Raw genomic sequence first — 57,427 nt, 5'->3', positions numbered from 1 at the left:
GACCCACGCGGCTTCGCGGTGAAGTTCAAGACCGTCGACGGCAACTGGGACCTCGTCGGCAACAACCTGAAGATCTTCTTCATCCGGGACGCCATCAAGTTCCCGGACATGATCCACGCCTTCAAGCCGGACCCGGTGACCAACCGCCAGGAGGCCTGGCGCTTCTTCGACTTCGTGGCGGCGCACCCCGAGTCGATCCACATGGTGACCTGGCTGAAGTCGCCGTGGGGCATCCCGGCCAATTATCGTGAGATGGAAGGCTCGGGCGTCAACACCTACAAGCTGGTCAACGACCAGGGCGTGGCGCATCTCTGCAAGTTCCACTGGATCCCGAAACAGGGCGTCCGCAACCTGACCTCGGCCCAGGCGGCGGAGATCCAGGGCAAGGATGTCGGCCACGCGACCAAGGACCTGTACGACAACATCGCGGCCGGCAACTTCCCCGAATGGGAGTTCGCGGTGCAGATCATGCCGGACGGCCCGAACGACCACCTGTCGTTCGATCCGCTCGACGACACCAAGCGCTGGCCCGAGGACCAGTTCCCGCTCCTGAAGTGCGGCCGCATGGTGCTCGACCGGGTGCCGGACAACTTCTTCGCCGATGTCGAGCAATCGGCCTTCGGCACCGGCGTGCTGGTCGACGGGATCGACTTCTCGGACGACAAGATGCTCCAGGGGCGCACCCTGTCCTACTCGGACACCCAGCGCTACCGCGTCGGCCCGAACTACCTGCAGCTGCCGATCAACGCGCCGGCTCCGGGCGTGAAGGCCCACACCAACCAGCGCGACGGCCAGATGACGTTCTACGTCGACGGCGTCGGCGAGAACAAGCACATCAACTACGAGCCGAGCACCTTGGCCCAAGGCCTGCGCGAGGCGCCCAAGCCCGCGAAGGAGTACCACCAGCCGGTCGAGGGCAAGCTCGGCCGGTACCAGACCAGCCGCACCGAGGACGATTACGCCCAGGCCGGCGAGCGCTACCGCTCGTTCGAGGCGTGGGAGCGTGAGGACCTGATCGCCAACCTCGTGGCCGACATGAAGGAGTGCCCCGAGGCGATCCAGCTCCGGATGGTCTGGCACTTCTGGCACGCCGACGAGGAATACGGCCGCCGCGTCGCCGAGGGCGCCGGCATCGACCTCGAGAAGGCCAAGGCCCTGCCGCCGCTGCCGGGCCGCGCCGCCCCGGGCCAGCGCCTGAAGCCCGAGACCTACACGGACGGCTCGCAGGCCCACAAGGTCGCGGCCGAGTAAGGTCGAGGCTGCACACGGTCTCAGGACGTGACGCGCCCCGCCCGGATCGCTCCGGGCGGGGCTTTTCGCGTTCGGGAGCGGGATGAGGTCCCAAGGGCACGTCTCTACAGCGCCAGCTGGACGGGCCCGCTTCCCGCGGCGGGAACCGCGCAGCAGATCAGGACCTCGTCGGCCGCGACGGGGGCGGTGGGCTCGCCCCGGTAGGCGACCGCACCGGCGAGGAGCTTGGTCCGGCAGGTCCCGCAGGTGCCGGCCCGGCAGCTGTAATCCGGGTTGAGGCCGCGGGACTCGGCGAGGTCCAGGAGCGTGCCGGATTCCGGCGTCCAGCGCGCTTCCTTGGACGAGGCCAGGAAGGCGACCGCGACCGGCTCGGCGGAGGCGGGCGGCCGCTCCGGCGCCACGGTACCGGCCGGGACGCTCCTCACCAGCGACGAGGGCCCGAACGCCTCGGCGTGGATGCGGTCGTCGGCGACGGTCAGGCCGCGCAGGCCGTCATAGAGCGCCTGGGTGAAGGCGGACGGCCCGCAGAGATAGAAGTCGTCATCGCCGAAGGGCAGGATCCGGGAGAGAAGCGCCATATCGATCCGGCCCGCGACGTCGTAGTCGACTCCCGCCACCGCGTCCCCCGGCTCGCTCAGGACCCGCACGATCCGGACCGCGCCACCCGCCGCGGCGGCGAGAGCATCCAGCTCCTGCCCGAAGGGACGGTCGTCCCGGGTGCGGGCGGCCTGGATCAGGGTGATGGGCCGGACGCCCCTCGTGCGCAGGCCCTCGTAGACGAGGTGGCGCAGCATCGCGAGGAGCGGCGTGATGCCGATGCCGCCGGCGAGCAGCACCGCCGGGCGCGTCGCCTGCGCGTCGATGGTGAAGCCGCCTTCCGGCGCCCGTACCTCGATCGTGTCGCCGACCCGCAGGTGGTCGTGCAGGTGGCCTGACACCGCGCCGTCGCGCTTGACGCTGATCCGGTAGATCGCGTCCGAGGGCGCGACCGACAGGGTGTAGGTGCGGATGACGGGCTTGTCCGCGCCGGGGAGCGTCAGGCGAACGGCCACGTGCTGCCCGGCCCGGTGCGGGACGAGCCCGGCTCCGTCCGCCGGCAGGAGGTGGAAGGAGCGGATCGCGCGGCTCTCGTCGACGATCTTCGTGACCGTGAACGGGCGCCACCGCGTCGCGAGGTCGGCGGCGCGGAGCCGGTCGGCGGCCTCGCGCCAGTCGCCGGTCATCAGGGAATGGGGCGACCAGCCCTCCGCCCGGAAGCTCCAGCGCAGGGGCAGCGCGCCCCGCCGCAGCACGACCCGGCGCGGCCTGAACGTCCACAGCCGCTCGGCGCCCTGGAAGGCGGCGATCTCCGGCGAGGACAGGACGACCTCGGCGTCGCCGGTCATCTGCAGCAGGTCGCCGGTCGCGAAATCGGCGAAGACCAGGCCGGCTTTGCCGTTCAGCAGGATGTTGCCGAGCGTCGCGAAGAAGAGATTGCCGGCGAAGTCGGGGATCGTCAGCGTTCCATCGGCGGCGATCCGGACGAACCCGGCCTTGCCGCCGCGATGCGAGACATCGACCTGACGACGAACCTGACCGTTCTCGTCGAACTCGGCGTAGGAGGCGACGAAGAAGGTATCGGCGGCCTCCACCATCGCGCGGGCCGCCGCGTCGAGCCTGTCGCTCTCCTCGACCTCGCCCGCGGCGGGCGTGCGCGGGTCGCGGGTGTAGGTGGCGTCGCGCAGCTGGATGTATTGCGGGCAATTGCCGAAGCTCTGATAGACCGCGATGCGCAGGCCGGCACTGTCCGAGCCCACGACGAGGCCGTTGGCGCGGTTGCGGCGCCGGGTATGCAGCTCGATGCCGAGCAGCCCGACAGCCTCGCCGTCGCGCAGGCCCGCGCTCGTCGGATCGGCGGGATCGGGCCGCGCCGCGAGGGTGAGGCTCGTCGGCGAGGGCGAGGCGATGAAGCCCGGCAGGCCTGCGAGGAGCGTCGCCCAGGCGTCGCCCCCGCCGTCGACGCTGCCGGCCACGACGAAGGGGAGCTGGGCGAAGAAGGCGCGGTGCTGCTCGGGCATGACCTCCCGCACCACGCGTCGGCCGACCTCCTCCATGCGGGCGGCGACGCCGACCCGCTCCTGGATCGCCCGCTCGCCCGGATGCCAAGGCGAGGCTTGCGACATCGGCAGCCCCGGTAGGGCCGGACCATCACTCATGGCGCTCTCCTCCTGCGGATGGGTATCGGGCGCGCCGGAGGGCGCGCCCGGGCGCGGTCAGGCGGCGGTGAGGCCGGCCGGCGTCTGGGCGAAAGGGAGGAAGCCCGGCAAGTCCTCGATCCGGCGGAGGAAGGCGCCGACCTGCGGGTAGCCCGACAGGTCGACATTGCCTTCGGGCGCGCGCGCCAGGTAGCTGTAGAGCGCGACATCCGCGATGGTCGGGCGCTCGCCCACCAGCCAGTCCCGGCCGGCGAGATGCGACTCGAGGCGCCGCAGCAGCGTGTGCGCCCGGCCTATCACCTCCTCGGGGTTGAAGGAGGCGCCGAACACCGTGACGAGCCGCGCGGCGGCCGGGCCGTAGGCCAGCTCGCCGGCCGCGACCGACAGCCAGCGCTGGACCGCCGCCGCGCCCTGCGGATCCTCCGGCAGCCAGTCGGTCCGTCCGAGTTTCCTGGCGACGTAGACCAGGATGGCGTTCGAATCGGCGATGATCGTGCCGTCGTCGTCGAGCACCGGCACCTGTCCGAACGGGTTCAGGGCGAGGAACTCGGGCGCCTTGTGCGCGCCCGCATTGAGGTCGACCTCGACGGCCTCGTGGGGCACGCCCAGCAGCGAGAGGAACAGGCGCGGCCGGTGCGCATGGCCGGACAGGGGGTGATGGTAGAGCTTCATGACCGTGCTTCCCGATCGGCGGGGGGTGTTCGTCCCGATCCGTGAGACCACGATGATCCATTCATGGGGCGCCGAGAATTCGCGCCGTTTGCACTTCATCATTCCGGATTACGGAATAATGCAGGCCAAAATCCGCGCTCAGGGCGAAACCGATCGGACCGGTGAGGCGGCCGAGCCGCTGTCGAGCGGCGCCCCGAGCGTCGATGTCTGCCGGACATCTCGGGGAAGCAGGTTTCGCGGCGCCTCTGGCGGTCGCGGAAATCGGCGAAATGCCAATGTCATCAATATGGTGGGCGGTGACGGGCTCGAACCGCCGACCCTCTCGGTGTAAACGAGATGCTCTACCGACTGAGCTAACCGCCCGGATGCCGGCATCGTTAAGGGCCCGGGGCCGCGAGTGCAAGACTCGTGTGCGCGACATCGGGCGCGAGACGCCGCGCAGAAGGCCCGGCGGGAGGACCCGGCAGCAGGACTTGGCGGGCCGCCGGCCGGACCGCCCTCCCGCCCCGGCCAGACCCCTTCCGACTTTCTTGACCCGGCGGCTTGACAGGGTAGGGGCCTCCCCATACACCGCCGCCATCGCAGCACTGCGAGACGCCGGGCGGACGTAGCTCAGTCGGTTAGAGTGCCGGCCTGTCACGCCGGAGGTCGCGGGTTCGAGCCCCGTCGTCCGCGCCACTTCCTTCATCGGAAAAGGCGTTTCTGTAGTGCATAGCGCCCTGTGCGGACGTAGCTCAGTCGGTTAGAGTGCCGGCCTGTCACGCCGGAGGTCGCGGGTTCGAGCCCCGTCGTCCGCGCCACTCCCTCTTCGGAGGAAGGGCAGCCGTGAAGCTGCAGGGTTCATGCGAGCGCGCCGCGCGGGCGTAGCTCAGTTGGTTAGAGTGCCGGCCTGTCACGCCGGAGGTCGCGGGTTCGAGCCCCGTCGCCCGCGCCACTCACCGCCGCCTTCTCCGATCCAAGAGGCAAAAGCGTCGGCGTAAGGTCCTGACGCTAAGGCACCATCAAGCATCGTTGCCCTATGGTCACGCGATTGACGCGGGGATCGATGATGTCTTGGTCGAACATGAGCGTGAGCCGGAAGTTCGCCGTCATGATGGCGGCGGCGGTGATCGGCTTCTGCGCCGTGGTGGCCTATGCCCTGCGGGCCAACTACGACAGCCTGATCGCCGAGCGGGTGGCTAAGATGCGCGCCCTCTCCGACGTGGCGCTCGCCGCCGCCGCCGGCCTCGAGGCGCAAGTCGCGGCCGGCACGATGAGCCGCGAGGCGGCCCTGGCGGCGTTCCGCACCCGTGCCAACGACATGCGCTACGAGGGCGACAACTACGTCGCGGTCTACGACTTTTCCGGCACCGCCCTGGTGATCCCGCCCAAGCCCGACTGGGTCGGCAAGGACATGAGCGGCCTGAAGGACGCGAGCGGGATGCTCCTGGTGAAGGCCATCACCGAGATCGCCCGGTCCGGCACGCCCGGCACCCTGCACTACGTCTTCCCCCGCCCGGGCGGCACCGCCCACGTACCGAAGCTGAGCTACATCCAGGGTTTCGCGCCCTGGAAGGTCTCGATCTTCACCGGCGTCTACATCGACGACATCGAGGCGTCGTTCTGGCGGCAAGCCCTGTGGCTATGCGCCATCGCGGGCGCGGCCCTCATTGGCGTCGGCGTGTTCGGCCTGCTCGGGTGGCGCTCCATCGTCGGCGGGCTCGAAGGCCTGACCGGGGCGACTGCGGCGCTCGCGCAAGGCCGCTACGACCTCGCGGTGCCGGGCACCGGGCGGCGCGACGAGATCGGAGGAATCGCCCGTGCGATCGACGGCTTCCGGGTCGTGCTCATGGAGCGCGAGAGGCTGGCGGCCGAGCGCGAGGCCAGCGAGGCGCAGGCCCGCCGCGCGGCCCAAGTCAACCAGGAGGTGCGGACCTTCGAGAGCAAGGTGGCGGAGGTCCTGGCGCAGGTCGATGCCGCCGCCCGGGACCTCGACGCGACGGCGAGGGCGATGTCCGGCACCGCCGCCGAGGCCGCCGGCCGGGCCGGCACGGCGGTCAGCTCGGCCGCGGCCGCGTCCCGCGAGGCCGGGGGCCTCGCGGAGGCGGCCGAGGGGCTCGGCCGCTCCGTCGCGACGGTCGGGGCCGATGTGCGCGAGGCCGCCGCGATGGCCCAGGACGCGGTGACCGGGACCGACCGCACCGCCGTCGTCATGCAGAGCCTGAGCGAGGCCGCCGCCCGCATCGGCGACGTGGTCTCGGTGATCGCCGGCGTCGCCTCGCAGACGAACCTGCTGGCGCTCAACGCCACGATCGAGGCGGCGCGGGCCGGGGAGGCGGGACGCGGCTTCGCGGTCGTCGCCGCGGAGGTCAAGCAGCTCGCCACGCAGACCGACCGGGCGACGCAGGAGATCGCCGCCCAGGTCGCGGCGATCCAGGACACCACCCGCCAGGCCGCGGGCGCGATGAGCGGGGTCGCCGCGCAGGCGCGGGCCATCAGCGGCGTCTCGGCCCGGGTCGCCACCGCCGTCGAGGCGCAGATCGGCGCCACGCAGGCGATCGTGTCGGGCGTCGCGCAGGCCGCCTCCGGCACCGCCCTGGTGAGCGGGTCGGTCGAGGGGCTGGCCCTCGACGCCGAGGCCACCGGCGCGGCCGCCCGGCAGGTGCTCGCCGCCGCCGACACGGTCGCACGGCAATCGGCCAGCATCGGCGCCGAGGTGAACCGCTTCCTCGCCACCCTGCGGGCCGCCTGAAACCCGGTGCGCTGCCCCGAAAATCTCACAATCGCCCGACAGGTGGCGCCCTTGCGCGCCGCGCCGCGTGCCCAGGGCTTTGAAAGACGATGTCGCATCCGCTCCGTTCGACGGTTCCCGCCTCCCGCATGGCGGAGATCCCGCGGCGCGGGGTCCTGCGAACCGTCCTCGCCGGCGCCCTCGCCGGCGGGGCGCTGGCGCTCGCCGGCTGCAGCGGCTCGGCGATCCTCCCCGCGCCCGATCTGCCGACCACGCCGGTGATCCTCGACGAGGCCGCGGCGGCGGCGGCGATCTCGCGCTACCGGGCGAGCCACGGGCTCGGCCCGGTGGTGATCGATTCCTCGCTGATCCGCGCCGCCTCCTACCAGGCCGAGGCCAATGCCCGGGCCGGGCAGCTCTCGCACGAGGTCGGCGGCACCTTCGACGCGCGCCTCAAGCGCGCGGGCTTCGGCGGCCGCTACGCCGCCGAGAACCTGAGCGCCGGCTCGACCACCTTCGACGACGTGCTGAAGCGCTGGCAGGTCTCGCCCGAGCACAACCGCAACATGCTGATGCCGCAGGTCAAGCGCGTCGGCGTCGCCCGGGTGGACGCGCCCGGCAGCCGCTACAAGCGGTTCTGGGCGCTGATCCTGTCAGACGGCTGACACGCTCCGCCGCAACGCGGAATCAGCCCGGACCCCCGAAAACATCCCGGAAGGGGAGGGACCTGCGACGATACTCCCCGCCTGCCTGGTTCTTCCAGGCGTTGTGCCGGGGGCACGAGCCCCTATCTTGCGTGCAGACGTTCGCGGTTTGTGCGGTGCGAACGCCCCTTGTTTCGCAATACCCGCTCGTTTAAGCCTCGCGCACCTTCCGGGCTTTGGAACCGTTCCGAGAACGGCCCCGGCGGCCCGCGCCACGGGCACGCGCCAAGGCTCGCGCTCACCCAAGGCCTCGCGCCAACCCTTGAGGATGCTCGATGAACGGCCTCCTGTCGGATTACCTGCCGCTGGTGATCTTCATCGGCGTCTCCCTCTTCATCGCCGCGGCGCTCCTCGTGGCCCCCTTCCTGGTGGCCTATAACAGCCCGGACCCGGAGAAGCTCTCGGCCTACGAGTGCGGGTTCAACGCCTTCGACGACGCGCGCATGAAGTTCGACGTGCGCTTCTATCTCGTCGCCATCCTGTTCATCATCTTCGACCTCGAAGTGGCCTTCCTGTTCCCGTGGGCGATCACGTTCGGGGACCTCGGCTGGTTCGGCTTCTGGTCGATGATGCTCTTCCTCGGCGTGCTCACCGTCGGCTTCGTCTACGAGTGGCGCAAGGGCGCCCTCGAATGGGACTAGCAGCCTGACGCGTACGAGCCGCCCCCGAGACGAGAAGCACCGGACCCCGCCATGGCCCTCACCACCGTCCGCGCCCCCGAGATCGCGCCGCAGCCGAAGGGTATCCTCGACCCGGCCACCGGCAAGCCGATCGGCGCCAACGACCCGACCTTCCTGACGATCAGCGACGAGCTCGCCGATCGCGGCTTCCTGCTCACCACCGCCGACGACCTCATCACCTGGGCCCGCACCGGCTCGCTGATGTGGATGACCTTCGGCCTGGCCTGCTGCGCCGTCGAGATGATGCAGATGTCGATGCCGCGCTACGATTGCGAGCGCTTCGGCTTCGCCCCCCGCGGCTCGCCGCGCCAGTCCGACGTGATGATCGTCGCCGGCACGCTCACCAACAAGATGGCTCCCGCCCTCCGCAAGGTCTACGACCAGATGCCGGAGCCGCGCTACGTCATCTCGATGGGCTCCTGCGCCAACGGCGGCGGCTACTACCACTATTCCTACTCGGTGGTGCGCGGCTGCGACAGGGTGGTGCCGGTCGACATCTACGTCCCGGGCTGCCCGCCGACCGCCGAGGCTCTGCTCTACGGCGTGCTGCTGCTGCAGAAGAAGATCCGCCGCACCGGCACGATCGAGCGCTGAGGCTGGCCATGAGCAACGGCATCACCATCCGCGCCCACACCCAGACCGAGCCCGGCGACGCGGCGCTCGCCCGCCTCTCGGACACGCTCGCCGAGACCCTGGGCGCCGCCATCACCGACCGGGCAATCACCTTCGGCGAGCTGACCGTGGTGGTCGAGGGCTCCGAGATCCTGCGGGTGCTGACGCATCTGCGGGACGATCCGTCCTGCGCCTTCTCGACCTTCATCGACATCTGCGGCGCCGACTATCCGGGCCGGGCGAAGCGCTTCGACGTCGTCTACCATCTGCTCTCGATGCGCCATAACCGGCGCATCCGCGTCAAGGTGCAGACCGACGAGCGCACCCCGGTCCCGTCGGCGATCCCGGTCTTCCCGGCCGCGAACTGGTACGAGCGCGAGACCTACGACCTCTACGGCATCCTGTTCTCGGGCCATCCGGACCTGCGCCGGCTGCTCACCGATTACGGCTTCGAGGGCCATCCCCTCCGCAAGGACTTCCCGCTCACCGGCTTCGTCGAGGTCCGCTACGACCAGGACGAGGCCCGGGTGGTCTACGAGCCCGTGCGACTGACGCAGGAATTCCGCAACTTCGACTTCCTGTCCCCCTGGGAGGGCACCGATTACGTGCTCCCCGGCGACGAGAAGGCCGACAAGGCACCGGCGAAAGGCTGAGCCGACATGGGCGAGCACAGCATCCGCAACTTCTCGATCAATTTCGGCCCGCAGCACCCGGCGGCGCACGGCGTGCTGCGCCTGGTGCTGGAGCTGGACGGCGAAGTGGTCGAGCGGGTCGACCCGCATATCGGCCTGCTTCACCGCGGCACCGAGAAGCTGATCGAGGTCAAGACCTACCTCCAGGCGACGCCCTATTTCGACCGGCTCGACTACGTCGCGCCGATGAACCAGGAGCACGCCTTCTGCCTGGCGATCGAGCGGATGCTCGGCCTCGAGGTGCCGCGCCGCGCCAAGCTGATCCGCACGCTCTACTGCGAGATCGGCCGGCTCCTGTCGCACCTCCTCAACGTCACCACGCAGGCGATGGATGTCGGCGCCCTCACGCCCCCGCTCTGGGGCTTCGAGGAGCGCGAGAAGCTGATGATCTTCTACGAGCGCGCCTCGGGGGCGCGCCTCCACGCCAACTACTTCCGCCCGGGCGGCGTCCACCAGGATCTGCCCCCGAGCCTGATCGACGACATCGAGGCGTTCTGCGAGACCTTCCCGCAGGTGGTCGACGACCTCGACAACCTCGTGATGGCCAACCGCATCTTCAAGCAGCGCAACGTCGATATCGGCATCGTCACCGTCGAGGAGGCGCTGGCCTGGGGCTTCTCCGGCGTGATGGTGCGCGGCTCCGGCATCCCGTGGGACCTGCGCAAGTCGCAGCCCTACGAGGCCTACGACGAAATGGAATTCGACATCCCCGTGGGGAAGAACGGCGACACCTACGATCGCCAGGTCATCCGCATGGAGGAGATGCGCCAGTCGGTGCGCATCATGAAGCAGTGCATCGCCAAGCTGCGCGAGCCGGCCGGCCAGGGCCCGATCGCCACGCAGGACGGCAAGGTGGCGCCGCCGCCGCGGCGCGAGATGAAGCGCTCGATGGAGGCGCTCATCCACCACTTCAAGCTCTACACCGAGGGCTTCCACGTGCCGGCCGGCGAGGTCTACGCAGCGGTCGAGGCGCCCAAGGGCGAGTTCGGCGTGTATCTCGTCGCCGACGGCACCAACAAGCCGTATCGCTGCAAGATCCGCGCTCCGGGCTTCGCCCATCTCCAGGCGATGGACTGGATGTGCCGCGGCCACATGCTGGCGGACGTATCGTGCATCCTCGGCACGCTCGACATCGTGTTCGGTGAGGTGGACCGGTGAGGGGGCTCGCGCCCGCGACCGCATCCGTCGGAGACGTTTGAGACATGGACGTTTGAGACATGGCCAACCGCAGACTCGCCCCGGTTTCCGAGCAGCCCGAGAGCTTCGCGTTCACGCCTGAGAACGCCGAATGGGCCAAGGGGCAGATCGCCAAGTACCCGGAGGGGCGCCAGGCCTCGGCCGTGATCCCGCTCCTGTGGAAGGCGCAGGAGCAGAATGGCGGCTGGCTGCCTCGGGCCGCGATCGAGGCGGTGGCCGACCAGCTCGGCATGCCGCATATCCGGGTGCTGGAGGTCGCGACCTTCTACACCATGTTCGCGCTCGAGCCGGTCGGCCGCTACTGGATCCAGGTCTGCGGCACGGTCCCGTGCGACGTCTGCGGCGCCCGCGAGCTGAAGCAGATGCTGCAGGAGCGGCTTGGCCCCCCCGGCCATGTCAGCCCGGACGGCAACTTCTCCTGGCTCGAGGTCGAGTGCCTGGGCGCGTGCTGCAACGCCCCGATGGCCCAAATCAACCACGACTACTACGAGGACCTCACCCCTGAGTCCCTCGGCAAGCTGATGGACGACCTCGCGGCCGGCCGCCCGGTGAAGACCGGTTCGCAGATCGGCCGCACCTCCTCCGAGCCCAAGGACGCGGTCACGACCCTCAAGGACGAGACGCTGTTCGACGGCTCCCGCGTCGGCGCCTGGCGCAAGCGCTTCGAGGAGGAGGGGCTGAAGGAGACTGGCGCCGACACGACCGGCGAGAAAGCCCGCACCGAGGCCTCGGCCGCGGAGACCCCGAAGGCGGCGCGTCCCGATGCCGGCCGCCCGGCCGAGAGCAAGGCGGCCGACACCCCGGTCCAGCGCGCGGCGGAGGGCAAGCCCGCCGTCGACCCGGCGGCCGGGAAGGGCCAGGCGGCGCCCGAGCGCACCACCGTCGCCGAGACGCGGACCGGCCCCGAGGCCAAGCCCGCGCCCCAGAGCGGCCGCTCCTACACCCAGACTCCCTCGAAGCCCGAGGACGGCCGCCCCGTGGCGGCGTCCCGGGGCACGACGCCGGAGGCCGGCGCCGAGCCGGCGACCGCACCGGGGAAGACCGACGGATCGCAGGCCAAGCCCGTCGGCCTCACCAATGCGGACAAGCCGGCCGACAAGGGCCCGCCCGGCCCTCAGGCCGACCCCAAGGCGAAGCCGTAAGCCATCGACATGATGTCCCCTTTCACAGCAGGCCTGTAGGACGATCGCCATGCTCGCCGATCAGGATCGGATCTTCACCAACCTCTATGGTCTCCACTCCCCCGGTCTCGAGGCCGCGAAGAAACGCGGCGCGTGGGACGGTACGAAGTTCCTGCTGCAGCAGGGCCGGGACTGGATCATCGAGGAGATGAAGAAATCGGGCCTGCGCGGCCGCGGCGGCGCCGGCTTTCCCACCGGCCTGAAGTGGTCCTTCATGCCGAAGAAGTCGGACGGCCGGCCGCATTACCTGGTAGTGAATGCCGACGAGTCCGAGCCCGGCACCTGCAAGGACCGGGAGATCATGCGGCACGACCCGCATCTCCTGATCGAGGGCTGCATGCTGGCGTGCTTCGCCATGGGCGCGCATGCCTGCTACATCTACATCCGCGGCGAGTACGTCGCCGAGAAGCACGCCCTGCAGCGCGCGGTGGACGAGGCCTACGCCGCCCGCCTCGTCGGCGAGAGCAACGTCCACGACTACCCCTTCGACATCTACGTCCACCACGGCGCCGGTGCCTATATCTGCGGCGAGGAGACGGCGCTGATCGAGAGCCTGGAGGGCAAGAAGGGGATGCCGCGGCTCAAGCCGCCGTTCCCGGCCAATATGGGCCTCTATGGTTGCCCGACCACGGTGAACAACGTCGAGTCGATCGCGGTGGCGGGCACCATCCTGCGCCGCGGCGGCGCCTGGTTCGCAGGCCTCGGCCGGCCGAACAATACGGGCACCAAGCTCTTCTGCGTCTCGGGCCACGTCAACAAGCCCTGCAACGTCGAGGAAGAGCTCGGCATCACCTTCCGCGAGCTGATCGACCGGCATTGCGGCGGCATGCGCGGCGGCTGGGACAACCTGCTCTGCTCGATCCCCGGAGGCTCCTCGGTTCCGCTGGTGCCGGCCGCCGAGATCATCGACGCGCCGATGGATTTCGACACGCTGCGGAACCTGAAGTCGGGTCTCGGCACCGCCGCCGTGATGGTGTTCGACAAGTCGACCGACATGGTCTCGGCGATCGCCCGCATCTCGTACTTCTACAAGCACGAATCCTGCGGCCAGTGCACGCCGTGCCGCGAGGGCACCGGCTGGATGTGGCGCGTGATGCTGCGCATGGCGGAAGGCCGGGCGCAGAAGCGCGAGATCGACATGCTGCTCGACGTGACGAAGCAGATCGAGGGACACACGATCTGCGCGCTCGGCGACGCCGCAGCCTGGCCGATCCAGGGCCTGATCCGGCACTTCCGCCCCGAGATCGAGAAGCGCATCGACCGCTACACCGCCAACCCGCACCCGACCCCGGTGCCGATGGCCGCGGAGTGAAGCGGTGGCCCATCTCGCCCATCATGACTCGCCTTCACGGTCCGCCGGCCCGGCGCGCGGGAACGCGCGCCCCGCGGACCTCGCCTGAGAGTTGACCGCATGACCAAGATCCTCGTCGACGGCATCGAGGTCGATGTCCCGCCGGACTACACCCTCCTGCAGGCCTGCGAGGTCGCAGGCGCCGAGATCCCGCGCTTCTGCTTCCACGAGCGGCTGTCGATCGCCGGCAATTGCCGCATGTGCCTGGTCGAGCTCAAAGGCGCGCCGAAGCCCGTCGCCTCCTGCGCCTGGGCCGTGCGCGACTGCCGCCCGGGCCCGAACGGCGAGCCGCCGGCGGTGTCGACCAAGTCGGCCCTGACCAAGAAGGCCCGCGAGGGGGTGATGGAGTTCCTCCTCATCAACCACCCCCTCGATTGCCCGATCTGCGACCAGGGCGGCCATTGCGACCTGCAGGACCAGGCCATGGCCTACGGCGTCGACTCGACCCGCTACGGCGAGAACAAGCGCGCCGTCGAGGAGAAGTATATCGGCCCGCTGGTGCGGACCGCGATGAACCGCTGCATCCACTGCACCCGCTGCGTCCGGTTCCTGGCGGAAGTGGCCGGCGTGCCGGATCTCGGCGCCATCGGCCGCGGCGAGGACATGGAGATCACCTCCTACCTCGAGCGCGCGATGGAATCGGAGCTGCAGGGCAACGTCGCCGACCTGTGCCCGGTCGGCGCGCTGGTCCACAAGCCGCAATCCTACAACGTCCGCCCCTGGGAGCTGAACAAGACCGAGTCCGTCGACGTGATGGATGCGGTCGGCTCGGCGATCCGCGTCGACACCCGCGGCCGCGAGGTGATGCAGATCGAGCCGCGGGTGAACGAGGCGATCAACGAGGAGTGGATCTCCGACAAGACCCGCCACGTCGTCGACGGCCTTCGCCTCCAGCGCCTCGACCGCCCGTACCTGCGCGAGAACGGCCGCCTGCGGCCGGCCTCCTGGGCCGAGGCCTTCGGGGCGATCGGGGCCAAGCTCAAGGGCGCCGATCCGAAGCGCGTCGGCGCGATCGTGGGTGACCTCGCCGGCGTCGAGGAGATCTTCGCCCTCAAGACCCTGATGGCCTCACTCAAGGTCCAGAACCTCGATTGCCGACAGGACGGGGCCATGATCGATCCGGCCTGGGGCCGGGCCGCCTACACCTTCGGGCCCGGCATCGCCGGCATCGAGCACGCGGACGCGATCCTGATGGTCGGCGCCAATCCCCGCACCGAGGCCTCGCTGCTGAACGCCCGCATCCGCAAGCGCTGGCGGATGAGCCCGATCCAAATCGGCGTGATCGGCGAGGACGCGGACCTCACCTATCCCCACACCTATCTGGGCGCCGGCCCCGAGACCCTCGCGGAGGTCGCGTCCGGCCGCCACAGCTTCGCGGACGCGCTGAAGGGCGCCGAGCGGCCGCTGGTCATCATCGGCCAGTCGGCGCTCGCCCGTCCGGACGCCTCGGGCCTCCTCGCGGCGGTCGCCAAGCTGATCCAGGGCCTCGGGGCGAAGGCCGAGGGCTGGAATGGGCTGGGCGTGCTGCACAACGCCGCCGCCCGCGTCGGCGCCCTCGATCTCGGCTTCGTGCCGGGGGAGGGCGGGCTGACCTTCGCCGAGATGACGAAGCCCAACGCGCTCGACGTGCTGTTCAACCTCGGCGCCGACGAGGTCGAGGTCGGTCCGGGCGCCTTCGTGATCTACCAGGGCACGCATGGCGACAAGGGCGCCCACCGCGCCGACGTGATCCTGCCGGGCGCCGCCTATACCGAGAAGTCGGCGACCTACGTCAACCTCGAGGGCCGGGTGCAACTTGCCAATCGGGCGGCCTTTCCCCCGGGCGATGCCCGGGAGGACTGGGCGATCCTGCGCGCCCTGTCGGACGTGCTCGGTCAGCGCCTGCCGTTCGACTCGCTCGGCGCCCTGCGCAAGGCGCTCTACGCCGCGCATCCGCACTTCGCCGGCATCGACCAGGTGGCGGCGGCCGATGGCGCCGCGGCGCTGGCGACGCTCGCGGGTCTGTCGGGCGAGCCCGGCCGCGAGCCGTTCCGCTCAGGCGTCGCCGATTTCTATCTCACCAACCCGATCGCCCGCGCCTCGCGGGTGCTCGCCGAGTGCTCGGGTCTCGCCCGCGGGCGAGCCCTCGAAGCGGCCGAATGAGGAGCGCCGACCGATGACCGTCTGGGAGGTGCTGGGCACCGTCCTCCTCGTGGCGCTGAAGAGCGTCGTGCTCCTGGTGGCACTGCTCGTCTTCATCGCCTACGCGCTGCTCGCCGACCGGAAGATCTGGGCGGCGGTGCAGCTGCGCCGCGGCCCGAACGTGGTCGGTCCTTACGGCCTGTTCCAGTCCTTCGCCGACCTCCTGAAGTTCGTGCTGAAGGAGCCGGTGATCCCGGCGGGCGCCAACAAGAGCCTCTTTCTGCTGGCGCCGCTGATCTTCGCCACCCTGGCGCTCGCCGCCTGGGCGGTGATCCCGCTCGCCGACGGCTGGGCCATCGCCGACATCAATGTCGGCATGACCTACATCTTCGCGATCTCGTCGCTCGGCGTCTACGGCGTCATCATGGGCGGCTGGGCCTCGAATTCCAAATACGCCTTCCTCGGCGCGCTGCGCTCGGCGGCCCAGATGGTGTCGTACGAGGTCTCACTCGGCTTCGTGATCATCACGGTGCTGATGTGCGCCGGCTCGCTCAACCTATCGCAGATTGTGCGGGCGCAGGACACCTCGCTCGGCATCCTCGGCTGGTACTGGCTCTGGCTCTTCCCGATGTTCGTGGTGTTCTTCATCTCGGCGCTGGCCGAGACGAACCGCCCGCCCTTCGACCTGCCGGAGGCCGAGTCCGAGCTCGTCGCCGGTTACATGGTGGAGTACTCCTCCACCCCGTACCTGCTGTTCATGCTCGGCGAGTACGTCGCCATCGTCACGATGTGCGCGCTCGGCACGATCCTGTTCCTTGGCGGCTGGCTCTCGCCGATCCCGTTCGCGCCCTTCACCTGGGTGCCGGGCCTGATCTGGTTCGCCCTCAAGGCCAGCTTCCTGTTCTTCATGATCGCCATGGTGAAGGCCATGGTGCCGCGCTACCGCTACGACCAGCTCATGCGGCTGGGCTGGAAGGTGTTCCTTCCGCTCTCCCTCGTCATGGTCTTCGTCGTCGCCTTCGTCCTGAAGCTGACCGGCCTCGCGCCGGTCTCCTGAACCCAACCGTCGGAGAACGAGCCATGAAGCTCGACCAGGTCGCCCGCGGCCTGCTGTTGAAGGAGTTCGTCACCGGGTTCGCCCTGGCGATGCGCTACTTCTTCAAGCCCAAGGCGACGATCAACTATCCGTTCGAGATGGGCCATCGCGGCCCGCGCTTCCGCGGCGAGCACGCCCTGCGGCGCTACCCCAACGGGGAAGAGCGCTGCATCGCCTGCAAGCTGTGCGAGGCGGTGTGCCCGGCACAGGCCATCACCATCGAGGCGGGCCCGCGCCGCAACGACGGCACACGGCGCACCACCCGCTACGACATCGACATGGTGAAGTGCATCTATTGCGGCATGTGCCAGGAAGCCTGCCCGGTGGACGCCATCGTCGAGGGGCCGAACTTCGAGTTCTCGGTGGAGACCCGCGAGGAGCTTCTCTACGACAAGGCCAAGCTGCTCGCCAACGGCGACCGCTGGGAGCGCGAGATCGCCCGCAACATCGCGGCCGACGCTCCGTACCGCTGATCCTGATCGGGAGAGGGCCGCTCGCCCTCCCGTGATCCGCGAGAGGGAAGGGCGGTGATCCTCCCCATCGCCGCCACATTCGCCGCTCCCCCGGTTGTGCGCCGCGGGAGCGGGTTCTATAGACGGGCCGCCGGAACGCTCCGGGGGTCGGGCAGGAGGCCGCCGTCAGGCGGCATGATTTCAGCGCATGACCGCAGCCGCCGCCTTCTTCTATCTGTTCGCCGCGATCACCGTCGCCTCGGGCTTCATGGTGATCGCCTCGCGCAATCCCGTGACCTCGGTGCTCTTCCTCATCCTCGCCTTCGTGAACGCCGCCGGGCTGTTCGTGCTGATGGGGGCGGAGTTCCTGGCCATGATCCTGGTCGTGGTCTATGTCGGCGCCGTCGCGGTGCTGTTCCTGTTCGTGGTGATGATGCTCGACGTCGATTTCGCCGAGCTGCGCCAGGGCTTCCAGGACTACCTGCCGGTCGGCGCCCTGATCGGGGCGGTATTCCTGATCGAGCTGCTCCTCGTCGTCGGCTCCTGGACGATCGATCCGGGTCTCGTCCACGGTCCGCTGGCGGTGACGCCCGGTCCTGAGACGATCACCAACACGCAGGCCCTCGGTCTTGTTCTCTACACCAACTACTTTTTCTTCTTCCAGATCGCCGGGCTGATCCTGCTGGTCGCGATGATCGGCGCGATCGTGCTGACCCTGCGCGACCGGCCGGGCGTCAAGCGCCAGGACATCGCGGTCCAGAACGCCCGCACCCAGGCCGACGCCGTCGAGGTGCGCAAGGTCCCGACCGGACAGGGCGTCGAGGTCTGAGGGACGTCGTGGCCCCACCGGGTCACGGCCTGGAGAGTTCGTGCGGGGCCTGACCGCCTCGCGAGGCTGATGACACGAGCGGCGAGGCGTCCTTGCGCCTCGCGACACGAAGGCGGCCGCCCGCGGCCGAGAGGCACGATGATCGGTTTGAGCCATTACCTGACGGTCGCCGCGATCCTGTTCACCCTCGGGGTGCTCGGCATCTTCATCAACCGCAAGAACATCATCGTCATCCTGATGTCGGTCGAGCTGATCCTGCTCGCCGTGAATATCAACCTGGTGGCGTTCTCGACCCATCTCGGCGACATCGTCGGCCAGGTCTTCGCCCTGTTCGTGCTGACCGTCGCCGCCGCCGAGGCGGCGATCGGCCTCGCCATCCTGGTGGTGTTCTTCCGCAACCGCGGCTCGATCGCCGTCGAGGACGTCAACATGATGAAGGGCTGACGCGGCCTCAGGCCCGCACGCCCTTCGCCCCGAAAACCAGCGCCGCAGCGGCACCCGTCACGCGAGGCCGGACCCCGAGCATGTACCACGCGATCGTCTTCCTGCCCCTGATCGGCTTCCTCATCGCCGGTCTGTTCGGGCGCCGCATCGGCCCGCGGGCCAGCGAGGTGGTGACCACCGGCATCCTCGTCTTCGTGGCGCTGCTGTCCTGGGTCGCCTTCTTCGAAGTGACCGGCGGGCACGGCCACGGCGCCACCAAGCACCACGTCGCGACCTGGTTCACCGCCGGCGGCCTCACGGTCGACTGGGCGTTCCGGGCCGACACGCTCACCGCGGTGATGCTGGTCGTGGTCAACAGCGTCTCGGCGCTCGTGCACCTCTACTCGATGGGCTACATGCACGAGGACCCGCACCGGCCGCGGTTCTTCGCCTACCTGTCGCTCTTCACCTTCGCCATGCTGATGCTGGTGACGTCGGACAACCTCGTCCAGATGTTCTTCGGCTGGGAGGGCGTCGGCCTCGCCTCGTACCTGCTGATCGGCTTCTGGTACGAGAAGCCCTCGGCCAACGCGGCGGCGATGAAGGCGTTCATCGTCAACCGTGTCGGCGATTTCGGCTTCTCGCTCGGCATCTTCCTGTGCTTCGTGCTGTTCGGCGCGGTCGCCTTCGACGGCATCTTCCCGAAGGTGCCGGAGCTGAAGGACGCGACGTTCCACTTCCTCGGCTACGACTGGAACGCGCTGACCCTCTGCTGCCTGCTGCTGTTCATGGGCGCGATGGGCAAGTCGGCGCAGTTCCTGCTGCACACCTGGCTGCCGGACGCGATGGAAGGCCCGACCCCGGTCTCGGCGCTGATCCATGCCGCCACGATGGTGACCGCCGGCGTGTTCATGGTCGCCCGCCTGTCGCCGCTCTTCGACGCGGCGCCGAACGCCCTCATCGTCGTCACGGTGGTCGGCGGCATCACGGCCTTCTTCGCCGCGACCGTCGGCCTGGTTCAGAACGACATCAAGCGCGTCATCGCCTACTCGACCTGCTCGCAGCTCGGCTACATGTTCGTGGCGCTGGGCGTCGGCGCCTACGCGGCGGGCGTGTTCCACCTCTTCACCCACGCCTTCTTCAAGGCGCTGCTGTTCCTCGGCGCCGGCTCGGTCATCCATGCGATGCACCACGAGCAGGACATGCGGAACATGGGTGCCCTCCGGCGCTACATCCCCTTCACCACCGCCATGATGGCGATCGGGACGCTCGCGCTGATCGGCTTCCCCTTCACCGCCGGCTTCTACTCGAAGGACGCCATCATCGAGGCGGCCTACATGTCGACCCGGCCGGGCCATGTGCTGGCCTTCCTGGCGACCGTGATCGCGGCGTTCTTCACCTCGTTCTACTCCTGGCGCCTGTTCTTCCTGACCTTCGAGGGTCAGGCGCGCTGGCAGAACGCGCATGCCCATGGCGACAGCCATGCGCATGGCCATGACGACCACCATGCGGATGCGCACGCCGCGCACCACCCGGCCGTCGCCCATGCGGCGGTTCAGGCCGACGGCGCTCCGGGCCACCACGAGGGCGTCGCCCACGACGACAAGGGCCACGACGTCGAGCCGGCCTCGCACTCGGCGCTCGAGCATCACGATCACCACCCCCACACCCCGCACGAGAGCCCGCGGGTGATGACGATCCCGCTGGCCATCCTCGCAGCGGGCGCGCTCTTCGCCGGCCTGGTGTTCAAGAACCGGTTCATCGGCGAGGGCATGGACGAGTTCTGGAAGGGCGCGCTCGCGCACGGCCCCGACAACCACATCATGCACGAGATCCACAATGCGCCTGCTTGGGTGCAGAACTCGCCCTTCGTGATGCTGGTGCTGGGCTTCCTGCTCGCCTTCTGGATGTATATCCGCCGGCCGGAGCTGCCGAACCAGCTCGCCCAGAGCCAGCCGCTGCTGTACCGCTTCCTGCTCAACAAGTGGTACTTCGACGAGATCTACGACCGGATCTTCGTCCGCCCGGCCAAGGGCTTCGGCGAGTTCCTGTGGAAGGTCGGCGACGGCCGCATCATCGACGGGATGGGCCCGAACGGCATCGCCGCCCGCGTCGTCGACATCACCCGCGGCGTGGTCCGCTTCCAGACCGGCTACGTCTACCACTACGCCTTCGTGATGCTGGTCGGCGTCGCCGCCCTGGTGAGCTGGTACCTGATGACCGGCGTCTCCGCGGCCACCCACTGACCTGACCGGAGAACAGAGAATCATGCTCGGCCTCGGGATCCTCTCCGGCCTCCTCATCCTGCCGCTCGTCGGCGCCGCGTTCATCCTGACGCTCCGCGGCGACGACGAATCGGTCCGGCGCAACGCCCGCTGGGCGGCGCTCATCGCGACGCTCGCCACCTTCCTCTTGTCCCTGGTCGCCTGGGGCCGCTACGACACCGCGACCGCGCAGTTCCAGCTCGTCGAGACCCACGCCTGGCTGACGGACACGATCCGGTTCAAGCTCGGCGTCGACGGTTTCTCGATGCCGCTGGTGCTGCTCACCACCTTCCTGATGCCGTTCTGCATCGGCGCCTCCTGGCTCTCGATCGAGCATCGGGTGAAAGAGTACTTCGTCGCGTTCCTGGTCCTCGAGACCACGATGATCGGCGTGTTCTGCGCCCTCGACCTGGTGTTGTTCTACCTGTTCTTCGAGGCCGGCCTAATCCCGATGTTCCTGATCATCGGCATCTGGGGCGGCAAGCGGCGGATCTACGCGTCCTTCAAGTTCTTCCTCTACACCCTGCTCGGTTCGGTGCTGATGCTGCTCGCCATCATGGCGATGTACTGGCAGGCCGGCACGACCGACATCCCGACCCTGCTGCAGACCCGGTTCCCGGCGAACATGCAGATCTGGCTCTGGCTCGCCTTCTTCGCCTCCTTCGCGGTGAAGATGCCGATGTGGCCGGTCCATACCTGGCTCCCCGACGCCCACGTCGAGGCGCCGACCGCCGGCTCGGTCATCCTGGCGGGCATCCTCCTGAAGATGGGGGGCTACGGCTTCATCCGGGTCTCGCTGCCGATGTTCCCGGACGCCTCGCACACCTTCGCCCCGATGGTCTACACGCTGTCGGTGGTGGCGATCATCTACACCTCGCTGGTCGCGCTGGTGCAGACCGACATCAAGAAGCTGATCGCCTATTCCTCCGTGGCGCATATGGGCTTCGTGACGCTGGGCCTGTTCACGCTCAACGAGCAGGGCATCCAGGGCGCGCTGTTCCTGATGATCTCGCACGGCATCGTCTCGGGCGCGCTGTTCCTTTGCGTCGGCGTGATCTACGACCGGATGCACACCCGCGAGATCTCGGCCTATGGCGGTCTCGTGAAGCGGATGCCGCTCTATGCGGTGGCCATGATGGTGTTCACCATGGCCAATGTCGGCCTGCCGGGCACCTCGGGCTTCGTCGGCGAGTTCCTGGCGATGATGGGCGCCTTCCGGGCCAACCCGATGGTGTCGTTCTTCTCGGTCTTCGGCATCATCCTGTCGGCGGCCTACGCCCTGTGGCTGTTCGCCCGGGTGGTCTACGGCAAGCTCGAGAAGCCGAGCCTGCAGGGGATCGCCGACCTCGACCGCCGCGAAATGCTGATCCTCGCCCCCCTGGTGGCGCTGACGATCTATTACGGCGTCCATCCCGGCCCGATCCTCGACGTCTTCGCGCCCTCGACCGACGCGCTGATGCAAGGCCTGCGCGCCGCCCTCTCCACGACCCAGACCGCCGCCGCGGCCCTGCCGGTCCCGCACTGAGTTTTTCGCGATGAACGCCGCTCAGATCGTCATGCCCGCCCTCGGGCCCGCCCTGCCGGAGCTGATCCTGTCGGTCGGCGTCCTGGTGCTGATCCTCTACGGAGCCTTCAAGGGCGAGCGCTCCACCGAGGCCGTCAGCGTCGGGGCCCTGATCCTGCTGATCCTCGCCCTCTTCGCGGTGGTGAGCCAGCCCTTCGGCGCCAAGGTCACCACCTTCAACGGCTCCTTCATCGTCGACGGGTTCGCCCGGGTGATGAAGGCGCTGACCCTCATCGGCTCCGCCGCCGCGATCCTGCTGGCGAAGGAGCATTTCGAGCGCGAGCGCATCGCCCGCTTCGAGTACCCGATCCTGATCGTCCTCTCGACGATCGGCATGATGGTCATGGCCTCGGCCAACGACCTGATCGGGCTCTATATGGGCCTCGAGCTGCAGAGCCTGGCAGCCTATGTCATCGCCTCGTTCCACCGCGACGACCTGCGCTCGACCGAGGCCGGCCTGAAATACTTCGTGCTCGGCGCGCTGTCCTCCGGCATGCTGCTCTACGGCGCCTCGCTGGTCTACGGCTTCACCGGCACCGTCTCGTTCCCGCACATCGTCACCGCGCTCCGCGAGGGCTCGGGCCTCGGCGTGGTGCTGGGCGTGGTGTTCGTTGCCGCCGGCGTGTCGTTCAAGCTCGCCGCCGTGCCGTTCCACATGTGGACGCCGGACGTCTACGAGGGCGCCCCGACCCCGGTCACCGCCTTCTTCGCCTCGGCCCCCAAGATGGCCGCGATGGCGATGGCCGTGCGCGTCTTCATCGGTGCCTTCCCGGTGATCACGCCCGAGTGGCAGCAGATCATCGTGTTCGTGTCGATCGCCTCGATGGCGCTGGGCTCCTTCGCGGCGATCGGCCAGCGCAGCCTGAAGCGCCTGATGGCCTATTCGTCGATCGCCAATGTCGGCTACGCCCTCATCGGGCTCGCGGCCGGCACGGAAGAAGGGGTGCGCGGCGTGGTGATCTACATGGCGATCTACCTCGCCATGACGCTCGGCGCCTTCGCGGTGATCCTGTCGCTGCGGCGGGGCCGCCGGATGTACGAGACCATCGACGACCTGTCGGGCCTGTCGCGCACCCATCCCTGGGTGGCGTTCCTGCTCGCCATGATGATGTTCTCGCTCGCCGGCATCCCGCCGCTCGCCGGGTTCTTCGCCAAGTTCTACGTCTTCGCCGCGGCCATCAAAGCGAACCTCGTGACCCTGGCGGTGATCGGCGTGGTGACCAGCGTGGTCGGCGCCTATTACTATCTGCGCCTCGTCAAGGTGATGTATTTCGACGAGCCGGCGGAGGCCTACGAGCCGATGGGGCCGGGCCTGCGCATCGTGCTCGGCCTGTCGAGCGTGGTGGTGCTGCTGTTCTGGCTGATTCCGGCACCGCTGGTCGGCCTGGCCGGCACCGCCGCCAAGTCGCTGTTCTAGGCGCATGACCTTCGTGCTCGACCCCGCGGCCACGGCCGCGGGATACCGCCTCGAGGTCCATGACAGCCTCGGCTCGACGAGCACGCAGGCTTTGACGCGCGCGAAAGAGGGCGCGCCGGGGCCTCTCTGGGTCGTGGCCGTGGAGCAGACCGGCGGCCGCGGCCGGCGCGGCAAAGGCTGGAGCTGGATCCCCGGCAACCACGCCGCGAGCCTGCTCTGGCCGGTGCCGGCGGGTCTCGCCCCGGACCGGGTCGCGACCTTGAGCTTCGTCGCCGGCCTCGCGGTGGAGCGGGCGCTCCACCGCGCCTGCGGTCCAGGGCCCGACGGACGCGCTCCGGATTTCAGGCTCAAATGGCCGAACGACGTGCTGCTGGGCGGCGCCAAGCTCGTCGGCATCCTGCTCGAGATGGAGACGCTGCCGGGCCGCGGCACGGTCGTCACGGTCGGCATCGGCATCAACGTGACCGGCGCCCCCGAAGGATTGCCCTACGCGGCGACCTCCCTGGCGGATGCCGGCTACACCGTCGACGCGCCGGGGCTGTTCCGCCTGCTGACCGCTGCCTGGGTCGAGGCCGAGCGGCTGTGGGACGAGGGACGGGGCTTTTCGCGGGTCCGCCAGGCCTGGCTCGCCGCGGCCGCGGGCCTCGGCGGACCGGTCAGCGTCCAGGCCGGCGGGCGGAGCGTCACCGGGATCTTCGAGACGATCGACGAGGGCGGCCGACTGGTCGTCCGGCCGGCGGAGGGGAACCGCATCGCGGTCTCCGCCGGCGAGGTGCATTTCGGAGCGGCCGCCAGCGCGGCCTGACGGGGAGGCGGACCGGCGCCCGCGCGGCGACGACGCCTTTCCGACACGTTCGAAGTCTTCCGGCGGGGCGCCCCACGGCGCCGCCGCCGCGCGGCCGTTTCCCGGCCGCACACGCAACATGACGGCGCCGTGACCGTGACGGCAGACGAGGCCGTTCCTCGAGTGGGACCGCGACGGCGGTCCGTGTGATGATGGTATGGGAATGTCGAACAAGGGAGATGAGCTGATCTTCGTGCCCCTCGGTGGGGTGGGTGAGATCGGCATGAACGCCGCGCTCTACGGCTTCGGTCCTCCGAAGCACCGCAAGTGGATCATGGTCGATCTCGGCATGGGCTTCGCCAGCGAGGAGCACATGCCGGGTGTCGACCTGATGTATCCGGATATCAGCTTCGCCGAGGAGCATCGCGAGAACCTGCTCGGCATCCTAATCACCCACGGCCACGAGGACCATATCGGTGCCATCGGCGAGCTGTGGCCCAAGCTGAAGGTGCCGATCTACGCCACCCGCTTCACCAAGAACCTGATCGAGGCCCGCCGCCTCGGCGAGCCGGGCGCGCCCAAGGTCGACATGCGCGAGGTGCCGGCGGACGGCCGCCTCGAGCTCGGACCGTTCTCGATCGAGTACGTGCCGGTCGCCCACTCGATCCCCGAGGCGAATGCCCTCGCCATCCGCACGCCGCTCGGGATGGTGCTCCATACCGGCGATTGGAAGCTCGACGATACGCCGGTCGCCGGCAACTCGACCTCGGCGGAGACGTTCACCCGCCTCGGCGAGGAGGGCGTGCTGGCGCTCGTCTGCGATTCGACCAACGTCACCCGAGAGGGCCGCTCGCCGAGCGAGGCGGAGGTGGCCGATCACCTCGCCGAGTTGATCCGCAACTCGCCGCACCGGGTCGCGGTGACGACCTTTGCGTCGAACGTCGCCCGCATGCGCGCCGTCTGCCTCGCCGCCCAGGCCTGCGGTCGCGACGTGGTCGCGGTCGGCCGCGCCATGGACCGGGTGATCGATGTCGCCCGCGAATGCGGCTACCTCGACGGGCTGCCGGAGATCCGCGGCGCCGAGGCCTATGGCTACCTGCCGCGCGAGAAGGTGGTGGCGCTCCTCACCGGCTCGCAGGGCGAGGCGCGGGCGGCCCTGGCCCGCGTCTCCCGGGACGAGCATCCGGAGATCGCGCTGTCGCCCGGCGACCGGGTGATCTTCTCCTCGCGGGCGATCCCCGGCAACGAGCGGGCGGTCGGCGCGATCATCAACGACCTGATCGAGGCCGGTATCCAGGTCATCACCGACCGCACCGAGCTCGTCCACGTCTCGGGCCATCCGCGCCGCGACGAGATGGCGGCGATGTATCGCTGGACCAAGCCCCGCATCGCGGTGCCGGTGCACGGCGAGGCGCTGCATCTCGCCGAGCACGCCACCTTCGCCCGCAAGCAGGGCGTGGACCAGGTGGTCAAGGCCCGCAACGGCACCCTGGTCCGGCTGGCGCCGGGCGAGCCGGAGATCGTGACCCACGTCAAGAGCGGGCGGATCTACAAGGACGGCAACGTCCTGGTCGATTCGAACGACCGCGCCATCCCCGAGCGGCGCAAGCTCGCCTTCACGGGCATCGTCTCGGTGGCGATCGCGCTGGATCGCAACGGCGAGGTCAAGGGCGAGCCCTCGATCGACCTGATGGGCCTGCCGAGCTACGGCCGCAAGGGCGAGGTCATCATCGACATCATCGGCGACGCGGTCGAGCGGACGGTCAACGGCCTGTCGCGGGTCAAGCGGCGGGATTCCGAGGCGGTGGAGAACGCCGTCGACCGGGCGATCCGCTCCGCCGTCAACGAGGTGTGGGGCAAGAAGCCGGCCTGCCACGTGATGGTGGTGGAGGTGTGAGGGGCGTCGCCCGCCGGCGCGTCCGGACATAGCGCCTTCAACCCTCCCCCCTCTGCGGGGGAGGGTGCCTCGCGGATGCGAGGCGGGAGAGGGGCGACGCGACGCTGGTCCGGGTAGCGCCCGTCACGCCGGTTCAGCCGCTTCCGGAAGCGTGGTTCCCCGCCCCCCGCCTACTCCGGACGCCGCCTTCACCTGCAGAGGGGGAGGAGGTTACCGGCGCCCCAAGCGGTCTTCGTTTCGGCGCCGAGACGGGTCGATGCCGTGGCGCGACCCCGCACCGCACCCTAAAACCAACAACGCCCCAGGGACACGGAGGAACACCCCCATGATCGGCAGGCTCAACCACGTCGCCATCGCGGTGAAGGATCTCGAGGCCTCGGCCAAGGTGTATCGCGACACGCTCGGCGCGACCCTGTCCGCCCCGCTGCCGCAGCCGGAGCACGGCGTGACGGTGATCTTCGTCGAACTCCCCAACAGCAAGATCGAGCTACTCGAGCCCCTCGGCGCGGACTCGCCGATCAACGCCTTTCTGGAGCGCAACCCGGGCGGCGGCATCCACCATGTCTGCTACGAGGTCGACGACATCCTGGCGGCCCGCGACAAGCTGAAGGCTCAAGGCGCGCGCATCCTCGGCACCGGCGAGCCGCGCATCGGTGCTCATGGCAAGCCGGTGCTGTTCCTGCACCCGAAGGACTTCCTCGGCACCCTGGTCGAGCTGGAGCAGGCGTGACCGTGAACGCGCTCCTCGACCGCGCCACCGCCTCGGTGCCGCGCACCCTCGCGGTGTGTGTGCTCCTGATGCTGCCGATGCTGGCGCTGGCGATCTGGGGCTTCCGCCTCAGCGGGTTCGGGGCGGGGGCGCTCTACTTCGTGGTGTGGTGGACGGTGCTCTTCGCGGTGCTGCCGTTCCGGGCCGCCCCCGACGGGACCGAGGTGATCGTGCCGGGTCAGGATCTCGGTGCGCCACACAAGCCGCAGATGCGCCGCAAGGCCGTGTGGACCACGCTCGTGTCGGACGTGGTGTTCATCGTGGCGGTCGCGGCTTTCCCGCTCGCCGGATTGTGACGGGCCGCGGCCTCACAAGGTCGCGGACCGCAACGGCAAGTGCGGAACCTCGACGCCGAAGCGCAAAATAAAAAAGCAAGGCTCGGAAGCCTTGCTTGATAGCTTTCTGAATGTTGATACCAGCCTATGATCTGTTGTTCACCCGTTCGGGCGTTGAGGCTGGTTTTTCCTCCCGAGACTCGGACCTTGCGCGGCGCCGTTCGGCCTGCCTGCGCATCATCGCGAGGACGCTTATAGGAAGAAGAATTCGCATTGTCACCTGGGTTCGAGCAGGTTGATGCGTTTTTTTGCATGGCCGGCGTATTTTCTTTCCCCGACCCGCGCCGGGCGCGGGGGAGGAGCACCGGTCGGCCCACCGGCCCTGCGTTTCATGTTTTGCGAACGGGGCCGGAAGCGTGCAAAAGGGCGTTCCCCGGGGATCAGCCGTCCCCGCCGGGGCCCTGCCCCGACGACACGCCACCTGCCTGCCACGCCAAGGTCCGACATGCGTCTCAGCCGCTACTTCCTGCCCATCCTGCGCGAGACGCCCAAGGAAGCCGAGATCGTCTCGCACCGGCTGATGCTGCGCGCCGGCATGATCCGCCAGGAGGCGGCCGGCATCTATGCGTGGCTGCCGCTGGGCCTGCGCGTGCTCAACCGGGTCACCGACATCATCCGGGCCGAGCAGAACCGCTCCGGCGCGGTCGAGCTCCTGATGCCGACGATCCAGTCGGCGGACCTCTGGCGCGAGTCGGGCCGCTACGACGCGTACGGCAAGGAGATGCTGCGCATCAAGGACCGGCACGAGCGCGACATGCTGTTCGGGCCGACCAACGAGGAGATGATCACGGCGATCTTCCGCTCCGCCGTGCGCTCCTACAAGGACCTGCCGAAGAACCTCTACCACATCCAGTGGAAGTTCCGCGACGAGGTGCGGCCGCGGTTCGGCACGATGCGCTCGCGCGAGTTCCTGATGAAGGACGCCTACTCGTTCGACCTCGACCAGGCCGGCGCGCGGCACTCCTACAACAAGATGTTCGTGGCGTATCTTCGCACCTTCGCGCGGCTCGGCCTCAAGGCGATCCCGATGCGGGCCGAGACCGGGCCGATCGGCGGCGACCTGTCCCACGAGTTCATCATCCTGGCCCAGACCGGCGAGAGCGAGGTCTTCTGCGACCGCGCCTATCTGGACTTCCCGACCCCCGAGGCGGCGACCGACTTCGACGACGTCGCGGGCCTCCAGGCGACCGTCGACCACTGGACGTCGCGCTACGCCGCCACCTCCGAGATGCACGACGCCGCCGCCTTCGCGGCCGTGCCGGCGCCCGAGCAGATGGCCGCCCGCGGCATCGAGGTCGGCCACATCTTCTATTTCGGCACCAAGTACTCGGAGCCGATGGGCGCGAAGGTCACCGGGCCGGACGGGCAGGAGCGCCCGGTCCATATGGGCTCCTACGGCATCGGCCCGAGCCGGCTGGTGGCGGCGATCATCGAGGCCGGCCACGACGAAGCCGGCATCGTGTGGCCGGACGCGGTGGCGCCGTTCGACGTCGCGCTCCTCAACCTCAAGGTCGGCGATTCCGCCACGGATGCGGCCTGCGCCAAGCTCCAGGGCGAGCTGGAGGAAGCCGGCCTCACCGTGCTCTACGACGACCGCGACGAGCGCCCGGGCGGAAAGTTCGCCACGGCCGACCTGATCGGCCTGCCCTGGCAGGTCATCGTCGGGCCCAAGGGCCTGGCCGAGGGCAAGGTCGAGGTGAAGCGCCGCGCCACCGGCGCCCGCGAGACCGTGGCGCCCGACGCCGTGCCGGCCTACCTGCGCCAGAACCGGACGGCTTGAGCCGATGGCCCTCGCCGCCATCCGCGACCGCCTGCCGAAGGTCGGCGCGCTCCTCGGCGCGCGCGGCGGGGGCGGCACGCTGCCCTTCGCGCCCTTCGAGTGGACGATCGCCGGGCGCTACCTGCGCACCCGGCGGAAAGAGGGCTTCGTCTCGGTCATCGCCCTGTTCTCGTTCCTGGGGATCATGCTGGGCGTGGCCACCCTCATCATCGTGCTCTCGGTGATGAACGGTTTTCGCAAGGAACTCTTGAGCAAGATCGTCGGGATCAACGGCCACATCTTCGTCGCGCCGATCGACCGGCCGCTGACCGACTTCGCCGACCTGTCGGACCGGCTCGGCAAGGTGGCGGGCGTCCACCTCGCCCTGCCGATGGTCGAGGGCCAGGCCTTCGCCTCGTCGCAGTTCGGCGGCTCCGGCGTGCTGGTGCGGGGCGTGCGGGCCGACGACCTGAAGAAGATCCCCTCCGTCGCCAACACCATCCGGGGCGGCACGCTGGAGACCTTCGACACCGGCGGCGGCGTCGCCATCGGCAAGAGGCTGGCCGAATCCCTCGGGCTGCAGGCGGGCGACACGATCACGCTCGCGACGCCGAAGGGCGCCACGACCCCGTTCGGCACCGCGCCGCGGATCAAGAGCTACAACGTGGCGGCGGTGTTCGAGGTCGGCATGTCCGAGTTCGACGGCACCTTCGTGTACATGCCGCTGACCGAGGCTCAAGGATTCTTCAACCGCGACGGCGACGTCTCGGTGATCGAGATCTTCCTCGACAACGCCGATTCCGTCGGCGAGGCGCGGGGCGAGCTGGAGCTCGCCGCCGAGCGCCCCGTGCTGATCACCGACTGGCGCCAGCGCAACCGCACCTTCTTCTCCGCCCTCGAGGTGGAGCGCAACGTGATGTTCATCATCCTCACGCTGATCGTGCTGGTGGCGGCGCTCAACATCGTCTCCGGCCTGATCATGCTGGTGAAGGACAAGTCGAGCGACATCGCGATCCTGCGCACCATGGGGGCGACGCGGGGCGCGATCATGCGGGTGTTCCTGATCACCGGCGCCTCGATCGGCATCCTCGGCACGCTGGCCGGCTTCGCCCTCGGGCTGGTCTTCTCGGCGAACCTCACGGCGATCCAGCGCACGCTGTTTCCCGGCGCCTGGGACCCGACGGTGCGGTTCCTGTCGGAGATCCCGTCCGAGACCAATGCGAGCGAGGTCGTGGCGGTCGTGGCCATGTCGATGGTGCTGTCGCTCCTCGCCACTCTCTACCCGTCCTGGCGCGCCGCCCGGCTCGACCCGGTGCAGGCCCTGCGCTACGGCTGAGCCGTCGGGCGTTCGCCCCCCGATCCTGTTCCCGAGTACCGTCCGGATGCCGCGACCCGTTCCACCCATGCGCTCCGCCCCGCGCTGCTCCGCGAGAGGCGTTCGACCCTGATGGACGACACCCAGCAGCAGCCGGTCCCGGCGCTCTTCCTCGCCCAGGTCGAGCGGCGCTACGCCCAAGGCAGCGGCCATCTCGAGATCCTGCGCGGGGCCGACCTCGCGATCTGGCCCGGCGAGATCGTCGCCCTCGTGGCGCCGTCCGGCACCGGCAAGTCGACCCTGCTCCACGTCGCCGGCCTGCTGGAGCGGCCGGACGGCGGCGAGGTCTATATCGGCGGCCAGCCGAGCGCCCGGATGGACGATGCCGCCCGCACCCGGATGCGGCGCGAGGAGATGGGCTTCGTCTACCAGTCGCACCACCTGCTGCCCGAATTCTCGGCGCTGGAGAACGTGGTGCTGCCCCAGCTCATCCGCGGCCTCCCGGCGAAGGAAGCGCGGTCCCGCGCCTCGGAACTCCTGTCGTTCCTCGGCCTCAAGGAGCGTCTGAGCCACCGCCCGGCGGAACTGTCCGGCGGCGAGCAGCAGCGCGTCGCCATCGCGCGGGCGCTCGCCAACGGCCCGCGGCTGCTGCTCGCCGACGAACCGACCGGCAACCTCGACCCGCAGACCGCGGGCCACGTCTTCGCGATCCTGGTCTCCCTGGTGCGCGCCTCCGGGGTCGCGGCCCTCATTGCCACCCATAACCTGGAACTGGCGGGTCGGATGGACCGGCGGGTGACGATCCAGAACGGACTCATCGTCCAGCTCGCCTGACCGGTCGCCGCCCGACTGCCGGGCGCTACATTCCCCGCAGAAGCCGGACTGAGGGATTCTCCGCGCGCGAGGGTGCTGGACGGCGCTGCCGTTCAGCTTGCGTTGGGGTTGCGAATGGTCCAACCCCGGCGGGACGTCAGGCGGCAGCCGCTACGAACGGACGAGAGACATGGCCGGAAGTGAGATGGCGAAGTGGGTCTACACCTTCGGCGACGGCAAGGCCGAGGGGAAGTCGGCGATGCGCGACCTGCTCGGAGGCAAGGGCGCGAACCTCGCGGAGATGTCGAATCTCGGGCTCCCGGTGCCGCCGGGCTTCACCATCACGACCGAGGTCTGCACCTACTACTACGATCACGGCCGGCAATACCCGCCGGAGCTCGAGGGCCAGGTCGCCGCGGCGCTCGAGGCGGTCGGTAGCCTGACCGGTCGCCGCTTCGGCGATGCCGAGTCGCCTCTCCTCGTCTCGGTGCGCTCCGGGGCCCGGGCCTCGATGCCCGGCATGATGGACACGGTGCTCAACCTCGGGCTCAACGACACCACGGTCGAGGCGCTCGCCCGCGGCGCCGGCGACGAGCGCTTCGCCTATGACAGCTACCGACGCTTCATCACCATGTATTCGAACGTGGTGCTCGGCGTGGAGCACCATTCCTTCGAGGAGGTGCTGGAGCGCTACAAGGACGAGAAGGGCCTCACCCTCGACACCGAGCTCGGCGCCGCCGACTGGAAGCACCTAATCGGCGAGTACAAGGCGCTGGTGAAGCGCGAGCTCGGCCAGGATTTCCCGCAGGACCCGCAGGCCCAGCTCTGGGGCGCGATCGGCGCGGTGTTCGGCTCGTGGATGAACCCGCGCGCCAACAAGTACCGCGAATTGCACAACATCCCGGCGAGCTGGGGCACCGCGGTCAACGTCCAGGCCATGGTCTTCGGCAACATGGGCGAGACCTCGGCCACCGGTGTCGCCTTCACCCGCAACCCCTCCACCGGCGAGAAGGCGCTCTACGGCGAGTTCCTGATCAACGCGCAGGGCGAGGACGTGGTGGCGGGCATCCGCACGCCGCAGGACATCACCGAGGCCGCCCGCATCGAATCCGGCTCCGACAAGCCCTCGATGGAGCGGGCGATGCCGGAGGCCTATGCCGAGCTGGTGCGGATCTACGGCCTGCTCGAGCACCATTACCGCGACATGCAGGACATGGAGTTCACGGTCGAGACCGGGAAGCTCTGGATGCTGCAGACCCGCAACGGCAAGCGCACGGCGAAGGCCGCGCTGCGCATCGCCGTCGAGCTGGCGGCGGAAGGCCTCATCACCCACGAGGAGGCGGTCGGCCGCGTCGAGCCCGCCTCCCTCGACCAGCTGCTGCACCCGACCATCGACCCGAAGGCCGAGCGCAAGGTGATCGCCACCGGCCTGCCGGCCTCGCCGGGCGCGGCATCCGGCGAGATCGTGTTCAATTCCGAGGAGGCCGAGGCCGCCAAGAAGGCCGAGCGCAAGGTCATCCTGGTCCGCGTCGAGACCTCGCCGGAGGACATCCACGGCATGCACGCCGCGGAAGGCATCCTGACGACCCGCGGCGGCATGACCTCGCACGCGGCGGTGGTCGCCCGCGGGATGGGCAAGCCCTGCGTCTCCGGCGCCGGCTCGATCCGGGTCGACTACGCCGCCCGCACCCTGTCGGTCGGCGGCGTCACCCTCAAGGCCGGCGACCGCATCACCATCGACGGCTCGAACGGCCAGGTGATGCAGGGCGCCGTCGAGATGATCGAGCCCGAGATGTCGGGCGATTTCGCCGCCCTGATGGAATGGGCCGATGCCGTGCGCACCATGAAGGTCCGCACCAACGCCGAGACGCCGCTCGACGCCCGCACCGCGCGCAAGTACGGCGCCGAGGGCATCGGCCTGTGCCGCACCGAGCACATGTTCTTCCAGGAAGAGCGCATCGTGGCGATGCGCGAGATGATCCTGGCCGACGACGCGGAGGGCCGCCGCGCCGCGCTCGCCAAGCTCCTGCCGTACCAGCGCCAGGACTTCGTCGAGCTGTTCACCATCATGTCGGGCCTGCCGGTGACGATCCGGCTCCTCGATCCGCCGCTGCACGAGTTCCTGCCGCATTCCGACAAGGAGATCGGCGAGGTCGCCGCCGCCACCGGCGTCCAGGAGGACAAGGTGCGGCGTCGGATGAACGAGCTGCACGAGTTCAACCCGATGCTCGGCTTCCGCGGCTGCCGGCTGGCGATCCTCTACCCGGAGATCGCCGAAATGCAGGCGCGGGCCATCTTCGAGGCCGCCGTCGAGGCCGCCAAGCAGACCGGCACGCCGATCATCGCCGAGGTGATGGTGCCGCTGGTCTTCACCCGCACCGAGTTCGACCTGGTCAAGGCCCGCATCGACGCCATGGCGAAGGCCGTGGCCTCGGAGACCGGCAGCGAGGTCGAGTACCAGGTCGGCACGATGATCGAGCTGCCGCGCGCGGCCCTCCGGGCCGGCGACATCGCCCAGACGGCGGAGTTCTTCTCCTTCGGCACCAACGACCTGACCCAGACGACGCTCGGCATCAGCCGCGACGATGCGGGCCGGTTCCTCGGGCCGTACACGCAGCGCGGCATCCTGGCCTCCGACCCCTTCGTGTCGATCGACCAGGAGGGCGTCGGCGAGCTGGTGCGGCTCGCCGCCGAGCGCGGCCGGGCGGTGCGGGACAAGCTGAAGCTCGGCATCTGCGGCGAGCATGGCGGCGACCCGGCCTCGATCGCCTTCTGCCAGGAGACCGGCCTCGACTACGTCTCCTGCTCGCCCTTCCGGGTGCCGATCGCGCGGCTCGCGGCGGCGCAGGCGGCGCTCAAGGTGAAGGGCCGCGGCGAGGCCTGAGCCGACACGGAGCGGCGGGCCGTCCTCCCGGACAGGCCTGCCGCCTCATGAGAGGAGCCCATGCGCGACCCGCCCCCCGCCGGCCGTCCCGATCCGGAGGCCGGCGCCCGCCTGTGGCGCGGCTCGCTCGCGCAGCGCCTGCGGCTGGTCTCGGGGTTGGTCCTGTTCGCCTTCGCAGGCACGCATTTCGCCAACCACGCGCTGGGCCTCGTCGGCCTCGACACGATGATGGACGTGGCCCGCTGGCGGGTCGCCGTCACGCGCTCGCTTCCCGGCAGCCTGATCCTCGGCCTCTCGCTCCTCGCCCATGTCGCCTTCGCGCTGGTGCGGCTCGCCGAGCGCCGGACGCTCCGGATGCCGCCCTGGGAGGCGGCGCAGACGCTGCTGGGCTTCGCGATCCCGTTCCTGCTGGTGCCGCACGTGCTGGGAACCCGGATCGCCAACCTGGTGGACGGCACGCGGACCAGCTACGCCACCGTGATCGCCCGCATCTGGCCCGACGGCATGGGCTTCCAGACCGCGTTGCTGCTGGTCGTCTGGCTGCATGGCTGCCTCGGCCTTCATGCCTGGCTGCGCCTGTCGCCGCTCTACCGGCGGATGGCGCCGCTGCTCGCCGTGCCGGCCTTCGGCCTGCCGGCCGCGGCGCTCGCCGGCATCGTCACGCAGGGGCGCATCATGGAGCGGGACCGGGTGCTGGCGCGCCGCTTCGACGCGCCCGACCTCGACGCCCGCTGGCCGGTGCCGCAGGTCGATCCGGCCATCGCCGCCTGGGGCGACACCGTCACGGGGGCGATCTACGCCGCTGTCGCCCTGGCGCTCGGGGTGGTGCTGATCCGGGCGGCCGCGACCCTGCGGGCCCGGCGCTACAGCGTCACGTATGTCGGCGGGCCGACGGTCAAGAGCCTCGAAGGCCCGACGCTCCTCGAGATCAGCCGGGCGAACCGGGTGCCGCACGTCTCGGTCTGCGGCGGGCGGGGACGCTGCTCGACCTGCCGGGTGCTGGTGGTCGGCGGCGAGGAGAACCTGTCGGCCGTGAGCCTCCAGGAGGCCGCGGCCCTGCGGGCGATCGGCGCCCCCGGCAACGTGCGCCTCGCCTGCCAGGCACGGCCCTCCGGCGACGTGGCGTTGGTGCGCATCCTCGACCCGCACCGCGACTCCGCGGGCGTGCACCTGACCAGTACGGACGTCGCCGGGATCGAGCGCGAGGTGGCGATCCTGTTCGTCGACATCCGCGGCTTCACGCCGCTCTCCGAGCGCAAGCTGCCCTTCGACGTGGTGTTCATCCTCAACCACTTCTTCGAGGCGGCCGGGCGCGAGATCGAGGCGGCGGGGGGCTGGATCGGCGGCTATGCGGGCGACGGTCTCCTGGCCCTGTTCACCCATCCGGACGGGATCGGCCCCGCCTGCCGGGCGGCCTTCGCGGCCGCCGGCCGCATCGACGGCGCGGTGGCCGAGCTCAACCGGCGGCTCGCCGCCGAGCTGCCGGCCGCGCTCAGGATGGCGATGGGCCTCCATGCCGGCCCCCTGGTGCTCGGCCGCCTCGGCTACGGCGCGAGCCGCGGGATGTCGGTGATCGGCCCGGCGGTGAACCTGGCGAGCCGGCTCGAATCCCTCGCCAAGGCCGCCGACGTGCAGCTCGTCGCCTCGGCCGAGGCGGCGGAGCGCGCCGGCATCGCCCTCGACGGCCTGCGGGTCGAGACCGTGGCGGTGCGGGGCGTGCGGGCCGAGCTTCCGGTGATCTACGCCCCGCGGGCCGTCGATCTCGCCGGACGGTTGCGCAGCCCCGCGTCGGCTTAACCAACGCTCAACCATACCCCGCGACACTCGCAGTCAGATTGTCGGTCCCGCGCGGGCCGGGCGGGCGCGTGCGAGAGTGGGGTCGAGGCTGTGAGCAGGCGGTACTTGCGCAAGCGCGACCTGCGCCGACGGCAGGTCCGGCGGACGAAGGGGATGCGCTGGCTCGGCGCGGCCGTCGCGCCCTGGGCCGTCGGCCTCGGCGTCCTGGTCTCGTTCACGGCTTCGGCCGGCTACGAATCCTCGCTCGGGTCGAGCGCCGTCGCGCGCCTGGTGCCCCGCGGGATGCCGCCGCTGCCGGAGCGCGGCCTGATCACGCCAGTGTCCCTGTCACAAGCGAGCCTGTCGCCGAGCAGCCTCACCGGCCCCCTGCGCCTCGCCCTCGACGCCGAGCCGCTGCGCCCGGACCTGAAGGTGGATGCCCGCACCCGGCCGGAAGCGCAGCGCACGCACAAGGGCGACGCCCTGGTGCCGGCCCGGGTCGCCGGCGCCGGCCGCGCCGTGCCGCTCACCACCGGCTGGCTCGGCAGCACCGGCCCGAGCGTCGCCTCGACCTTCACGCCAGGTCCCGCCACCTGGAACCCGGAGCTCGAGCCGCAGGAGGGGTTCGTGCCCCTGCCCGACGCGGATGGCGGCGAGGCGGGCGCCAGCTCGCCGGCGACCGGCGCCTCGGCGCCGACCCGCGGCGCGACGGCCGCCGGGCAGACCGCCGACAAGGCCCGCGAGGCCCGGGAGCGGGGGAGTCAGGGCGGCAGCACCCCGGCGGTGCCCCGCGCCGTCGCCCTGTCCTCGACGACGCCGGCCCCGGCCGACGCGACGCCGGTCGAGATCGCGGCCGGCGGCCAGATTTCGCCGCGACTGGACCGCGACGCCAAGGCTGCGGTCACGACGGCCGCCCGCATCGCCCCGGAGGCCCTGCCGACCGAGGATGCGAGGCGCCGCTACGCCGACCTGATCACCCCGGAGAACGCCGAGAAGGAGCAGCGCTGCCTGGCGGAAGCCGTCTATTTCGAGGCCCGCGGCGAGCCCGAGCAGGGCCAGGCGGCGGTCGCCCAGGTGGTGCTCAACCGCGCGAAGAGCGGCCTCTACCCGGCCAATATCTGCGGCGTGGTCTACCAGAACCGTCACCGCTACATGGGCTGCCAGTTCTCCTTCGCCTGCGAGGGCAAGTCCCTGCGCATCACCGACGACGCCTCCTGGCAGACCGCGACCCGCATCGCCCACGCGGTGGTCGAGGGCCGCACCTACCTCGCCGATGTCGGCGGGGCGACGCATTACCACGCGGATTACGTGAAGCCGCGCTGGTCGCGCCGCCTGCGGAAGATGGACGTGATCGGCCGCCACATCTTCTACCAGCTGCGGCCGGGGCAGACCTGACCTGTCGCGCGCAAGATCAGACGGCACGGCGCGCAGGTTCGGCTGTCACCCGTTTCGGGATCCGCCGATAGGCCGCGGCGCTGACGCCCCCGCTCCCGGCCCGAAGCCCGCACGGCCGGTGCTACGGCACCGTCCCACTCGTCGGGCCGGGACGGAACGCGTTGTCGTTGGCGAAGTAGCTTGTCGCCACCGAACCGACGCCACTCATCACGAGCGAGCCCGCCCCCCACGCATCGTGCCGGAGGCCCGATTGCGCGCCCGCTCTCGACCAGCCCATACCCGGCGCCGTCGATGCTGGTCACGTCGACGACGCTGTCGTTGCAGCCGTTGAGGGAAACGCCCGTCGAGGGCGATTTCTGCACGGCCACGTCGGCACGGATACGGGACGAGGTGTCGAACTGCACGCTCGGGACAGCGGGGGCGGCAAGCACACCGGCGCGCCCGACCACGCTGATGCTCGTGTTGACGTCGTTGCAGGCGCGGCAGGCGAAGGCCTGCCCGAGCGACCCGTAAACCTGGACCTGACCGCCGATGAGATTGCTGATGCCGTCGAGGACGAGGTCCGGCCCGCGCACGTCGTCGATGAGAATGCGCCCGTTGAGGTCAATGCTGGCGATCGCCCCGGGGACCGGGGTCGAGAGCACGATCGCGATGGCGTCGAGCTGATCGGCGAGGGTCGGGACGGTCTCCACCGAGGGTCCGAGCACGTCCATCCGGACAATGTCGAGCCCGGCCATGTCAGCGATGCGGATGCCCTCCCACGTCACCGGAGAGGTGTTGAGGGTCTGGTCGACGCGCAGATCGACCGTGAAGAACCCGCGCGAGGGCCGGATGTTGAACTGCCGGCCGCGCGTCTGTTCGGCAACGACGTTCCGGGTCGTCAGATCGACGACGCAGTTCGCCGCGCTGGGCTCGTCGCCCACGCACTCGAAGGCGGTCTGGCACCGGAGGCCGTCGAGCGTCACGCGGCAGACGATGCCGCTGGCCGTGCCGAGCCGCACGACGGTCGAGCCGGCCGGCGCTGCCGCCATGGCGAAGATCGGATGGCCTTCGATGGACGACGAGAGGTCGTCGCCCGTCATCCGGAAAATGCACGTCGAGGTCTTGGAGCGGACGGTGCTCGTCCCCTCAAACACGATATGAACGCCGCGCGGCACCGTCACGCAGGCGTTGATGTCGTAGCCGCGGTCCAGCTTGGGAAGACGCGGGCGCCCGGGCCGGTCGGCTGACGGAACGGCTCGTCGCCGAACACGGCCTGCTCCGGCCAACGGGCCTCCGATCGAGAGTCGAACCGACGCGGGTTGAGGCCGATCCCCTCCAGGACGGCGCTACCGATGCAGCAGAGAGGGCGGCTCATGCGCTCTCGACCCCGGTCTCGTGCAGAGCGCCGTCCCGGGCATCACGGGCCCGGCGGTCGGCCATGCGGGAGGTCTGCCGGTGCATGCCGGCGGCATCGCGCACGCCGTGGACGTGGACCGGGCCGGTGATGGTCGCCCGACCGCCCGACGACGTCTGCGCGCTCGAGCAGCAAGGTTTACGCCGACACTATCGGAATCAGACAATTCGAGGGTTCCCGAGTCCCGCGCGCCGATCGACTCTCAGGCTTGCGCGAATCCCTCCGCAATTCACCGAAATACGTAGTAAATCCCGAGGGCAACTTTACCCTCTTCAGGCTTTCGGCTTGCCTGACGGACAGCGGAGCGGCTTCTCTCTCGGGCAAGCGTGGCGCTGGCGAGCGCCGCGCGGGCCCGTTCTCCCGCCACCCCCGAGGAAGCCTGACCATGACCGCCCGGGTCACCCGTGCCACCAGCCGTGCCACCGCCGCGACCGCCCTCGCGGCGGGCCTGCTCTTCGCCGCACCGGCCCTCGCCGGCGGCTATGGCTGCACCACCGATTGCTACCGCCACGTCGCGACGCCGCCGGTCTACGGCACGGTGTCCGAGCAGGTGATGGTGCGCCCGCCGCGCACGGTGAACCACGTCGTGCCGCCGGTCTATGACACCGTCTCCGAGCAGGTCCTGGTCGAGCCCGCCCGCCGGGTGTGGCAGACCTCCGTCGACGCCTATGGCCAGACCGTCGGCTGCTGGGTCACGATCCCGGCCCGCTACGCCACCCAGACCCGCCGGGTGCTGGTGCGCCCGGCCCAGGTGGTGCCGCAGGTGATCCCGCCGGCCTATGCCTCCTACCAGCGCCGCGTCCTGGTCGAGCCCGCCCGCTCCGGCTGGGTGCCGGCCCATGGCGGCTACGCCGCCGGCCCGGCCCCGGGCGGGATCGTCGGCGCGGGTCTCGGTCTCGCGGGCGCGGGCATCGGGCTGGCCGGCGCGGCGGTCGGCGCCGGAACCGGCGTCGTCTTCGGCGGCGGCAGCCTCTACGACGGCTACTGAGCCGGAATGCGGCCCGGGCTCAGTCCTGGGCCGCCTGCCTGGGCCGCCTGCCCAGGCCCTGTGCCCAGGCCCTTTGCCCAAGCTCCCTTGCCAGGGCCTCCTTGCCAAGGCCTCCTCGTCTCCGGGTGCCTTGCCGTCGGGGGTGGTCCACCCCACAACCCTGCACAGGCGAACGCGGCTGGATCCGCGCGCGATCAGGGAGGCGGAGCGTGGGCACCTTCAAGGCGGTGGTGATCGAGAAGGGCGAGGGCGGCCAGCGGGTCGCGCTGAAGGATGTCGACGAATCCGAGCTGATGGACGGCGACGTCACCGTCCGGGTCACCCACTCCACCCTCAACTACAAGGACGGGCTGGCGCTGACCGGCAAGGCGCCGGTGGTGCGGCGCTGGCCGATGATCCCGGGGATCGACTTCGCCGGCGTGGTCGAGACCTCCTCCCATCCGGACTGGAAGCCCGGCGACGCCGTGGTGCTCAACGGCTGGGGCACCGGCGAGACCCATCTGGGCGCCTATGCGGAAAAGTCCCGGGTCAAGGGCGACTGGCTGGTGGCCCTCCCGGCGGCACTGACCCCCGAACAGGCGATGGCGATCGGCACCGCCGGCTACACCGCCATGCTGGCCCTGCTGGCGCTGGAGCGCCACGGCCTCACCCCCGAATCCGGCCCGGCCCTGGTGACCGGCGCGGCCGGCGGCGTCGGCTCGGTGGCGATCTCGCTCCTCGCGAAGGCCGGCTGGCACGTCATCGCCTCGACCGGGCGGGCGGACGAGGAGGCCGCGTACCTGCGCGGCCTCGGCGCGGCCGAGATCATCGACCGGGCCGAGCTGAGCCAGACGGGCAAGCCCCTGGGGAAGGAGCGCTGGGCCGCCACGATCGACGCGGTCGGCTCGACGACGCTCGCCAATGCGCTGGCGATGACCCGGTATGGCGGCGCCGTCGCGGCCTGCGGGCTCGCCGGCGGCATGGACCTGCCGACCTCGGTGGCGCCGTTCATCCTGCGCGGGGTGGCCCTCTACGGCATCGAGAGCGTGATGGCGCCGCTCCCCTTGCGCCGCGAGGCGTGGGCCCGGCTCGCCCGCGACCTCGATCCCGCCGCCCTCTCGGCGATGACCACCACCGTGCCGCTCGCTGAGGTGATCGACCGCGGGCCCGAGATCCTGGCCGGGCGCATCCGCGGCCGCGTCGTCGTGACGATCGGGTAGGCGCGGCTCCGCACGGTGCGGGCTCAGCCCGTGCCGATCTCTCCCAGCGTCAGGCGGTGGCCGGCCGGGTCTCCGCCCGGGCCTGCTCGCGCAGGCGGCTGACCTGGGCCCGCGCCCGGGCCGCCGCGGCCTTGCGGGCATAGTGGCGGCGCATGAAGCCGAAACGGGCGGAGGCCGCCAGGCTCTCCAGCCGCTCGGCCTCGCATTCCCACCAGACGACGAGCTCGGCATCGAGGGTCGGATGGCTGGCCATGACGGAAACTCCACGACGATCGGGGTGCCGCTCCAGATGGGGCGGCGCAGGCCGTCCTGCCAAGGGCTTCCAAGCGATGCCCGTCAGGTGCGGATCACCTCGTAGAGCCCCGGATGGTGCGGGAAGCGGTCCCTCTCCGGCCCGACCAGGGCGCGGAAGGCCGGATCGGCGGTCGCCGCCCGGAACGCCCCGGTCGAGCGCCAGGTCGCGACGTTGATCAGCGGGAAACGGGCGCCCGGCGCGATCGCCCGGTGCAGCCGCGTGTCGACGAAGCCAGGCTGGCGGCGCAGGTGCTCGGCCGCCCGCTCCCAGAAGGCGATGGCCGCCGCCTCGTCCTTCGGGTCGATCTCGAAGGGGTTGATCAGCACCACGTCGCTCATGAGCCTGCCTCCGGCGCGCCGCTCTCCGCGTCCAGCTCCAGCGCGGCGCGTGGGCGCCGGAGCGGGGTCGTGGCGTCTTCGAAGGAATGCGGAGGGCGGCCCGCCCGAAGCGCGAGACGCCCACCCAATTCGACATCACGATGCTTATTCGACAACACGTTGTCAATGACTTCGAATGCCCGTGCCCATTGATCCGGCGGCGGAATCCTGGCTGAAGGACCGCATGCGCGTGGACCTGTTCGATTTCGACCTGCCGGAGGACCGCATCGCCCTCCGGCCCGCGGTGCCGCGGGACGGCGCCCGCCTGATGCTGCTGCACCCCGGCGCCCCGCCGGAGGACCGGGTGGTGCGCGACCTGCCCGGCCTGCTGCGGCCCGGCGACGTCCTGGTCTTCAACGACACGCGGGTGATCCCGGCGCGCCTGCGCGGCCTGCGCCACCGGCCCGACGGCCCGACGGTGCGCCTCGAGGCGATGCTCCACCTGCGGGAAAGCGCGGACCGCTGGCGCGCCTTCGCGCGCCCGGCCAAGCGCCTGCGGGTCGGCGACCGGGTCAGCTTCGGAGAGGCCGGGGAGGGCGAGACCTGCGCGCTCACCCGCCTCGACGCCACGATCGTCGAGCGCGGGGAGGGGGGCGAGACCACCTTCGCCTTCGACCTCGCCGGGCCGGCCCTCGACGAGGCGGTGGCGGCTCTCGGCGAGCTGCCGCTGCCCCCCTACATCGCGGCCAAGCGCCCGACCGACGCGCAGGACGCCGCCGACTACCAGACCGTCTACGCCCGGGAGCCCGGGGCGGTGGCCGCTCCCACCGCCGGCCTGCACTTCACCCCCGCGCTGCTCGACGCTTGCGCCGCCGCCGGCCTGGCGCAGGTGCGGGTGACGCTGCATGTCGGCGCCGGCACCTTCCTGCCGGTGAAGGCCGACGACACCGACGCGCACCGGATGCATGCCGAGATCGGCGAGATCACGCCGCAGGCCGCCGAGGCCCTGAACCGCGCCCGCGCGGCGGGCGGGCGCCTCGTCGCGGTCGGCACCACGGCGCTCCGGCTCCTCGAGAGCGCCGCCGCGCCCGACGGCACGATCCGGCCCTGGACCGGCGCCACCGACATCTTCATCACCCCGGGCTACCGCTTCCGCGCGGTCGACGTGCTGATGACCAACTTCCATCTGCCGCGCTCGACCCTGTTCATGCTCGTCTCGGCCTTCGCCGGGCTCGAGCCGATGCGGGCGGCCTACGCCGCCGCGATCGCGCGCGGTTACCGCTTCTATTCCTACGGCGATAGCAGCCTGCTCTTCCGGGCGGAGACGCGATGACCGACCAGTTCAGCTTCACGGTGGCGGCGACCGACGGAGCCGCCCGCACCGGCGAGATCCGGATGCCGCGGGGCGTCATCCGCACCCCGGCCTTCATGCCGGTGGGCACCGCCGGCACCGTCAAGGCGATGTACCCCGAGCAGGTGAAGGCACTCGGCGCCGACGTGGTGCTGGGCAACACCTACCACCTGATGCTGCGCCCCGGCGCGGAGCGGGTGGCGCGCCTCGGGGGCCTGCACGCGATGATGCAGTGGCCCTACCCGATCCTGACCGATTCCGGCGGCTTCCAGGTCATGTCGCTGGCCGGTCTCCGCAAGCTCGACGAGACCGGGGTGCGGTTCCAGTCGCATCTCGACGGCTCGACGCATCTCCTGAGCCCCGAGCGCTCGATCGAGATCCAGGGCCTGCTCGGCTCCGACATCCAGATGCAGCTCGACGAGTGCGTACGCCTGCCCGCGCCCGAATCGGCGATCGAGAGCGCGATGCGGCTGTCCTTACGCTGGGCCGAGCGCTGCCGCATCGCTTTCGGCGACCAGCCCGGCAAGGCGATGTTCGGCATCGTGCAGGGCGGCGACATTCCGGCACTCCGGGTCGAGAGCGCGAAGGCGCTGGTCGGTCTCGACCTCAAGGGCTACGCCATCGGGGGGCTGGCCGTCGGCGAGCCGCAGGCGACGATGCTGGCGATGATCGAGACGGTCGAGCCGCACCTGCCGACCCACAAGCCGCGCTACCTGATGGGCGTCGGCACGCCGGACGACATCGTGCAGGCGGTGAGCCGCGGGATCGACATGTTCGACTGCGTGATGCCGACCCGGGCCGGCCGGCACGGCATGGTCTATACCCGCCACGGCCGCCTCAACCTGCGCAATGCGCGCTTTGCCGAGGACAACAGCCCCCTCGACCCGGACTCGACCTGCCCGGCGGCGAACCTCTACAGCAAGGCCTACCTGCACCACCTCGTCCGCGCCGGCGAGATTCTGGGGATGATGCTGCTGACCTGGAACAACCTGTCCTACTACCAGGACCTGATGGCGGGCCTGCGCAAGGCGATCGCGGCCGGCCGGCTCGCCGACTTCATCGGCGAGACCCGCGAGGGCTGGGAGAAGGCGGAGCGCGACCGGGCGGCGTGAGCCCTCACGGTCTCGCCGCCCGCGGGCCAGCGAGCACCCGGTAAACCCCGTCCGGATCGTCGCGGCCCTCGTCGACCGCCCGGCGCAGGCTCGAGACGATCCGATCGGCGACCGGAAGGCGGTAATGCAGGGCGTCCCAGTAATTGGTGTCGTCCCGCGTCACCGGCGAGGGGATGCGGAAATCGATCGCCATGGCGCCGTGCCGGCGGGCGATCGCTGCGACCCGTGCCTTGCAGATCGCCTCCCGGGCGGCCGCCGGGCTGCCGGGCCTGGCTTGCGCCGCCACGTTGACCGGCATGAAGGCGACGATCTTGCGCGCATCCGCCGGCGCGAGGCCGAGGAGCTCGTCGAGCCAGGGGAGGGCGGGCATCGCCGGATCCGCCTCGGGGCCTCCCCCTTGGGCGGACGCTTCCGGCGCCGGCGCGTCGCCATGGATATGCGCCGCCGCGCGGGCGGCGTCGTACTGCGATTCCGGCGGGGTGAAGACCTCGTAGCCGTCACCGCGGATGCGGGCGGGCCTCCGTCCGAGACGGTGGAGCAGCGCCCGTCCGGCGATCTCGACGCTCTGCTGGTTCCATTGATGGAAGAGCGCAGTCCAGGCCAGGGGCTCGCGATAGAGCCAGGGCGGGAAGGCCCGGAAGGTCAGGCGCTTCCTGTCCGCATCCGCCTCGCACCACGGCGCGTCGAGGCCGAACAGCACCGCCTTGGCGGGCGCCCGCCGCAGGAACAGCCGGGCGAGCTGCACCTGCTCCCAGGGCGTCGCGGCGTTCATGGCGAGGTTGGCGAAACGCCCGCCGAAATCCCGGTCGAGGGCCTGCGGGTCGAGGAGCCGGGCGGTCGACGTGCCGAACACCGCCGAATCGTAGATCCCGGCCCGCACCACCTGCGGGTACATGAAGCGCTGGTTGAGATCCATGATCGGCCCCGGCGCCCGTCCGGGCGCGGCGCGCAGGCCGTAGGGGTCGAGGACGGTCACGAAGGCGAGCACGAGGAGTCCCGTCACCCCGGCCGCGCCGAGGAGAAGACCGGTGAAGCGCCGCCACAGCGCGGCGGAATCGGCGTGCAAGTCGGGCTCGGAAGGCATCGCGGCAGGGCTTTTGTGGGCGGCCGTGGTCTCCCGGTTGACCCGGCCGCGTCAACCCCCTATGTCCGGCTCTGCTCCGAACAGGACCAGGGCCGGCCCGCCAGCGCCGCGCCGTCATTTTCGGGAGCGGGCGCGTAGCTCAGCTGGTAGAGCAACGGACTTTTAATCTGTAGGTCCTGGGTTCGAGTCCCAGCGCGCTCACCATTTTTCTCAATAAATCCAGAGACTTAGACTGTCGGATGGCTGCGGCCATCTTACCGATGTGTCCAAGATCGTCTCACCTGTGTCCAAATCCCATCGGAAGAGACTCCGTTCGTGGCCCCTCTTCTGGTAGGCCGTGTGGATGGCATCGATACTCCCACCCACCGTCCTCGAATGGTCCCGTGGCCTCGCCAGCCTATCCCCTGGCGCGCCGCCCTGCCGCGGCCTCCGCCCCGATGAATGGGCCGAGACGCACCGGCGCTGCCAGGAGTTCGTCGAGCGGTGGGGGATGCAGGCGCACGCCGCGGGGTGGGACACACTGCGGCTATTCGGCGTCGGGCCTCAGACCGGCACGCTCCGCGGCGACTTCTGCGGGATCCTGATCCCGTGCTCCGTCGACGTGCACGAGGTCACGCCCGAGTGGATCAAGCTCGGGAAGTGGACGGCGTACCGCCACGAGCCGGTGAAGATGCCGGGCATGATCCCGGTGTGGGAGTGCAAGCGATGACCGGCGGCGAGGCATACAGGGCGAAGCTCATCACCGACGACGCGCTCGACGCGGCGATCGCGGCCTATCTCGCTGATCCGTCGAAGCCGGTCGTGCTGGAGATCGGGAATGGCAGCCTCGACGTCGCCGCGGCCGTCCTGGCGAACGCCTACAGCACGGAGGTGCTGGCACGGGAGGGCGTGACGGCGCCGCAGCGGCGGAATGCGGTGAAGACGGCGATCCTGCTGGCGCCAGTAGGGTGAGGCAGAGAGCGCTTAGCAGCCGATCGAAGTGGCCATAAATGGCAGCCTCCGACCCCCCTATGCGACGCTCATCATCGGATACGGATCGGCAGAGGCATGCCGAGGGCGGGGACGATGGCATGTGGCTACGGTCTTTGGCCGGAGCCGGTGCTGTAGAATGACGGGTTGCCACGAGACGCTTACGGACGGCGCTGGTGGTTAGGCCCGGCTGGGAACTTGGACCTTCCCGTCATACCGCTTTTTGTGATATCCTTATTTAATGAACTCGCCATTTCCAGGTGCACCGAAATCACGCGGTCGGCCAAAGACGACGGGCCGTGGCACGGGCATCATGGTCCGGTGTCACGAGGAGCAACTGGGCGCTCTCGACGCTTGGATCGCAGACCAACCTGACCCCAAGCCCTCGCGGCCGGAGGCGATCCGGGAAGCGCTGGCGGAGCACCTGACGGCTAAGGGGTATCTGAAGTGAGCTTGCGGTTGTTGTTCGTTATTTTTGGAGCATCATAGGGCCAGCATGCAACACACTCGACACATTGCTATTATTGATGAACTTTTAAACCTTCCGGCAGAGACCACTTGGGTCGAATTCAAGAACGGGAACGAAGATCCAGATCGCATAGGTAAGACTATTTCTGCCTTAGCGAATGGCGCTCGGTTGGCAGATCGTCCTATGGGATATCTTGTCTGGGGTGTTGAGGACGCCAATCGCACTATTGTTGGAACGCAGTTTGAACCTAGCACTGCGAGCGGCAAGGGATCGCAGCCGTTGGAAATATGGCTTGGGCGCATGGTGGACCCATGCCCTGCGCTGGCATTCCATGTCATACCCCACCCTCAAGGCAGAGTGGTTCTCCTTGAAATTCCGCCGGCGACACATGCCCCGGTAGCTTTTGAGCGCCAAGCTTATATACGCATTGGCAGCTCAGTTACTCGCCTTTCCGATCACCGAGATCGCGAAAAAGCGCTTTGGGCCAAACTACAAACCTTCGCTTGGGAGCAAGGAATTGCTATCCCCTTTATTACAAGCGAGGAAGTGATTTCCACACTTGATTATCCATCTTATTTCACACTCACAAATCAGCCGTTGCCAGAATCAGCCGATGTTATCTTAAATAAACTTCAAGATGATAGGCTTATCGACAAGGATGCCGGCGGCAGATGGAATATTCTAAATCTAGGCGCAATATTATTTTCCAGACAAATAAATTCAATTGACAGACTGTCAAGGAAGGCGGTCCGGGTTGTCGACTATGAGGGACGAGATAGGACCCGGACACGCAGACGTTGGGATATGCCTGAAGGGTACGCGTCAGGTTTTGCCAATCTCCTTGCCACTGTTAACAGCATGCTACCTGCAAATGAACATATAGGACAAGCTTTTAGAGAGGAAAGAAGGGTATATCCAGAAATTGCGGTTCGTGAGTTGGTCGCAAATGCCCTAATACATCAAGATATGACAGTAAGTGGAGCTGGGCCGACGATTGAGATATTCGCAGATCGCATCGAAATTACAAATCCTGGAGCACCCCTAAACGAGCCCCGACGTTTAATTGATCTACCGCCGCGCTCTAGAAACGAGTCCTTAGCATCTCTGACACGACGCATGCGAATGTGCGAAGAAGGTGGAACGGGCTTAGACAAAGTAGTTGCATCAGCAGAGCTTTACCAGCTGCCCGCTCCAGACTTTCGGGCTGAGAGTGATAACATGAGAGTAGTCATGTTCGCTCCGCGGGGATTTGGTGAGATGACGGCCGCCGAGCGAATTAGAGCGGCTGATCAGCATGCGACACTGTGCTACTTAAGCGGCTCCCGGATGACAAACACATCGCTGCGGCAACGGCTTGGCATCGCGGGCCAGAACGCCGCCCAAGCCTCCCGAATCATTAAAGAGGCCTTGGCCCTGGATCTTATACGCCCCGCCGATCCAGCGATGCCACGTGCTGGATACATCCCAGGGTGGGCGTGATCTTTTGATCGGGTTTTGATCGACGGCCTGATCGCGAGCCGTTCGGCGGGTTCGGCGCATATAGATCAATGGGTTAAGGAGCGAACGGCACCGCAAGGGTTTTGATCGGGTTTTGATCGGGCGTGCATTCATGTGCCCGCAGTTCTCAGATCAGCCCACCCTCAGACACCAGCGCCTAGAAGGCTCTCCGCAACCTGTCCCGCCACCCGCTCAGCCGCAGCAACCAACACGGCATCGAGGTGGTGCGCGTACTGGCTGGTGATCGTCTAACCAACATGTCTAAGTATCGCCCCGATGGTGCTGTCGCTGTAGTCGCTTCGCCCTGGTCCTGTCCTGCGCCTGGGCTGCGGTGGTGTGGTCGAGGCGGGCGGCGCGGCGGCTGGATGAGAGGATGCTTGTGTTAAGCGAACCGGCCTCTCATGCGAGACAACGGGCCTAGCGTTCAGTCCATGAGACACAAGCCGTGACCCACCCGCCTGCCGAGCCCGAGCCGATCGACATCATCGCTCGCGAACTGCATGAGCTCACTCGCCACCGTATCCAAGCGTGCCCAGCCTGGGAGGATCTAGATCCGACCGACCCCCTCGAGGCCGGCTTGATCCGATGGGTCTACGACCGGGCGCGTTGTCAACGCCGATTGAAGTCTGACCCACTTTTGGGTTCTCCCGCGTTTGTGGTGCAGCCGGATGGCGAGTCACGGAGCCGCACGGATCGTGAACATCAGGACCGGCCTGCACATCTGATCTGGTGCCCAAACGCCTGCTGCCCCTCATCCCCGCCGGTCTCGTCGTCGATCAGGTCGACCTCGAGCCTGACCAGATCATCATCAGTACCCATCCCCGCGCCACGACCGCTGGCTGCCCGGGGTGTGGGGAGTTCTCGGCTCAGTCTCACTCACGCTACACCCGCACCCTGGCCGACCTTCCATGGCAGGGTCGGCGCGTCGTCATCGCGGTCCAGACGCGGCGATGGCGTTGCCCGCAGCCACATTGCCCTCGCCGTGTCTTCGCCGAGCGCCTTGCCGGCGTTGCCCAGGCTGGCGCACGCCGCACTCACCGCCTCGGCGACCTCCAGCACCACCTCGGTCTCGTACTCGGTGGTGAAGCCGGCGCACGCCTAGCGGGGCGCCTCGGCCTGCCGGTCAGCCCCGACACGCTGCTGCGCCTCGTGCGAGATCGCGCACCCACGCAAGCAGAGCGCGCACCGCGGGTGCTCGGCATCGATGACTGGGCCTGGCGGCGCGGTCAGCGCTACGGCACGATCCTGTGCGATCTGGAACGAGGCCAGGTCATCGATCTGCTGCCCGACCGGGAGGCCGCCACCGTAGCAGACTGGCTGCAACGGCATCCCGGCGTCGAGGTCGTGGCTCGCGACCGCGCCGGTGCCTATGCCGATGGCGTGCGTCGCGGCGCCCCCGGGGCGGTCCAGGTCGCGGACCGATGGCATCTGCTCTGCAACGGCTCGTGTCAGCGGGCGTTGAATACTCCCTGATTGTGGGCATCGAAAATTCCCTGGTCGGTGCCCTGGCCCGTAGGGTCGCGACGCCCCGCGCCCTCTCGGGCTTTTCCATCCTCAGCCACCATGCCTGCCGATACCGATCGGCTGGGAGCGACGAGGATGGTTCTGCTGGGAGAACTCGTCATGATCTTGGACCTGCACCGACAGGGCCTGTCCGTCTCCGCCATCGCCCGCCGGACCGGCCGCGATCCGAAGACGATCCGCAAGTACATCGAGCGCGGCCTCGAGCCGCCGGCCTACGGCCCGCGTCAGCCCGGCCGCCCGAGCAAGCTCGCGCCCTATCTCGATTATCTGCGCGAGCGGATCACCGCCTTCCCCGACCTGAGTGCCGTGCGCCTGACCCGCGAGTTGCGCGAGCGCGGCTACACCGGTGCCTACACCGCGGTGAAGCGGTTCGCCGCCGCGATCCGGCCGCCCGAGGCCAAGCCCTACGAGGTCCGCTTCGAGACCCCGGCCGGCCAGCAGGCGCAGGTCGACTTCGCCCGCTTCCTCGTCACCTTCACGGATGCGCCGGACACGACCTGCATCGTCTGGCTGTTCTCGCTGGTGCTCGGCCATTCCCGGCACATCGAGGCGCGCTTCGTCCTGCATCAGGACCTGCAAACGCTGCTGCGCTGTCACATGCAGGCCTTCACCGCGATCGGCGGCGTGCCGATCGAGATCCTCTACGATCGCATGAAGACGGCGGTCACCGGCGAGGATGCGGACGGCCACATCGTCTACAACCGATCCCTGCTGGCACTCGCCCAGCACTACGGATTCCTGCCGCGCGCCTGCCGCCCGTACCGGGCCAAGACCAAGGGGAAGGTCGAGCGACCGTTCTCCTACATCCGCCAGGACTTCTTCCTCGCACGTTCCTTCCGCGACCTCGACGACCTCAACCGCCAGCTTCGGAGCTGGCTCGATACCGTCGCCAACGTCCGCTTGCACGGCACCACGCAGCGGATCGTCTCGGAAGCCTTCGCCGCCGAGCGGCCCGAGTTGCAGCCCTTGCCGGCTCTGCCCTTCGACGCTCTGCTCACGCTGGAGCGGCGCGTCAGCCACGATGGCCTCGTCTCGATCGGTGGCAACTATTACAGCGTACCGGATCGGACCCGGCGCGTCGTCGAGGTGCATCAGTTGCCCGACACGATCCGCATCCTCGATGGTGGCCGGCTCGTCGCGAGCCATCCGATCCTGGAGGGACGACGGCAGTACCGCATCGACCCCGACCATCGGCAAGGCACGGCCGCTCGGGCCATGCGCCACGGCCATCCCGACAGTCTGCCGATCGGCCGCCATGGCGATCACGTCGCCCGGCGCTCGCTGGCTGTCTACCAGGCAGTCGGCGAACGGCTCGCCGGCGGGATCGGAGGCCAGCGATGAGCCGCACCGCATCCTGTGCCATCACGACCCTCGACAGCATCAAGCGCAGCTTGGTCGGCCTGCGCATGCCGCGCGCCCTGGAGGTGCTCGACGCGACGGTCCGGCGCATCGAGCAGGGCGAGATCGACGGCTTGGCCGCCCTCGACGTGATCCTGACCGAGGAACTGACGCTGCGCGAGAACCGCCGCGTGAAGACCGCCCTGCTGGTCGCGCGCCTGACCACGATCAAGACGCTGTCCGGGTTCGACTTTGCCTTCCAGCCCTCGCTCGACCGCGAGCGCGTCCTGGCGCTGGCGGAACTGACCTTCATCGACCGGGCCGAGGTCGTCCATCTGCTCGGACCACCCGGCACCGGCAAGAGCCATCTGGCGATCGCGCTCGCCGTCGAGGCGGTCAAGGCCGGGCGCAGCGTCGTGTTCTCGACGCTGGCCGACCTCGTGACCTCGCTGGCCAAGGCCGAGCGCGACGGCTCCCTGCGCGAGCGCATCCGCTATCTCTGCCGGGCCTCGCTGCTGGTCGTGGACGAGATCGGCTACCTCCCCGTCGTCCCCGGTGGCGGCAACCTGTTCTTCCAACTCGTCAACGCGCGCTACGAGCGCGGGGCGATGATCCTGACTTCGAACCGCGGCTTCGCCGAGTGGGGCGAGGTGTTCGGTGATCCGGTCGTGGCGACAGCCCTGCTCGACCGACTCCTCCACCATGCCGTGGTGATCCAGATCGAGGGGGCGAGCTACCGCCTGCGCCAGCACGCCGACCTCGTCCCCGAGCACGTCCGCTCCAAGGCCCTGATCGTTCCGCCGCCCGCACCCAGGCGTCGCGGTCGTCCACCCGGAAAGGCTGCCTCCGATCACACGGCCGGCTGATCACCGATCCGCACCGAACCCGCCGGCCAGGGAATTTTGAAAGCCCACAATTGCGGAGACTTCGGTGCCCGTTGACAGCTCGCAAGCGCTGGTGCAGGTGCTCGATCGGCACCGCGGCGAGTTCTCCCGTGTCGCGCGAACCATCGTGAGCCAAGCCGCAGCGGAAGCGCCGCCGGTCGAACCCCGTCCGGCGACCAAGGCGCAGCAGCGACAGCAGCAGGGTCAGGCGGACCGGGAGGCCCGCTTCCAGCATGTTGCAGCCCTGGCTCGGGACGGCCAGGGCATCCGCGCCATCGTGCGCGAGACCGGGCTGTCGCGGAACACGGTGCGGCACTGGCTGCGGGCCGGCACGGCGCCGACGTGGTGCAAGGTCGAACGGGCGCGGATCACCGATCCCTTCGTGCCCTACCTCGTGCGGCGGCTCGACGAAGGCGAGCGCAACGCGACGCGGCTGTGGCGCGAGTTGCAGGCCTCGGGCTTCCGGGGTGGCGTGATGAGCGTCCGGCTCTGCGTTGCTGCTCTCAGGGGCGGCCCGCCGCGGATGCGACCTGCCCCCGGTCCAGTCTGGCGGCGCCCGTCGCCGCGGCGGACGGCGCGGCTTCTCCTGACCGGCGGCGAGCGTGGCGAGAGGGATGGGCGCTTCCTCGATGCCCTGGTGGCCGCTGTCCCCGAGATCGAGCGTGCGATCGCGGAGGTAAAGGCCTTCACGGTGATCGTGCGGGAGCAGGATCAGGCGGCGTTTGGGGCGTGGCTGGATCGCTGTCGCGATGGCCCGCTGAGCGGCCTGGCGGAGGGGTTGAGGCGGGATCGGGCCGCCGTGGAAGCCGCGCTCACGCTGCCCTGGAGCACGAGCCCGGTGGAGGGGCAGATCAACCGCGTGAAGACGCTGAAGCGGACGATGTATGGCCGTGCCAAGCTCGACCTGCTGCGCGCCCGCGTGCTGGCGGCGTGACCGCTACGCCTGCACCAAAAATGCGGGAGAGCCCACTTTTGGCTTTGTCGCCGATCGTAACCTGACCCACCCCTCACGCAGGAACGGCTGGTTCCCGCACGGGCCGCGCCACCAGCCCGGCGCGCCGCTTGTCCTTCAGCCGGTAGCTCTCGCCCGTGATCGTCACCACGCTGGCGTGGTGCAGCACCCGGTCCAGCATCGCCGCCGTCAGCACCGCGTCGCCGGCAAACGCCTGGTCCCACGCCCCGAACGACAGGTTCGAGGTCAGGATCATCGCGCCCCGCTCGTAGCGCTTGGCCGCCACCTGGAAGAACAGGTTCGCCTGCTCGCGCGCAAACGGCAGGTAGCCGATCTCGTCGACGATCAGCAGCCGGTAGAGGTTCACCGCCCGGTGCATCGCCTCCTTCAGGCGCCCCTGGCGCTGTGCTGTCTCCAGCGTCAGGACCAGGTCCGCCGCACTGGTGAAGCGCACCTTCATCCCGCGCTGCGTCGCCAGGTAGCCGAGCGCGATCGCCAGATGCGTCTTGCCCACGCCGGACGGACCCAGGAACACCACGTTCTGCGCCCGCTCCACGAAGGCTAGGCTGGCCAGTTCCTGGATCTGCGCCCGCGGCGCCCCGGTGGCGAAGCCGAAGTCGTAGCCCTCCAGCGTCTTCACCGCCGGGAAGCCCGCCACCCGGGCGAACATCTCCCGCGCCCGGGTGCGCCGAGCCTCGCGCTCGGCCCGCAGCACCTCCTCCAGGAAGACGGCATAGGGCGTGTCGCGCTCGGATGCCGCCTGCGCGAGCGCGCCGTAGGCCGCGGGCACCGCCTGCAAGCGCAGCTCGGCGCAGAGTTCAGCCAGGCGGGCATGCTGCAGGTCGCTCATGCCGGTTCTCCCGTCATCAGGCCCGAGAGCCCGTCGTAGAGCGCCAGCGGGTGCTGCAGCCCGACCACCGGATGAGCGGGAGCCGGCACCGCCGGGGCCTGGATCTGGCGCACCGAGCGGCCGCCATAGGGCGGCGGCACCGGCTGCAACTGCGTCCGTTCCACTTCCAGGCGCTCGGCCGGCACCGCGCCGGTCGTGGCATGCACCCGCTGGTTGGCGACCGTGCGCAGCCAGCGACCCGCCGCCAGGTTGGCCGCCTCCCGGTCGAGCACCAGCCCCTCCTGGCCGAGCCGGCTGGCCAGCGGCACGTAGAAGCTGCCGCGCAGGTAGCGGATGAAGCGCTCGACCTTGCCCTTGGTCTGCGCCCGTCCGGGCTGGCACAGCCGGGGCCGGAAGCCGCAATGGCGGGCAAAGTCCAGGAAGCCGGCCTGGAAGCGGTGACGCCCGCGACCGTAGGCGTTCCGCTCCACCACCACGGTGCGCATGTTGTCGTAGAGTACCTCGCGCGGCACGCCCCCGAAGGCCAGGAAGGCGTTCTCGTGGGCGGCGATCAGCGTCTCGAGGCGCTCGTCGGTGACGAACTCGAGGTAGGCCGCCCGGCTCCAGCCCAGCGTCGCCACGAACACCGAGAGCCGGTCGGCGCCGCGCCGCATCACCGCCCAGTCGACCTGCATCTGCTCGCCCGGCGCGGTCTCGAAGCGCACCACCGGCTGCGGAACTGGCGCCGGCGTCAGGCCAGCGACGAACTCCTTGAGCATCGTGTAGCCGCCCGCATAGCCCCGCTCGCGCAACTCGACGAGCAGCACGCTGGCCGGGATCCGGTCCGGCGCTGCCGCAGCCAGGCGCTCCACCACGTAGCCCTTGAACGGATCGAGCTTGCCCGGTCGGGGCGGTCGCCCCTTGTAGCGCGCCGCCGCCTCGTCGCGCAGGTAGCGCCTCACCGTGTTGCGCGACAGACCCGTCGCGCGGGCAATCTCGCGGATGCCCTTCCCATGCCGATGCAACACCCGGATCTCCAACGCTGCCTCCTCACCCACCATCCGGGCCTCCTCCCGCAGAAGGAGCCCAGCCTACGGCCTGGGTCAGGATTCAATCGGCGACCGGGTCAGTTTCACGGCTCTCCCGCGTTTGTGGTGCAGCCGTAGCGGTTACGCTGCCAACACCCGGGCACGCAGCAAGTCGAGCTTGGCCCGACCGTACATCGTCCGCTTCAGCGTCTTCACGCGGTTGATCTGTCCCTCGACGGGGCTCGTGCTCCAGGACAGCGCGAGCGCAGCTTCCACGGCGGCCCGATCCCGCCTCAACCCCTCCGCCAGGCCGCTCAGCGGGCCATCGCGACAGCGATCCAGCCACGCACCGAACCCGGCCTGATCCTGCTCCCGCACGATCACCGTGAACGCTTTCACCTCCGCAAGCGCACGCTCGATCTCGGGGACGGCGGCCACCAGAGCATCGAGGAAGCGCCCGTCCATCTCGCCATGCTCATCGTTGTTCAGGAGAAGCCGCGCCGCCCGCCGCGGCGACGGGCGCCGCCAGACTGGATTAGGTGCAGGTCGCGTCCGCGGCGGGCCGCCCCTGAGAGCAGCAACGCAGAGCCGGACGCTCATCACGCCACCTCGGAAGCCCGAGGCCTGCAGCTCGCGCCAAAGCTGCGTCGCGTTGCTCTCGCCTTCGTCGAGCCGCCGCACGAGGTAGGGCACGAAGGGATCGATGATCCGCGCCCGTTCGCCCTTGTGCCAGGTCGGCGCCGTACCGGCTCGCAGCCAGTGCCGTACCGTGTTCCGCGACAGCCCAGTCTCGCGCGCGATGGCGCGGATGCCCTGGCCGTCCCGAGCCAGGGCGGCAACATGCTGGAAGCGGGACTCCCGGTCCGCCTGACCCTGCCGCTGTCGCTGCTGCGCTTTGGTAGCCGGACGGGGTTCGACCGGCGGCGCTTCCGCTGCGGCTCGGCTCACGATGGTTCGCGCGACACGGGAGAACTCGCCGCGGTGCCGATCGAGCACCTGCACCAGCGCTTGCGAGCCGTTGCAGAGCAGATGCCATCGATCCGCGACCTGGACCGCCCCGGGGGCGCCGCGACGCACACCATCGGCATAGGCACCGGCGCGGTCACGAGCCACGACCTCGACGCCGGGATGCCGCTGCAGCCAGTCGGCCACGGTGGCGGCCTCGCGGTCGGGCAGCAGGTCGATGACCTGGCCTCGTTCCAGATCGCACAGGATCGTGCCGTAGCGCTGACCACGCCGCCAGGCCCAATCGTCGATGCCTAGCACCCGCGGTGCGCGCTCGGCCTGCGCGGGCGCACGACCTCGCACGAGGCGCAGCAGCGTGTCGGGGCTGATCGGCAGGCCGATGCGCCCCGCCAGGCGTGCGCCGGCCTCACCACCGAGTGCGAGACCGAGGTGGTGCTGAAGGTCGCCGAGGCGGTGAGTGCGGCGTGCGCCGGCCTGAGCAACGCCGGCGAGGCGCTCGGCGAAGACATGGCGCGGGCAGTATGGCTGCGGGCAACGCCATCGCCGCGTCTGGACCGCAATGACGACGCGCCGACCCTGCCACGGGAGATCGGCCAGGGTGCGGGTGTAGCGCGAATGGGGACTGGCCGAGGTCTCTCCACATCCTGGGCAGGCAGCAGCCGTCGCGCGGAGATGGGTGCGGATGATGATCTGGTCAGGCTCGTGGTCGACCTGATCGACCACGAGACCGGCGGGGATGAGGGGCAGCAGGCGTTTGGACACCGGCTCAGATGTGGAGGGCGGTCCTGATGTTCATGATCCGTGCGGCCCCGTGACTCGCCGCCCGGCTGCACCATAAACGCGGGAGAGCCAGTTTCACATCGGCGGCTACAGCGTGACTTCATGGAGATGAACAGCCGGGGCGAGAAGTGAGATGCGGCACCAGCCCGTTTGGCCATCATCTCGTCCGGGAGTCGCCGAGGGCTGTAGAGGTTGCACGAGGCCGATATCGTAGCTAGCCCATCACTGTTGGTTTCTTGATGCGGCGATGCTCTTCTAAGGTGCTTTGAGCCGCCGATTTTTGCCCTAGAGCATAAATTATGAAACATCATCTAGTGTCATAGTTTATGATGGTGAACTCAATGGACTGTGCCTGTGAAATACGAGACGCGCTGAAATCCCAGCCATAACTCAAAGGCATTATCTTGAGACAATGTTTTTCCTAAAATAGTTGCCTCCGCATCGTTAATTGCATAAATGGTCTGTATATCAATCAATGCGCCAAATTTATTTAGTATAACCAAAGTGTATCTTAGCCGTTGCGGCGGCTGCAAATCTGAACCTGGAGGATCACAGCTGTTGGGCGACATAGAGACACCTCGCAGATGAAACCTATTCCATTATCATATTATGGCGAGAACAAAAGAAAGGGCGCCAACGGGCGTTTTATATTGGCCGCGCCAACCGGCCAACGCTGAGCTAATAAAAATGGGTCGCATTGATTTATATCAACTCGTCGATTATAAAATACTTAAGAAGTGTACTATTTATTATTAGTGATATCTTTGCGCCCTCAGCGACGATAACCATATAGACGGCAATTAAATTTTTCGGGTTGCTGATACAAGCGATTGAATACGCACAGTCGAAATACGAATAGTCCGCTTCCCATCCATAGCAGCGGTCGCGCCTCCAATGTGCAGGCGATGTCACTGAATAGCTGCACTGACTGTCGGCACCTCACTCAACCGCGTCGTGAAACGCGGCGAGCGCATCTCGAACTTCGTCGACCAAGTGCGCTTGTCGACGAGCCCGGCTCGCGCCGGCACAACGGCACCGCGCCCGAACCTGCTGTTGCAGGCGTCCATCGCAGCCATGAGCTTGCCGGACTTCTCCCGGTCGAGAGCATCGAACAACGGCCGCGGCGCCTCGTCGAGCGGCACGAGGTCGGTGGTGACCAACCCGGCCTTGCTGTAACGCCAAGGCGTCGGGCCCTGCTCGCGCCAGGTCATCGCCACGCCGCGGATCGCCGCATCGATCAGGTGGCGGGTGTCGTTCGTGGCTTCCGGCAGATGCACTACCTTCGAGACCGAGCGCATCGGGTCGCCGCGG

The 57,427-nt window shown here is 69.2% G+C and carries 48 protein-coding genes, 5 tRNA genes and 1 pseudogene (2 of these 54 only partly in view); 42 read left to right on the top strand and 12 right to left on the bottom strand.

Annotated elements, in window-relative coordinates; all coding sequences use genetic code 11:
* Window positions 1-1,251: the 3' portion of a catalase gene (locus DA075_RS08770; protein WP_099952866.1), read on the top strand. The gene continues 339 nt to the left of window position 1, outside the view; only the last 1,251 of its 1,590 coding nucleotides appear in the window; its start codon lies beyond the left edge, outside the window; its stop codon occupies window positions 1,249-1,251.
* 104 nt (window positions 1,252-1,355) lie between these two features.
* Here DA075_RS08770 and DA075_RS08765 read toward each other — a convergent pair whose 3' ends face one another.
* From DA075_RS08765 to DA075_RS08755, 3 genes are all read right to left on the bottom strand, one after another.
* Entirely contained in the window at window positions 1,356-3,446 is a 2,091-nt protein-coding gene (locus tag DA075_RS08765; RefSeq protein WP_244936543.1) for a 2Fe-2S iron-sulfur cluster-binding protein, read from the bottom strand.
* A gap of 57 nt (window positions 3,447-3,503) precedes the next feature.
* The gene (locus DA075_RS08760) at window positions 3,504-4,118 is read right to left on the bottom strand and encodes a glutathione S-transferase family protein (RefSeq protein WP_099956497.1); all 615 of its coding nucleotides are present in this window, start codon (window positions 4,116-4,118) and stop codon (window positions 3,504-3,506) included.
* Window positions 4,119-4,405: 287 nt separating this feature from the next.
* Window positions 4,406-4,481, bottom strand: a tRNA-Val gene (locus tag DA075_RS08755).
* A gap of 238 nt (window positions 4,482-4,719) precedes the next feature.
* Here DA075_RS08755 and DA075_RS08750 point away from each other — a divergent pair.
* The 29 genes from DA075_RS08750 (at window position 4,720) to DA075_RS08610 (ending at window position 37,138) form a co-directional block, all read left to right on the top strand.
* Window positions 4,720-4,796: transfer RNA gene (locus DA075_RS08750), tRNA-Asp, on the top strand.
* Between the two features lie 45 nt (window positions 4,797-4,841).
* Window positions 4,842-4,918: transfer RNA gene (locus DA075_RS08745), tRNA-Asp, on the top strand.
* Between the two features lie 57 nt (window positions 4,919-4,975).
* Window positions 4,976-5,052 (top strand) — tRNA-Asp (locus DA075_RS08740).
* A 135-nt stretch (window positions 5,053-5,187) separates the two neighbouring features.
* Window positions 5,188-6,849: a methyl-accepting chemotaxis protein gene (locus DA075_RS08735; protein ID WP_244936542.1), complete on the top strand. Its 1,662-nt coding sequence runs from the start codon at window positions 5,188-5,190 to the stop codon at window positions 6,847-6,849.
* Between the two features lie 128 nt (window positions 6,850-6,977).
* Entirely contained in the window at window positions 6,978-7,493 is a 516-nt protein-coding gene (locus DA075_RS08730; protein WP_099956495.1) for a CAP domain-containing protein, read from the top strand.
* Between the two features lie 314 nt (window positions 7,494-7,807).
* Window positions 7,808-8,173, top strand: coding sequence for an NADH-quinone oxidoreductase subunit A (locus tag DA075_RS08725; RefSeq protein ID WP_048453080.1), 366 nt, complete (start codon window positions 7,808-7,810; stop codon window positions 8,171-8,173).
* A gap of 51 nt (window positions 8,174-8,224) precedes the next feature.
* Window positions 8,225-8,806, top strand: coding sequence for a NuoB/complex I 20 kDa subunit family protein (locus tag DA075_RS08720; RefSeq protein ID WP_048453079.1), 582 nt, complete (start codon window positions 8,225-8,227; stop codon window positions 8,804-8,806).
* Between the two features lie 8 nt (window positions 8,807-8,814).
* Window positions 8,815-9,477 carry an NADH-quinone oxidoreductase subunit C gene (locus tag DA075_RS08715; protein WP_099952864.1) on the top strand — a complete coding sequence of 221 codons (663 nt, stop codon included), beginning with the start codon at window positions 8,815-8,817 and terminating at the stop codon, window positions 9,475-9,477.
* Window positions 9,478-9,483: 6 nt separating this feature from the next.
* A complete protein-coding gene (locus tag DA075_RS08710) occupies window positions 9,484-10,674 on the top strand; it encodes an NADH-quinone oxidoreductase subunit D (protein WP_099952863.1) in 1,191 nt (396 codons plus the stop codon).
* 59 nt (window positions 10,675-10,733) lie between these two features.
* Window positions 10,734-11,855, top strand: coding sequence for an NADH-quinone oxidoreductase subunit NuoE (gene nuoE, locus DA075_RS08705; RefSeq protein WP_099952862.1), 1,122 nt, complete (start codon window positions 10,734-10,736; stop codon window positions 11,853-11,855).
* A 49-nt stretch (window positions 11,856-11,904) separates the two neighbouring features.
* Complete coding sequence (nuoF, locus tag DA075_RS08700) at window positions 11,905-13,206, top strand: NADH-quinone oxidoreductase subunit NuoF (protein ID WP_099952861.1); 1,302 nt, start codon at window positions 11,905-11,907, stop codon at window positions 13,204-13,206.
* A 99-nt stretch (window positions 13,207-13,305) separates the two neighbouring features.
* Entirely contained in the window at window positions 13,306-15,387 is a 2,082-nt protein-coding gene (gene nuoG, locus DA075_RS08695; protein WP_099952860.1) for an NADH-quinone oxidoreductase subunit NuoG, read from the top strand.
* Between the two features lie 13 nt (window positions 15,388-15,400).
* Window positions 15,401-16,423 carry an NADH-quinone oxidoreductase subunit NuoH gene (nuoH, locus tag DA075_RS08690; protein WP_099952859.1) on the top strand — a complete coding sequence of 341 codons (1,023 nt, stop codon included), beginning with the start codon at window positions 15,401-15,403 and terminating at the stop codon, window positions 16,421-16,423.
* Between the two features lie 23 nt (window positions 16,424-16,446).
* Entirely contained in the window at window positions 16,447-16,935 is a 489-nt protein-coding gene (gene nuoI / locus DA075_RS08685) for an NADH-quinone oxidoreductase subunit NuoI (protein ID WP_048447551.1), read from the top strand.
* Window positions 16,936-17,122: 187 nt separating this feature from the next.
* Window positions 17,123-17,743 carry an NADH-quinone oxidoreductase subunit J gene (locus DA075_RS08680; RefSeq protein ID WP_099952858.1) on the top strand — a complete coding sequence of 207 codons (621 nt, stop codon included), beginning with the start codon at window positions 17,123-17,125 and terminating at the stop codon, window positions 17,741-17,743.
* Between the two features lie 138 nt (window positions 17,744-17,881).
* The gene (nuoK, locus tag DA075_RS08675) at window positions 17,882-18,187 is read left to right on the top strand and encodes an NADH-quinone oxidoreductase subunit NuoK (protein ID WP_048425446.1); all 306 of its coding nucleotides are present in this window, start codon (window positions 17,882-17,884) and stop codon (window positions 18,185-18,187) included.
* An 80-nt stretch (window positions 18,188-18,267) separates the two neighbouring features.
* On the top strand, window positions 18,268-20,412 hold the full coding sequence (gene nuoL, locus DA075_RS08670; protein ID WP_099952857.1) for an NADH-quinone oxidoreductase subunit L: 2,145 nt from the start codon (window positions 18,268-18,270) through the stop codon (window positions 20,410-20,412).
* Between the two features lie 22 nt (window positions 20,413-20,434).
* Window positions 20,435-21,955 carry an NADH-quinone oxidoreductase subunit M gene (locus DA075_RS08665; RefSeq protein WP_099952856.1) on the top strand — a complete coding sequence of 507 codons (1,521 nt, stop codon included), beginning with the start codon at window positions 20,435-20,437 and terminating at the stop codon, window positions 21,953-21,955.
* A 10-nt stretch (window positions 21,956-21,965) separates the two neighbouring features.
* On the top strand, window positions 21,966-23,411 hold the full coding sequence (nuoN, locus tag DA075_RS08660) for an NADH-quinone oxidoreductase subunit NuoN (RefSeq protein WP_099952855.1): 1,446 nt from the start codon (window positions 21,966-21,968) through the stop codon (window positions 23,409-23,411).
* 4 nt (window positions 23,412-23,415) lie between these two features.
* A complete protein-coding gene (locus tag DA075_RS08655; protein ID WP_099952854.1) occupies window positions 23,416-24,216 on the top strand; it encodes a biotin--[acetyl-CoA-carboxylase] ligase in 801 nt (266 codons plus the stop codon).
* A gap of 202 nt (window positions 24,217-24,418) precedes the next feature.
* Window positions 24,419-26,092 (top strand): ribonuclease J, encoded by a 1,674-nt coding sequence (locus tag DA075_RS08650; RefSeq protein WP_099952853.1) that lies wholly within the window; start codon window positions 24,419-24,421, stop codon window positions 26,090-26,092.
* Window positions 26,093-26,417: 325 nt separating this feature from the next.
* The gene (gene mce / locus DA075_RS08645) at window positions 26,418-26,822 is read left to right on the top strand and encodes a methylmalonyl-CoA epimerase (RefSeq protein WP_048462544.1); all 405 of its coding nucleotides are present in this window, start codon (window positions 26,418-26,420) and stop codon (window positions 26,820-26,822) included.
* Window positions 26,819-27,157: a DUF1467 family protein gene (locus DA075_RS08640; protein WP_232385898.1), complete on the top strand. Its 339-nt coding sequence runs from the start codon at window positions 26,819-26,821 to the stop codon at window positions 27,155-27,157. Before mce ends, DA075_RS08640 begins: the two co-directional genes overlap by 4 nt.
* A gap of 484 nt (window positions 27,158-27,641) precedes the next feature.
* Window positions 27,642-28,976, top strand: coding sequence for a proline--tRNA ligase (gene proS, locus DA075_RS08635; RefSeq protein ID WP_099952852.1), 1,335 nt, complete (start codon window positions 27,642-27,644; stop codon window positions 28,974-28,976).
* Window positions 28,977-28,980: 4 nt separating this feature from the next.
* Complete coding sequence (locus DA075_RS08630; RefSeq protein WP_099952851.1) at window positions 28,981-30,291, top strand: lipoprotein-releasing ABC transporter permease subunit; 1,311 nt, start codon at window positions 28,981-28,983, stop codon at window positions 30,289-30,291.
* A 111-nt stretch (window positions 30,292-30,402) separates the two neighbouring features.
* Entirely contained in the window at window positions 30,403-31,104 is a 702-nt protein-coding gene (locus DA075_RS08625) for an ABC transporter ATP-binding protein (protein WP_099952850.1), read from the top strand.
* A 184-nt stretch (window positions 31,105-31,288) separates the two neighbouring features.
* Complete coding sequence (ppdK, locus tag DA075_RS08620) at window positions 31,289-33,967, top strand: pyruvate, phosphate dikinase (protein WP_099952849.1); 2,679 nt, start codon at window positions 31,289-31,291, stop codon at window positions 33,965-33,967.
* Between the two features lie 60 nt (window positions 33,968-34,027).
* Window positions 34,028-35,764 (top strand): adenylate/guanylate cyclase domain-containing protein, encoded by a 1,737-nt coding sequence (locus DA075_RS08615; protein WP_099952848.1) that lies wholly within the window; start codon window positions 34,028-34,030, stop codon window positions 35,762-35,764.
* A gap of 153 nt (window positions 35,765-35,917) precedes the next feature.
* Window positions 35,918-37,138 carry a cell wall hydrolase gene (locus DA075_RS08610; protein ID WP_099956493.1) on the top strand — a complete coding sequence of 407 codons (1,221 nt, stop codon included), beginning with the start codon at window positions 35,918-35,920 and terminating at the stop codon, window positions 37,136-37,138.
* On the opposite strand, the gene DA075_RS08605 is transcribed toward DA075_RS08610, so the two are convergent.
* Window positions 37,111-38,301, bottom strand: a complete 1,191-nt coding sequence (locus tag DA075_RS08605; RefSeq protein ID WP_099952847.1) for a hypothetical protein — start codon at window positions 38,299-38,301, stop codon at window positions 37,111-37,113. The two genes, DA075_RS08610 and DA075_RS08605, sit on opposite strands and share 28 nt — an antisense overlap.
* Window positions 38,302-38,919: 618 nt before the next feature.
* Here DA075_RS08605 and DA075_RS08600 point away from each other — a divergent pair.
* A complete protein-coding gene (locus DA075_RS08600; RefSeq protein WP_099952846.1) occupies window positions 38,920-39,522 on the top strand; it encodes a hypothetical protein in 603 nt (200 codons plus the stop codon).
* A gap of 209 nt (window positions 39,523-39,731) precedes the next feature.
* On the top strand, window positions 39,732-40,721 hold the full coding sequence (acuI, locus tag DA075_RS08595; RefSeq protein ID WP_099952845.1) for an acrylyl-CoA reductase (NADPH): 990 nt from the start codon (window positions 39,732-39,734) through the stop codon (window positions 40,719-40,721).
* Window positions 40,722-40,770: 49 nt separating this feature from the next.
* Here acuI and DA075_RS08590 read toward each other — a convergent pair whose 3' ends face one another.
* Together DA075_RS08590 and DA075_RS08585 are read right to left on the bottom strand one after the other, a co-directional pair.
* On the bottom strand, window positions 40,771-40,974 hold the full coding sequence (locus DA075_RS08590) for a hypothetical protein (protein WP_099952844.1): 204 nt from the start codon (window positions 40,972-40,974) through the stop codon (window positions 40,771-40,773).
* 83 nt (window positions 40,975-41,057) lie between these two features.
* A complete protein-coding gene (locus DA075_RS08585) occupies window positions 41,058-41,354 on the bottom strand; it encodes an antibiotic biosynthesis monooxygenase family protein (RefSeq protein ID WP_099952843.1) in 297 nt (98 codons plus the stop codon).
* A gap of 223 nt (window positions 41,355-41,577) precedes the next feature.
* Between DA075_RS08585 and queA the strand changes: the two genes are divergently transcribed.
* Both queA and tgt read left to right on the top strand, forming a co-directional pair.
* Window positions 41,578-42,666: a tRNA preQ1(34) S-adenosylmethionine ribosyltransferase-isomerase QueA gene (queA, locus tag DA075_RS08580; RefSeq protein ID WP_099956492.1), complete on the top strand. Its 1,089-nt coding sequence runs from the start codon at window positions 41,578-41,580 to the stop codon at window positions 42,664-42,666.
* Complete coding sequence (gene tgt / locus DA075_RS08575; RefSeq protein ID WP_099952842.1) at window positions 42,663-43,796, top strand: tRNA guanosine(34) transglycosylase Tgt; 1,134 nt, start codon at window positions 42,663-42,665, stop codon at window positions 43,794-43,796. Before queA ends, tgt begins: the two co-directional genes overlap by 4 nt.
* A 4-nt stretch (window positions 43,797-43,800) precedes the next feature.
* Here the strand turns inward: tgt and DA075_RS08570 are convergent, their stop codons facing one another.
* Entirely contained in the window at window positions 43,801-44,880 is a 1,080-nt protein-coding gene (locus DA075_RS08570; protein WP_099952841.1) for a hypothetical protein, read from the bottom strand.
* A 128-nt stretch (window positions 44,881-45,008) separates the two neighbouring features.
* On the opposite strand from DA075_RS08570, the gene DA075_RS08565 reads away from it, so the two are divergent.
* The 8 genes and pseudogenes from DA075_RS08565 to DA075_RS08525 all read left to right on the top strand — a co-directional run bounded on the left by DA075_RS08565 (window position 45,009) and on the right by DA075_RS08525 (window position 52,495).
* Window positions 45,009-45,084 (top strand) — tRNA-Lys (locus DA075_RS08565).
* A 286-nt stretch (window positions 45,085-45,370) separates the two neighbouring features.
* On the top strand, window positions 45,371-45,589 hold the full coding sequence (locus DA075_RS37410) for a hypothetical protein (protein WP_244936540.1): 219 nt from the start codon (window positions 45,371-45,373) through the stop codon (window positions 45,587-45,589).
* Window positions 45,586-45,831: a hypothetical protein gene (locus tag DA075_RS08555; protein WP_099952840.1), complete on the top strand. Its 246-nt coding sequence runs from the start codon at window positions 45,586-45,588 to the stop codon at window positions 45,829-45,831. Before DA075_RS37410 ends, DA075_RS08555 begins: the two co-directional genes overlap by 4 nt.
* A 514-nt stretch (window positions 45,832-46,345) precedes the next feature.
* A complete protein-coding gene (locus DA075_RS08545) occupies window positions 46,346-47,797 on the top strand; it encodes an ATP-binding protein (protein ID WP_099956490.1) in 1,452 nt (483 codons plus the stop codon).
* Window positions 47,798-48,541: 744 nt separating this feature from the next.
* Window positions 48,542-49,255: pseudogene (locus DA075_RS08540) on the top strand (ISL3 family transposase); the annotation flags it as partial.
* 159 nt (window positions 49,256-49,414) lie between these two features.
* Window positions 49,415-50,680 (top strand): IS21-like element ISMex13 family transposase, encoded by a 1,266-nt coding sequence (istA, locus tag DA075_RS08535; protein ID WP_200602002.1) that lies wholly within the window; start codon window positions 49,415-49,417, stop codon window positions 50,678-50,680.
* Entirely contained in the window at window positions 50,677-51,543 is an 867-nt protein-coding gene (gene istB / locus DA075_RS08530) for an IS21-like element ISMex13 family helper ATPase IstB (RefSeq protein ID WP_099952836.1), read from the top strand. Before istA (DA075_RS08535) ends, istB (DA075_RS08530) begins: the two co-directional genes overlap by 4 nt.
* Window positions 51,544-51,634: 91 nt before the next feature.
* Window positions 51,635-52,495: a transposase gene (locus tag DA075_RS08525; protein ID WP_099952835.1), complete on the top strand. Its 861-nt coding sequence runs from the start codon at window positions 51,635-51,637 to the stop codon at window positions 52,493-52,495.
* A gap of 73 nt (window positions 52,496-52,568) precedes the next feature.
* Here the strand turns inward: DA075_RS08525 and istB (DA075_RS08520) are convergent, their stop codons facing one another.
* The 5 genes from istB (DA075_RS08520) to DA075_RS08505 all read right to left on the bottom strand — a co-directional run.
* Window positions 52,569-53,363, bottom strand: a complete 795-nt coding sequence (gene istB, locus DA075_RS08520) for an IS21-like element helper ATPase IstB (protein ID WP_099952834.1) — start codon at window positions 53,361-53,363, stop codon at window positions 52,569-52,571.
* Window positions 53,360-54,403 (bottom strand): IS21 family transposase, encoded by a 1,044-nt coding sequence (gene istA / locus DA075_RS08515; RefSeq protein WP_099901120.1) that lies wholly within the window; start codon window positions 54,401-54,403, stop codon window positions 53,360-53,362. The genes istB (DA075_RS08520) and istA (DA075_RS08515) overlap by 4 nt, the downstream gene beginning before the upstream one ends.
* A gap of 108 nt (window positions 54,404-54,511) precedes the next feature.
* Window positions 54,512-56,098, bottom strand: a complete 1,587-nt coding sequence (locus DA075_RS08510; protein ID WP_200601882.1) for an ISL3 family transposase — start codon at window positions 56,096-56,098, stop codon at window positions 54,512-54,514.
* 356 nt (window positions 56,099-56,454) lie between these two features.
* Window positions 56,455-56,685 (bottom strand): hypothetical protein, encoded by a 231-nt coding sequence (locus tag DA075_RS35850; protein WP_123834216.1) that lies wholly within the window; start codon window positions 56,683-56,685, stop codon window positions 56,455-56,457.
* A 339-nt stretch (window positions 56,686-57,024) separates the two neighbouring features.
* Window positions 57,025-57,427 carry the 3' end of a Y-family DNA polymerase gene (locus DA075_RS08505; protein WP_099952833.1) on the bottom strand. Its footprint extends 896 nt past the window's final position, so 403 of the gene's 1,299 nt are visible here — the last part of the coding sequence; its start codon lies beyond the right edge, outside the window; the stop codon is at window positions 57,025-57,027.

The sequence above is a fragment of the Methylobacterium currus genome, assembly GCF_003058325.1.
In the GTDB taxonomy this organism is placed as follows: Bacteria; Pseudomonadota; Alphaproteobacteria; order Rhizobiales; family Beijerinckiaceae; genus Methylobacterium; species Methylobacterium currus.
The sequence above is the reverse complement of the archived record's forward strand: the minus strand, read 5'-3'. Positions and strand labels throughout refer to the sequence as shown.

What these genes read in the sequence shown, in the direction of transcription:
- istA (WP_099901120.1), bottom strand. Translation starts at nt 54,403, where the DNA reads ATGGTGGGTGAGGAGGCAGCGTTGGAGATCCGGGTGTTGCATCGGCAT.
- nuoF (WP_099952861.1), top strand. Translation starts at nt 11,905, where the DNA reads ATGCTCGCCGATCAGGATCGGATCTTCACCAACCTCTATGGTCTCCAC.
- DA075_RS08680 (WP_099952858.1), top strand. Translation starts at nt 17,123, where the DNA reads ATGACCGCAGCCGCCGCCTTCTTCTATCTGTTCGCCGCGATCACCGTC.
- DA075_RS08610 (WP_099956493.1), top strand. Translation starts at nt 35,918, where the DNA reads ATGCGCTGGCTCGGCGCGGCCGTCGCGCCCTGGGCCGTCGGCCTCGGC.
- DA075_RS08615 (WP_099952848.1), top strand. Translation starts at nt 34,028, where the DNA reads ATGCGCGACCCGCCCCCCGCCGGCCGTCCCGATCCGGAGGCCGGCGCC.
- DA075_RS08760 (WP_099956497.1), bottom strand. Translation starts at nt 4,118, where the DNA reads ATGAAGCTCTACCATCACCCCCTGTCCGGCCATGCGCACCGGCCGCGC.
- DA075_RS08650 (WP_099952853.1), top strand. Translation starts at nt 24,419, where the DNA reads ATGTCGAACAAGGGAGATGAGCTGATCTTCGTGCCCCTCGGTGGGGTG.
- DA075_RS08765 (WP_244936543.1), bottom strand. Translation starts at nt 3,446, where the DNA reads ATGAGTGATGGTCCGGCCCTACCGGGGCTGCCGATGTCGCAAGCCTCG.
- nuoG (WP_099952860.1), top strand. Translation starts at nt 13,306, where the DNA reads ATGACCAAGATCCTCGTCGACGGCATCGAGGTCGATGTCCCGCCGGAC.
- proS (WP_099952852.1), top strand. Translation starts at nt 27,642, where the DNA reads ATGCGTCTCAGCCGCTACTTCCTGCCCATCCTGCGCGAGACGCCCAAG.
- nuoK (WP_048425446.1), top strand. Translation starts at nt 17,882, where the DNA reads ATGATCGGTTTGAGCCATTACCTGACGGTCGCCGCGATCCTGTTCACC.
- nuoH (WP_099952859.1), top strand. Translation starts at nt 15,401, where the DNA reads ATGACCGTCTGGGAGGTGCTGGGCACCGTCCTCCTCGTGGCGCTGAAG.
- istB (WP_099952834.1), bottom strand. Translation starts at nt 53,363, where the DNA reads ATGAGCGACCTGCAGCATGCCCGCCTGGCTGAACTCTGCGCCGAGCTG.
- DA075_RS35850 (WP_123834216.1), bottom strand. Translation starts at nt 56,685, where the DNA reads ATGTCGCCCAACAGCTGTGATCCTCCAGGTTCAGATTTGCAGCCGCCG.
- DA075_RS37410 (WP_244936540.1), top strand. Translation starts at nt 45,371, where the DNA reads ATGCAGGCGCACGCCGCGGGGTGGGACACACTGCGGCTATTCGGCGTC.
- DA075_RS08720 (WP_048453079.1), top strand. Translation starts at nt 8,225, where the DNA reads ATGGCCCTCACCACCGTCCGCGCCCCCGAGATCGCGCCGCAGCCGAAG.
- DA075_RS08600 (WP_099952846.1), top strand. Translation starts at nt 38,920, where the DNA reads ATGACCGCCCGGGTCACCCGTGCCACCAGCCGTGCCACCGCCGCGACC.
- DA075_RS08625 (WP_099952850.1), top strand. Translation starts at nt 30,403, where the DNA reads ATGGACGACACCCAGCAGCAGCCGGTCCCGGCGCTCTTCCTCGCCCAG.
- tgt (WP_099952842.1), top strand. Translation starts at nt 42,663, where the DNA reads ATGACCGACCAGTTCAGCTTCACGGTGGCGGCGACCGACGGAGCCGCC.
- nuoN (WP_099952855.1), top strand. Translation starts at nt 21,966, where the DNA reads ATGAACGCCGCTCAGATCGTCATGCCCGCCCTCGGGCCCGCCCTGCCG.
- DA075_RS08555 (WP_099952840.1), top strand. Translation starts at nt 45,586, where the DNA reads ATGACCGGCGGCGAGGCATACAGGGCGAAGCTCATCACCGACGACGCG.
- DA075_RS08730 (WP_099956495.1), top strand. Translation starts at nt 6,978, where the DNA reads ATGGCGGAGATCCCGCGGCGCGGGGTCCTGCGAACCGTCCTCGCCGGC.
- DA075_RS08655 (WP_099952854.1), top strand. Translation starts at nt 23,416, where the DNA reads ATGACCTTCGTGCTCGACCCCGCGGCCACGGCCGCGGGATACCGCCTC.
- DA075_RS08545 (WP_099956490.1), top strand. Translation starts at nt 46,346, where the DNA reads ATGCAACACACTCGACACATTGCTATTATTGATGAACTTTTAAACCTT.
- nuoL (WP_099952857.1), top strand. Translation starts at nt 18,268, where the DNA reads ATGTACCACGCGATCGTCTTCCTGCCCCTGATCGGCTTCCTCATCGCC.
- istA (WP_200602002.1), top strand. Translation starts at nt 49,415, where the DNA reads ATGGTTCTGCTGGGAGAACTCGTCATGATCTTGGACCTGCACCGACAG.
- DA075_RS08590 (WP_099952844.1), bottom strand. Translation starts at nt 40,974, where the DNA reads ATGGCCAGCCATCCGACCCTCGATGCCGAGCTCGTCGTCTGGTGGGAA.
- DA075_RS08630 (WP_099952851.1), top strand. Translation starts at nt 28,981, where the DNA reads ATGGCCCTCGCCGCCATCCGCGACCGCCTGCCGAAGGTCGGCGCGCTC.
- queA (WP_099956492.1), top strand. Translation starts at nt 41,578, where the DNA reads ATGCGCGTGGACCTGTTCGATTTCGACCTGCCGGAGGACCGCATCGCC.
- ppdK (WP_099952849.1), top strand. Translation starts at nt 31,289, where the DNA reads ATGGCGAAGTGGGTCTACACCTTCGGCGACGGCAAGGCCGAGGGGAAG.
- DA075_RS08665 (WP_099952856.1), top strand. Translation starts at nt 20,435, where the DNA reads ATGCTCGGCCTCGGGATCCTCTCCGGCCTCCTCATCCTGCCGCTCGTC.
- DA075_RS08570 (WP_099952841.1), bottom strand. Translation starts at nt 44,880, where the DNA reads ATGCCTTCCGAGCCCGACTTGCACGCCGATTCCGCCGCGCTGTGGCGG.
- nuoE (WP_099952862.1), top strand. Translation starts at nt 10,734, where the DNA reads ATGGCCAACCGCAGACTCGCCCCGGTTTCCGAGCAGCCCGAGAGCTTC.
- DA075_RS08585 (WP_099952843.1), bottom strand. Translation starts at nt 41,354, where the DNA reads ATGAGCGACGTGGTGCTGATCAACCCCTTCGAGATCGACCCGAAGGAC.
- DA075_RS08725 (WP_048453080.1), top strand. Translation starts at nt 7,808, where the DNA reads ATGAACGGCCTCCTGTCGGATTACCTGCCGCTGGTGATCTTCATCGGC.
- DA075_RS08715 (WP_099952864.1), top strand. Translation starts at nt 8,815, where the DNA reads ATGAGCAACGGCATCACCATCCGCGCCCACACCCAGACCGAGCCCGGC.
- nuoI (WP_048447551.1), top strand. Translation starts at nt 16,447, where the DNA reads ATGAAGCTCGACCAGGTCGCCCGCGGCCTGCTGTTGAAGGAGTTCGTC.
- DA075_RS08710 (WP_099952863.1), top strand. Translation starts at nt 9,484, where the DNA reads ATGGGCGAGCACAGCATCCGCAACTTCTCGATCAATTTCGGCCCGCAG.
- mce (WP_048462544.1), top strand. Translation starts at nt 26,418, where the DNA reads ATGATCGGCAGGCTCAACCACGTCGCCATCGCGGTGAAGGATCTCGAG.
- istB (WP_099952836.1), top strand. Translation starts at nt 50,677, where the DNA reads ATGAGCCGCACCGCATCCTGTGCCATCACGACCCTCGACAGCATCAAG.